This is a genomic window from Neobacillus sp. NPDC093127 (assembly GCF_044754175.1).
Classification (GTDB): domain Bacteria; phylum Bacillota; class Bacilli; order Bacillales; family Cytobacillaceae; genus Neobacillus.
This window is the reverse complement of sequence record NZ_JBIVOP010000001.1, coordinates 230686-286701: the sequence shown is the minus strand read 5'-3', so window position 1 is coordinate 286701 and position 56016 is coordinate 230686. Positions and strand designations below refer to the sequence as shown.

Genomic DNA, 56016 nt, shown 5'->3' with positions numbered 1-56016 from the left:
ATGTTTATGGTTTATTTAGGAATGGTTCAATTCTTAGGGATTCCTATTGTACAAATCTTCCTGTGGCTGTTTGGAGGATTTATTCTTATTTATTCTGGATTTGAAAGTATTAAAAATGCAAATACACTCACCTTAACATACAGCAGAAAAAAAGATTCCTTATTTAAATGCTTTCTTACTGGATTTATTATGTCGATTACCAGTCCATTATCCATTCTTTTTTGGTTGGGGATCTATGGATCCGTATTGGCAAAAACTGCTCAAACAAATGGAACGGAATCACTTTTGATTTATAGCAGCATGATCTTCCTTGGTCTAATTTTTTGGGACATCTTTGTTGCAGCCCTTACTACTGGTTTTAGGAGGCTTTTAAATGTAAAAACCCTAATTGCGATTTCTATTATTTCCGGTACTTCACTAATTATATTTGGAGTTTATTTTGGTTATCAGGGGATTCAAGCACTAAGAATAAATTAGATAAAGCATTAAGTTAATTCGCTTTTGACAGAAATTTTGCAATAAATATATCAAAAATAAAAGTATATTCTAAATGCTTCTTCCAAGGCCTCTCTAACAGGTACGAACAATATAAACAATAGGATTATTAGAATTGCTGTAAAAAAATAATTCTTCACAATAATTCCCCCTTAAGAAGAATCTATCTTAGGGATAGGATAACTCAAACTTGTTAACTCCACGTTGTTGATAAGTAAATGTTTTGTAAATTGGTAAATACACAATTCGAGGGAAAAAATGAATTAGAAGAAGAATGATGATGATGATGATGAAAGTATATCGTGTTGCTTATTATGTAGCTGATTTACAACACGTATCTTTGGTGCCTAAGGAAGAAAAAAATGATTGGTAATTTTGGGATAATACCTGCCCCAATCCGACCCCCATTACCAAAAATTATTGCTTTTTTAAAAGTTAAAATAAAAAGAAACCCTTGATATAACAGGGTTTCTTTTACGTCCCAAAGAGGATTCGAACCTCCGACCTACAGTTTAGGAAACTGTTGCTCTATCCTGCTGAGCTATTGGGACAAGTAAAGACTTATTTATTTTGTTTTAGACACACAATAAGATAAACCCGTCCTGATCTCAGAAAGATTATTCAAGAAGTGGTTCGATCAGTACGCTGTAGCAAATTCGTTGAAGCATATTCGAACGTGCTGAGCTATTGGGACTCATTATAGGAACGTTTATTATTATAATGATATAATCGAAAAAGGTCAATAACAAGTTGATGTTATTGCAGCGGAAGGTTCTTGGCCACTTCCGTTTTTTTCGCAGTCTTTTCACGGAAAATCAACCAAACAATCAAGCTTAGCGTTATTAATAAACCTTCCATGGATAAGATATACCAAGGGTAAGGGCCCAGAACATCTAATAGACTGGCACTGTCGGGTTTGTGACTTAAGAACATATAATTGCCGTCAACCATCTTATTAATGACCATAATAATCGGCATCAAAACATTTAAAAAGACAAATAATTTTACTACCGACCAGATTGTCGGCCGGTACCCCTTTGCCCAAGTAAAATAGAGCGGCACCCAAATGATCATTAAATGAGTATAAAAGAAGTGGAAGAATCGAAAATGTGGAAAGTCATAATTTAATAGTGGTGTGATTAATGCCTGAGATGCGCCAAGTATTGCTGTAAATAATAAGATTTCGTAAATTAATTTTATCCTAGTCAGCAACAAGAGAACCGTTAAAATCAGGCTGATACTGCATAACTCTAATGGGATGGCGTCGCTGACATGCCAGCTGCGATTTACGATCAGCCATAAGTGATAAGCAGTCTCCATTATTATTAAAGAAATAGCGACACCGATTTCAGTGCCTCTCCAATTCTTAGCACTTAGCCAATCTCTAAATAAAAATATTGCTAAAGAGCATAGAATTAAGATGGTTAGGATAACAAGGTGACTTGCTGAAAACATCTGAAAATCATAATTTTTGTAACTCCCGCTAAACCACTCCATAATTTCACCACCCTTACAATTATTTTAACATGTTATGGTGAGAGGAAGTTGGAATTTTTAGAAAGGTTCTTTTCTAAAAGTTTGTTGGTATTTTTGATTCGCTAATAAAACCCTTCAATCGACGAGTGCCTGACACCAACATTTTATGATATAATAGTTTGTCGAAGATACTCGAAATGAATTTAACCGTGGAGGTCATTATGGCTGCTTATACGCCGATGATACAGCAATATTTAACCGTGAAGGCAGATTATCAAGATGCCTTTTTATTTTTTCGCTTGGGCGATTTTTATGAAATGTTTTTTGATGATGCGATAAAGGCATCACAGGAATTAGAGATAACCTTAACAAGCCGCGGTGGCGGTACCGATGAACGGATTCCGATGTGTGGAGTTCCTTACCATGCAGCAGCTAACTATATTGAACAGCTTATTTCCAAGGGCTATAAAGTAGCGGTTTGTGAGCAAACGGAAGACCCGAAACAGACAAAAGGAATGGTCAAACGGGAGGTTGTTCAGTTAATCACACCGGGAACCGTGATGGATGGAAAAGGATTAACTGACAAAGAGAACAACTATATCGCCTCGATTACAGCCTTTGATGACCAAACTTATGGATTTGCTTATAACGATATTTCAACAGGTGAGAGCCGAGTAACCTTACTTTCCAGCAATTTTGATGAGGTATTGAATGAACTGTCGGTTTTAAGTGCCAAAGAGGTAGTTGTTGCAAGCAATTTTGACGGAGAACTGCAAAAGAAGATGCGGGAACGTGATGTGCTCGCGATTTCGTTTGAAGATAATAGTTCACTAGAGATGAATTATGCCCATCTGCTTGAGGATTTAAATCAAGATAAATTGAAACAAACAACAGCAAGGCTGTTTAACTATTTATACCGGTCGCAAAAGAGAAGCCTTGACCATCTCCAGCCTGTTACTACCTATCAAATTCATCACTATATGAAAATTGATTACTATTCAAAGCGTAATCTTGAATTAACCGAGACGATTCGTTCCAAAGGGAAAAAGGGTTCGTTATTATGGCTTCTTGATGAAACGATGACCGCAATGGGCGGAAGGATGTTAAAAACTTGGATTGACCGGCCATTGATTAATCAGGATGAGATTGAACATCGTCAAGCGATTGTCGAAGTTCTGATGAATCATTACTTTGAACGCCAGGAGCTTCGTGAAAAATTAAAAGAGGTATACGATTTAGAGCGTTTAGCAGGGCGTGTTGCCTTTGGAAACGTGAATGCCCGTGATTTAGTCCAGCTTAAGCGCTCGTTAATGCAGGTGCCATTTTTAAAGGAAATCCTACAGACGATGCAAAATGAAGAAGTTAGAAAAATTGCTGAGCACCTTGACCCGTGTGAAGAGATCACTAATTTATTGGAGCAGGCAATCGTAGAAAATCCGCCGCTCTCGTTAAAAGAAGGCAATATGATTCGCGACGGGTACAATGCCCAGCTCGATCAATATCGTGATGCCAGCCGGAACGGGAAAACGTGGATAGCAAGCCTTGAGCGGGAAGAGCGGGAGAAAACCGGGATTAAATCGTTGAAGGTTGGCTATAACCGCGTATTCGGCTACTATATTGAAATCACTCGCGCAAACCTGCATCTATTAGAAGAAGGACAGTATGAACGGAAGCAAACTCTATCGAATGCCGAACGTTTTATTACCCCGGATCTAAAAGAAAAAGAAGCGTTGATTTTACAAGCGGAGGAAAAATGCGGCGAGCTTGAATATGAGTTATTTACCGAAATCCGCGAGATTGTTAAGGAGCAAATCCCGCGTCTGCAGGCGCTGGCAAAAATGGTCAGCGAGCTTGATGTCCTGCAATGCTTTGCCCAGGTTAGTGAAGAACGACACTATGTGAAGCCGCAATTTTCTACAGAGCGCCGTGTAGCTGTTAAGGATGGCCGCCATCCAGTAGTCGAAAAGGTATTAAACGCTCAGGAATATGTACCAAATGATTGTCATATGGACAGCGACCGGGAAGTCCTGTTGATTACGGGTCCGAATATGTCTGGTAAAAGTACGTACATGCGCCAAATTGCTTTAACAGCTATTTTAGCGCAAATCGGCTGTTACGTTCCGGCGGCTGAAGCCGTGCTGCCGATTTTTGATCAGGTGTTTACACGTATTGGTGCGGCAGACGATTTGATCTCTGGACAAAGTACCTTTATGGTTGAAATGCTCGAAGCGAAAAATGCGATTACAAATGCGACGCAAAACAGTTTGATTTTGTTTGACGAAATCGGCCGCGGCACCTCAACATACGACGGGATGGCCTTAGCGCAGGCAATCATTGAATATATTCATAAGCGGATTGGAGCGAAAACTTTATTTTCAACCCATTATCATGAGCTGACCGTTTTAGATGAAGAGCTTTCGAAGCTAAAAAACATTCACGTCAGCGCGATTGAACATAACGGCAAGGTTGTCTTTCTTCATAAAATAAAAGAAGGGCCGGCCGATAAGAGCTACGGAATACATGTCGCCCAGCTGGCCGAACTGCCGGCGGAATTAATCAGTCGTGCAAATGAAATTTTAACGACGCTTGAGCATTCAGACGTTCAAGCTGCTGTTCCTGTGAAAGCGGAGGTAATCGAAGAAAAGCCAGCCCAGTTATCATTTTTTGATGAACCGAAGGAAACGAAGAAACACGAACTGACTTCTAAGGAAAAACGAGTTTTAGAGAAAATTAAAGAAATAGAGTTATTAGAGGTAACACCGCTTCAGGCGATTAATATGTTGTACGAGCTCCAGAAAAAGTTAAAGTAGGAGGCGCGCGCGAATGAGAAAGATTATTCAACTTGATGACGCCTTATCCAACAAAATAGCGGCGGGAGAAGTAGTTGAACGCCCCGCCTCTGTTGTCAAAGAGTTGGTTGAAAATGCGATTGATGCCGGCAGTACCGTGATTGAAATTGAGGTGGAGGAAGCAGGACTCGCTAAAATTCGAATTACCGACAATGGGTACGGAATTGACGAAGAGGATGTATTAATCGCCTTTCAACGCCATGCCACGTCCAAAATCAAAGACGAGAATGACTTATTTCGGATTAGGACGCTCGGGTTTCGCGGAGAAGCCCTCCCCAGTGTTGCCTCCGTTTCCAGACTTGAGATGAAGACCTCTACGGGGGAAGGTGCCGGAAACCGGGTAGTCATCGAAGGCGGGAAAGTCGAAACGTTTGAAAAAGCTTCAAGCAGACGCGGAACCGACATCACGATTACCGATTTATTTTTCAATACGCCTGCCCGCTTAAAGTATATGAAAACAATCCACACAGAACTTGGGAATATTACGGATGTAGTCAACCGGCTTGCCCTGTCCCATCCGGAAGTTGCCTTCCGCTTAATTCATAATGAGCGGAAGCTGCTGCAAACGAATGGAAACGGCGATGTTCGTCAGGTGCTGGCCTCGATTTACGGAATGGCCATCGCCAAGCAGCTTGTTCCAATAACCGGTAACTCGCTTGATTACAAAATTAGCGGATTTGCTTCGATGCCTGAGATCACAAGGGCATCAAGGAACTATATCTCGACGATGATTAATGGCCGATTTATCAAAAACTACCCATTGGCAAAAGCAATTCAGGAAGGGTACCATACCTTGCTGCCAATCGGCAGGTTTCCGATTGTGCTCCTTAATATTGAAATGGACCCGCTGCTTGTGGATGTCAATGTTCACCCGTCGAAAATGGAAGTTCGTATAAGTAAGGAAGCGGAACTGAATGAACTGGTCACAACGATTATTAAAGAGGCGTTTAAATCGAAGGTCTTAATTCCGACTGCCTATACTCAAGTGAAAAAAGAAGTGCCAAAGTCTGAACAAACTTCTTTAGAGCTTGATGAGAGAACCAAGGATTATCAAGAAATTCAAAGGGAGTGGCCAGTTGCGCCGCAAACCGTTCAGGAAACTCAAACAATCCCTTCGGTGCCCTTTACTGATTTTCCTGTTCAAAGTGAAACGGCAGTTGTTGCAGAATCTTGGGAATCTACAATTTCTGTTTTCAATCCACCTGAATCTGCTCCTGAAAAACAGGTCGATTTCAATGAGAATAAAATAATCGAGTCTAGTGACGATAATGACCAAACGGAGAGCCGGGTGCCCCGTCTCTATCCAATCGGGCAAATGCACGGCACCTATATTTTTGCTCAAAATGAAAACGGCTTATATATTATTGATCAGCACGCGGCACAGGAACGGTTAAAGTATGAATACTTCCGTGAAAAGGTAGGCCGGGTACAGTCTGAGCTGCAGGAAATGCTTGTGCCGTTAACGTTTGAGTATTCAACCGATGAGTATTTAAAAATAACGGAACACCAACATGAGCTCGAAAAGGTCGGCGTTTTTCTTGAGGAATTCGGGATGAATAGTTTCATTGTCCGATCACATCCACAATGGCTTCCAAAAGGAGAAGAAAAACAAATCATTGAGGATATGATTGAGCAGCTTTTAGCGATGAAAAAGGTCGATATTAAGAAATTGCGTGAGGAAGCAGCGATCATGATGAGCTGTAAAGCATCGATTAAAGCGAACCGCCATTTGCGCAACGATGAAATCCAAGCGTTGCTGGATGATTTACGGAAGGCGTCAGATCCATTTACCTGTCCACATGGAAGACCGATTATCGTTCATTACTCTGTCTATGAGATGGAGAAAATGTTTAAACGGGTAATGTAATTTATTATGAGACAAAAAACTGGGAAAAAGATAATTGTACCCGTTGGCCGGAAAAACGAGGGGTAACGGTCACAAAAACAGGTAATTGTGCCCGTTGACTAGAAAAACGAGGGGTAACGGTCAAAAAAAACCTCAATTGTGACCAAGAAGCGAAAAAAAGTGTCTTCACGGTCACAAATACAGATTTATATAACAAGAATTCCAAAAAAAGAGGTTGAAGGGTTTTGTCCTTCAACCTCTTTTTTGAATAGTACAATCTAACCAGAAACGGTCCCTTATTTTACAGCTGCTTGCAGCTTACTCATGTATTGAAGCGCCATACCAGTTCCCACTGCCACTGATTCAAGCGGGTTTGTGGCGAGTTGAACAGGAACAAAGATTTCCTCGCTTAGCCATGCCTCCATCCCATTCAATAAGGCCCCGCCGCCAGTAAGAATAACACCTCGGTCAACAATATCACCGCTGAGTTCTGCGGGACAGTCTTCGAGTGTAGCACGGACTGCTTCTAAAATATGCAGAAGAGATTCTCTAAGGGCATTGCGAACCTCATAGGATGATAAAGTAATAGTTTTCGGTAATCCTGTTACAAGATCGCGGCCGCGGACTTCCATCGAAAGTTCCTCATGATCTATCAAGGCATAACCAATTTCCATTTTAATATTTTCGGCCGTTCGTTCACCAATCAATACATTGTATTCTTTGCGAACGTGCTGAATAATGTCATCATCCAGGCGGTCACCGCCAATTTTGATCGAATGGCAGGCAACGACGCCGCCAAAGGAAATAATCGCGACCTCTGTATTTCCACCGCCGATGTCGACAACCACGTTGGCCACGGGTTCATCCACAGGTAATCCTGCTCCAATGGCTGCAGCTACAGGTTCCTCAATCAAGGAGATTTTTTTAGCACCAGCATTTCGCACGGCATCTTGAATAGCTCTTCGATCCACACTAGTGGAACCGGATGGGATACAGACGACCACATTCGGTTTACGAAGGGCAAACCCCATTTTTTTGGATGCTTTTCGCAGCACATGCTTGAGCATTTCAGTTGTAACATCAAAGTCAGCGATGACCCCATCTTTTAAAGGACGGATCGCCACAATTTTTTCGGGTGTCTTTCCAATCATTTCTTTTGCTTCCGTCCCAACTGCGACCACATTTTTTGTTACTGTATCAATAACCACTACAGAGGGCTCATTAAGTGCGATTCCTTTATTTTTACTATAAACCAATATATTTGCTGTACCTAAATCAATTCCAATATCAAAAGTAGAAAGCATTGATTTCACCTTATTCCTTTATTTTTTATACAAGATAAGCTACGTTTAAGCTTAACATGAATATGGGGGTAGATAGCCGTTTGTAAATGAACCGTTATCCGATTGTAAATTTACATGAAAAACTTACCGCCTTTGGAAGTAAAGTGGATAAAAATAATTTACCTCGAACTAAGCATAGATAAGAATTATTTTGTATATACTGATATGATGTTCAACTGCTCCTGCAAAATTATGATACGATGAAAGTGTGGAAGCGATAAATGGGATAAGGCAGTGAGAAAAAGTGGATGAAAAACAAAAATTATTAGTTATTATTGGTCCGACGGCAGTAGGGAAAACAAAACTAAGTGTCGAAATGGCCAAACGGTATAACGGTGAAATTATCAGCGGGGATTCCATGCAAATTTACCGCGGAATGGATATTGGGACCGCAAAAATAACCAAGGATGAAATGGAAGGGATTCCCCACCATTTAATTGATATTAAAGATCCGTCAGAAAATTTTTCGGTTGCTGAATTTCAACACCTCGTTCGGGCAAAAATAAGTGAGATTGCCAAAAAGGGAAAGCTTCCGATTATTGCCGGCGGGACAGGGTTGTATATTCAGTCTGTCATTTATGATTACCAATTCTCCGATGTTCCAGGGGATGAATCATTCCGCCAGCACCTGGAAGAAAAGGTAAAGGAAATCGGCAATGAGGCATTACACAAAGAATTAATCGAGGTTGATCCCGAAAGTGCATCACATATCCACCCCAACAATGTAAGAAGGGTCATTCGCGCGCTGGAGATTTTTCGGCTAACTGGTAAGACGATGCAGGAATATCAAAGCAATCAGCAGCCAGAACTTCTATACAATACAGCCCTGATCGGTTTAACGATGGAACGTGACAAGCTTTATGAACGGATTAATGACCGGGTTGATTTGATGGTCACTGAAGGGCTTTTGGAGGAAGTGAAAAGCTTATATCAGCAGGGCTTGCGTGAGTGTCAATCCATCCAAGCAATCGGCTACAAAGAAATTTATCAATATTTGGATGGATTTGTTACATTAGAAGAAGCGGTTGAGAATTTAAAACAAAATTCCCGGCGCTATGCCAAAAGGCAATTGACTTGGTTTCGCAATAAGATGGTGGTAGAATGGTTTGATATGACGGATGTGAACAATTTCGCAAAAAAAATAACGGAAATTTCACATTATGTTGAAGGAAAGCTTCAAGTAAAATCGAATACATATTAGTAGAGATAAAAGAGGAGGATATACAAATGAAAACGACAATCAATATTCAAGACCAATTTTTAAATCAATGCCGTAAAGATAATATCCATGTGACGGTTTTCCTTCTGAACGGATTCCAATTAAGAGGTCAAATTAAGGGCTTTGATAATTTTACCGTTCTCTTTGAATCAGAGGGGAAACAGCAGCTGGTATATAAACATGCGATATCAACCTTTGCACCTCAAAGAAATGTTCAGCTTGAATTGGAAAACCAATAATCATTAAATAAAAAGAGCCTGCTTGCCGCGGGCTCTTTTTATTTTTTCAAAAGGCAGTGTAAAAGAATATTGTTGATTTTTATCACAATGTTGATTGGAGTGGAAGGCGCGAGACTCCTGCGGGAGCAGCGGGACAGGTGAGACCCCGCAGGCGCTTTAGCGCCGAGGAGGCTCACCGCCCGCCCCGCGGAAAGCGAAGCGCCTGGAACGGAAATCAACATTCACTTTTAATACAGCCTTTCTAAAAAGTGAAGGGAAAATCTTTTTTAATGAATTTAAAAAGTTGTGAATACACATAGAATGAAGGAATATGCTTTTCTATGTGCTCATGATTTCAACATTAATCGGATAGATGTTCTTAGCAGCGCTTAAAACCTACCTTGCGGAAACTGTTTGCAGATTGAGAGGTGAAAGCTTTGGATCAACCATTTCGAATGAAAAGTAACGGCCAAATAAGGGTTGTGCTCAATTCCCAAAAAAGAAAAACAGTCACAAAGGAGCTGCCTGATTTTCAAGTTGTTCCAAAGGACATTCCCCCTGAGCACACAGCTCTAAAGGAAATTGAAGAGGAGCTCGGGGCTTTGGTTGGCATGGAAGAAATGAAACGAATGATAAAGGAAATTTATGCTTGGATCTATGTGAACAAGAAGCGGGAGGAGATGGGACTAAAGGCGAGAAAACAAGCCCTGCATATGATGTTTAAAGGAAATCCGGGCACAGGAAAAACAACAGTAGCAAGGCTGATAGGTAAACTTTTTCAAAAAATGAACGTGCTGACGAAGGGTCATTTAATTGAAGCCGAGCGGGCTGACCTTGTTGGTGAATATATCGGCCATACTGCACAAAAGACGAGGGATTTGATTAAGAAGGCCCAAGGCGGGATTCTGTTTATCGATGAAGCCTATTCGTTAGGCCGTGGCGGGGAAAAGGATTTTGGCAAGGAGGCCATCGATACCCTTGTCAAGCATATGGAGGATAAGCAGCATGAATTTATCCTTATTCTTGCAGGATATTCCCGTGAAATGGATTACTTTCTGACCTTAAACCCCGGACTTCATTCGCGCTTTCCCTTAGTTGTAGATTTCCCAGATTATAATATTGACCAGTTGATGGATATTTCTGGAAGAATGCTGTTAGAGAGAGAGTACACGTTAAGTCATGAAGCTGAAAAAAAATTAAGAGATCATTTAATTTGGGTGAAGGCGGTGTTAAATCCAAATACATTTTCAAACGGCAGATATGTCCGTAATGTCATTGAGAAATCAGTTCGGGCCCAAGCGATGCGGCTATTAATGCTAAACAGCTATGACAGGCATGAACTAATGACGCTGAGAAGCAATGACCTTGTATTTGAGGAGGACTAGGTAATAAAAAAACTCGGCGGACCTGAGCAATCCGCCGAGTTTTTAATGCGTTCTAATTCCCCGTGATGGCAGCTTCCAATCGTAGGTGTAGGAAAGCACGCGCAAACTGGTAACAAGCATAAAAAGTGTATATAACTCCCAAGGCTTGGTTGCTATTTTAAGTCCAATGATTAGGCCGGCAAGAATTGCCCAGACCCCATAGATTTCTGACCTTAAGACAATCGGTTTCCGTCCCGCTAATAAATCACGGATGATCCCGCCGCCGCTTCCTGTTAACACGGCTGCAACAATAACGGCACTAAGCGGATGGTTCATGTTCGCGGCATACATGGCGCCCTGGATGGCAAAGGCTGCAAGGCCGATGGCGTCGAACAGATTCCCCCATTTTTGCCAGTGCTTTAGCAGATTGCTTGGAAATAAAAACACGGCTGTAATCGATAATAAGGCAATCTGAAAAAATAATCCCTGTTCCCATAAAGCAGAAACAGGCACACCGATTAACAGGTTCCTGAATGCTCCGCCGCCAAAAGCGGTGACAATCCCTAATATATAAACCCCAAAAATATCATATTCTTCTTCCATGGCCACTATCGCTCCGCTGACGGCAAAGGCAATCGTGCCAATCATACTTAAAACTTCCCATGTCATTATTTATCCGATTTCCCCTTGATGTCTAATTTATAGAACCAGCCCTATTCACCTTATCAAGGCGGTGTGAGCAGAGCTAGGTTCACTTCGTTCATTGCCTAAAAATGTATATTAATCAGTTAAACTTATCTTTGCTCATTCGTTAATGCGGCGCTCCGCCCCTTTTCCATAAACATTAAAATTCTATCACGATACAGAAAAATTACAACAAATTTTTTAACAAGGTAATAATAAGGGAAAATTAGTGAATACATGCGTTTTTTGTTATGATGAGTGGTAGAGTTTTTTAGGGAAGGAAGGATGCCTTGTGGAACAAAAAGAAACGAAAGAGAAAGCCATCCTCGTTGGCTGTCAAACCAGTGGAGACGATGATTTGCGTTTTCACTATTCGATGGAAGAGTTAGAGGCATTAACAGAAACCGCTCAAGGTGAGGTGTTGGTCTCTGTCGTTCAAAAACGGGAGCGCCGCCATCCAGCAACATATATTGGTAAAGGCAAAGTGGAAGAATTAAATACGCTCGTTGAGGAACTTGAAGCGGATATTGTCATCTTTAATGACGAACTTTCTCCAAGTCAAAAGAGAAATCTTGCTTCCGAGGTGAATGCCAGAATAATTGACCGGACCCAGCTCATTTTAGATATCTTTGCCCAAAGGGCCCGCTCCAAAGAAGGCAAGCTGCAGGTTGAGCTTGCACAGCTGCAATACATACTTCCGCGTCTTGCCGGCCAGGGGATTGCCTTATCCCGTCTTGGTGCAGGGATTGGAACGAGAGGACCTGGGGAAACGAAACTAGAATCGGACCGCCGTCATATCCGCCGCAGAATCGACGATATTAAAACCCAGCTTTCGGTCATCGTTCAGCACCGCGATCGCTACCGGGAAAGAAGAAAGAAAAATAAAGCCTTTCAGGTCGCAATTGTCGGTTACACGAATGCCGGAAAATCAACGCTTTTTAATCGACTATCCGAGGCTGATTCCTATGAGGAAAATCAATTATTTGCCACGCTTGATCCAATGACGCGTAAATTGATTTTACCAAGCGGGTTTTTATCTTTAATAACGGATACTGTTGGTTTTATTCAAGACCTGCCGACAACGTTAATTGCCGCATTCCGCTCCACACTCGAGGAAGTTAAGGAAGCGGACCTGCTGCTTCATGTTGTGGATATGTCGAATCCGGATTATTTTCATCATGAAAAAACCGTTAACAAGCTTCTTGAAGACCTGGATATTAAAGAGATTCCGCAGTTAACAGTTTATAATAAAAAGGATATCCAGCATCCGGATTTCGTCCCAACTGCCGGTACGCCTACAGCTTTTATCAGTGCATTTAATCAAGACGACCGCCATGCCTTAAAAGAAAAAATAGAGAAGCTTGTGATGGAAATGATGGACCCTTACGAGGTGCTTGTTCCGTCGACTGAAGGCAAGCTGCTTTCGCAATTGAAAAATGAAACCATATTAAGAGAGTTGTCTTTTGATGAAGAGGCGCAAGTTTATCGCTGTAAAGGGTATTCGCTAAAGGATCATCAAATAACAGGGCAATTACTGCAATTCAAAAAATAGATAGGAGCAACAACATGTTTCAACAATTAAAAAATGGGGAAAAGCTTCAGCCGATTGTTAAAGAAGTCGAACAGCAAATCGCTGAAGTACATAAAGAAATAGACGAAAGAATCGAAAGCAATCAATTCCGAGTTTTACAAAGTTTTCAAAGCAAACGGGTGAGTGATTCCCACTTTATCCCGTCAACAGGCTATGGTTATGATGATATTGGTCGCGATACACTTGAATTAGTTTATGCAGATGTCTTTGGCGGCGAAGCTGGTCTTGTCCGGCCGCAAATTATTTCCGGGACACATGCGATTTCAATAGCCCTATTTGGCGTTCTCCGCCCGGGTGATGAACTCCTTTATATGACCGGCAAACCGTATGATACGTTGGAAGAAATAGTAGGGATTCGCGGGAATGGGGTTGGCTCATTAAAGGAATTCGGAATTTCCTATGATAGCGTGTCGCTGACTAGTGACGGCGGTATTGATTGGGAGACCGTTGCCAAGAAAATCAAACCGAATACGAAAATGATTGGCATTCAGCGATCCAAGGGCTATGCGACGAGGCCATCATTCACGGTTGCTGAAATCGGCGAGATGATCAGGTTTGTGAAGGAAATAAAGCAGGATGTAGTCGTATTTGTTGATAACTGTTACGGGGAATTTGTTGAAGAATTGGAGCCATGCCATGTCGGGGCAGACTTAATGGCAGGTTCCCTTATTAAAAACCCTGGCGGCGGGATAGTGAAGACCGGCGGGTACATCGTCGGCAAGAAACAATGGGTGGAGGCGTGTTCGTACCGAATGACCTCACCAGGTATTGGGGCAGAGGCAGGTGCATCCCTTTATAGCCTGCAAGAAATGTATCAAGGTTTCTTTCTTGCACCGCACGTTGTCGGCCAGGCGCTCAAAGGCGCCGTATTTACAGCAGCCTTGTTAGAGAAATTAGGAATGAATTCATCACCGAAATGGAATGCCTTGCGGACGGACTTAATTCAAGCTGTACAGTTCGATGACCGCGATAAAATGATTGCTTTTTGCCAGGCAATCCAATTTGCCTCGCCGATTAATTCCTATGTGACGCCACATGCAAGCTACATGCCGGGGTATGAAGATGACGTCATTATGGCAGCGGGCACCTTCATTCAAGGTGCAAGCATTGAGCTCACAGCTGATGGTCCTATCCGGCCTCCATATGTGGCCTATGTTCAGGGCGGTTTGACCTATGCCCATGTAAAAATGGCAGTTTGTTTGGCGCTTGATCATTTACTTGAAAAAGGTTTAGTTGAATTGAATTAGGGAAAAATGCGTAGAGGACAGCTTCTGGGGAGTTGTCCTTTTTTCAATGATAAAAAACCATGTTAGATTTCCTAACATGAGATTGACATCATACCTAACAGCAAATATAATAGCAATATGATTTACCACGAAGGAGGAGAAAGTTGGTGAGTGGAAAGGAAATTCGCCGTTCCATGCCCCTGTTTCCCATCGGAACTGTCATGCAGCTAACAGACTTAACAGCAAGACAAATCCGCTACTATGAAGAACACCAATTGATTTCTCCAGCAAGAACCGAGGGAAACCGGCGTTTATTTAGTTTAATTGATATTGATAGACTTTTAGAAATTAAAGATTTACTTGATCAAGGTGTCAACATGGCTGGCATCAAGCAGCTGTTCTTGGTCAAGGAGCAATTATCAACCATGACTGAGAAGCAAATAGAAAAAGCGAAGCCTGATTTAACAAATGAGCAGCTTAGAAAATTGCTGCGCAACGAATTATTGCATTCGGGAAGATTGAACCGGTCTTCACTGCGTCAAGGCGATATTTCACGCTTTTTTCACTAGGCTATGTTAAAGAATATTGTTGATTTGATCACAATGTTGATTGGAGTGGAAGGCGCGAGACTCCTGCGGGAGCAGCGGGACAGGTGAGACCCCGCAGGCGCTTTAGCGCCGAGGAGGCTCACCGCCCGCCCCGCGGAAAGCGAAGCGCCTGGAACGGAAATCAACATTCCCTTTTAACAAAGCCTTTCACTAAAGAAAAAGTTTTAAAAACCATTGGAGGTTTTACTATGGCAAAGTATTCAAGAGAAGACATTAAGCGGTTGGCATCAGAGGAAAATGTGAAATTTATTCGCCTGCAATTTACAGATATTCTTGGAACCATCAAAAACGTAGAAATCCCAATCAGCCAATTAGAAAAGGCACTTGATAACAAAATGATGTTCGACGGATCTTCAATTGAGGGGTTTGTACGGATTGAAGAGTCTGACATGTATCTGTTTCCAGATTTAGACACCTGGGTTGTGTTTCCTTGGACAGCCGAAAAGGGAAAAGTTGCCCGCTTAATTTGCGATATTCACAACTCAGACCGCACTCCATTTGGCGGGGATCCGCGCAATAACTTAAAACGTGTCTTAAAAGAAATGCAGGAGTATGGCTTTACAGATTTTAATCTTGGACCTGAGCCAGAATTCTTCTTGTTCAAATTAGATGATAAAGGGCAGCCGACATTAGAATTAAATGATCATGGCGGATATTTCGATCTTGCTCCGCATGATCTTGGTGAAAACTGCCGCCGCGATATTGTACTTGAGTTAGAAGAAATGGGTTTTGAAATCGAAGCTTCTCACCATGAGGTAGCGCCTGGACAGCACGAAATTGATTTTAAATATGCGGATGCCTTAACAGCATGTGACCAAATCCAAACATTTAAGCTTGTCGTGAAAACAATCGCCCGTAAACACGGCCTGCACGCGACGTTCATGCCAAAACCATTATTCGGTGTAAATGGATCCGGGATGCATATGAATCTCTCATTATTTAAAAATGGCGAAAATGCCTTTTATGAACCGACTGGCGATCTTCAAATGAGTGATACAGCTCGCCAATTCATTGCCGGTATTTTAAAACACGCACCGAGCTTTACTGCAGTTACTAATCCTACTGTTAACTCGTATAAGCGTCTTGTACCCGGCTATGAGGCACCATGTTACGTCGCATGGTCCGCACAAAACCGTTCTCCGTTAGTCCGTATTCCGGCATCACGCGGATTAAGTACACGTGTGGAAGTGCGAAGTGTCGACCCGGCAGCAAACCCATACCTTGCCATGGCTGTGCTGTTAAAAGCAGGATTAGAAGGAATTAAAAATAAACTAACTCCGCCGGCACCTGTTGACCGTAATATTTATGTGATGAGCAAAGAGGAAAGAATCGAAGAGGGAATCATCGATCTTCCAGCAACATTAGCACAGGCGTTAGATATGTTAAAGGCTGACGAAGCCATTGTATCTGGTCTTGGCGAGCATATCTTCGAACACTTCGTAGAGGCAAAAGAAATTGAATGGGATATGTTCCGCACGGTCGTACACCAATGGGAACGCGACCAATATATGAGCATGTATTAATCATGAACAAACCCTTAGCACTAGTGCTAAGGGTTAATTTTTTTTCATGTCCTTATTTATCGCTGTCTTGTTTTAATAGTTTAAACCTATTTAGGACGGCATCACCCCCAATTCCGGCAATGATCGAAAAAATGATCATCTCTACAAATGAATTTGGAGCGGCATACAAAACAAGGAGAAGGGCAGCAACTGCACCTAGAAGCAATTCTTCTAGAAAACCGAGATAAATGAACCTTTTTGTTTTCCGTGGCATAACGATTTTGCCGTACTTTCGAACATGTCCAATAATCCCAACCGACCCACCAATCACTAAAGAGAAAATAATGTTCATTAACACCGTTCCTCACACTCCTTAAGCCTTTTATTTTTGGACCTAAGGTAAATCATGGTGTAGTACAATTATATTAAAAATTAACAATATCAGCATGGGTAATTATACTGAATTTTCAATATATCGAACATAGGTATGATATTTTGAACATTTTTTCCCAATAAAAAAGAGCTGGCGCTTTGCCAGCTCTTTCAGTGTTAATGGATATGGCGATAAACCCCAATGACTTTTCCGAGGATGGAAACATTCCTTAAAATAATCGGGTCCATCGTAGAATTTTCCGGCTGCAGGCGGATATAATCCTTTTCTTTAAAAAATCGCTTGCAGGTAGCCTCGTCTTCTTCGGTCATGGCAACAACAATCTCACCATTATTTGCCGTTTGCTGCTGTTTGACAATGACATAGTCACCGTCAAGGATTCCGGCCTCTATCATGCTCTCCCCCATGATTTCCAGCATAAAGACTTGCTCATCAGCTGGTGCCAAACTTTCTGGCAGCGGGAAGTACTCTTCAACGTTTTCGATGGCTGTAATAGGCAAACCGGCGGTAACTTTCCCAACTACTGGAACATTGACTACTTTGTTTCTTGGAATATGAGCTGCTTCATCCACTTCTAATATTTCGATTGCTCTTGGCTTCGTAGGATCCCGTCTAATCAGCCCTTTAGTCTCCAGCCTTGCTAAATGACCGTGAACAGTAGAGCTGGAAGCTAGTCCTACTGCTTCACCAATTTCTCTTACGGAAGGCGGATAGCCTTTACTCTTAACTTCCGACTTAATGAAATCCAGAATATCCTGTTGACGCTTTGATATTTTTCCCATGATAAAATGCACCTCGCCTGGTTAATGTTAACTTTATTATAGCATGTTCGGCTATTTTATACAAACATAAGTTCGAATTAATTGTTGACAACAAACGAATGTTCGGATTATAATAAAATTAACAAAAAGAGAACGTATATTCCTATGAGGGGTGTAATCATGAGAAAAATCTTGAACCAATATTCGTATGCCATTACTCTTATTATTTTAAGCTGTTCATTCGCTATCGTACTATCGATTCAAAATCATACCAATGACAAGGAAAATTATCTCAAGGTTAAGATTTCTGAAGGGGATTCACTTTGGGAAATCTCGAAGCAATATTCCGGGCAGCACACTTTAACGAACGAAGAGTTCGTAAGCTGGGTTAAAAGGCATAATGAAAATGTCGACAATCATATTTTTCCTGGTAAAGAAATCATCATTCCAGTAAATAAAATCTCATCTGAAACTACAACAGAATTAGCCGGCGCTTTCGGAGACTAGAAAGGAATAAAAAATGAAAGCAATTATATATTGTCGTGTAAGTACAAATAAAGAAACACAAGAATCATCCTTAAATCGTCAGGAAGAGGAACTAATCCAGCTTGCCAAACAATATCAATTTGAAGTTGAGACAATCATTAAGGAGAAGGCAAGCGGCTATGATTTTGAAAGAGAAGGCATCCTTCAAGTATTAGATCGAATAAAGGATAAACAGGTCCAAGCCCTGTTAATTCAAGATGAAACAAGGCTTGGCAGGGGAAACGCTAAGATTGCGCTTTTGCATTGTATAATGAAAGAGGGAATAAAACTTTACTGTATTTCTCATAATGGCGAATTACAGCTTTCGGAGTCTGATTCGATGGTTTTGAAAATTGTCAGTATGGTGGAGGAATACCAGCGGAAGCTGCATAATGTGAAAATTAAACGTGGGATGAAACGGGCCGTTCAGCAGGGGTATAAGCCAGAAGAAAATTTAAAAAACCTCGGAAGCGCTTCTGGCAGAGAAAAAATCGAAGTTCCGATTGAAGAAATTATCCGCCTTAGAAAAAATGACTTAACGTTTGCCGAAATTGCAGCAACCTTTAGAGGATTTGGTCATAACATTTCTAAAGCAACTGTACACAGGAGATACCAAGAATACCTTGCCTCCCAGGAAGAATAATGCTTTTGCCTTGTCAGGAAGCCTCTTTTTTAGTAAAATCGTATGACATTACAGATTCTTTACCGAAAGGAAGGTTCTTGAATGCTATCGAAAGAAAAAATGGCTAGAATCAATGAGTTGGCAAGAAAAGCAAAAGCGGCAGGATTAACGGAGACAGAAGCAAGAGAACAATCGCAATTAAGAAGTGAGTATTTGGCAACATTCCGTTCTAGTATGCTTGATACATTAACTAATACAAAGTTTATTGATCCAGAAGGAAACGACGTAACACCGGAAAAAATAAAAACTAGGAAAAAAAATACACTTCATTAATCTTTAGGCTGTTTTAAAGAATATTGTTGATTTTGATCACAATGTTGATTGGAGTGGAAGGCGCGAGACTCCTGCGGGAGCAGCGGGACAGGTGAGACCCCGCAGGCGCTTTAGCGCCGAGGAGACTCACCGCCCGCCCCGCGGAAAGCGAAGCGCCTGGAACGGAAATCAACATTCACTATTAACACAGCCAATCTTTAAAGGAATACACATTTGTATTCCTTTTCTACATATATCTGCAACTTCTGTGTCAAAATAAGAAACAAAATGACTTTTGCTGCTTATTTCAGTGCTATCAGTTGAATTATAGACTGCAGCAATATAATATTAATGATGTGTTTAGTAACCCTGTTATTAAGAAAGGATGTATTTCATGTTTAATACTATTGATGATTTATCAGTTACCTCCATTCGGACGCTTGCCATTGATGCAATCGAGAAAGCAAACTCAGGACACCCTGGAATGCCGATGGGTGCTGCACCAATGACTTATACATTATGGACCCGCTTTATGAACCAAAACCCAAAGAATCCCCATTGGTTTAACCGTGATCGCTTTGTGTTATCAGCTGGTCATGGCTCTGCTTTGTTATACAGTATGCTCCACTTATCCGGCTACAATCTTAGCATGGATGATTTAAAGCAATTCCGTCAATGGGGAAGTAAAACGCCCGGTCACCCTGAGTACGGCCACACAGAAGGTGTAGAAGCAACAACAGGCCCGCTTGGCCAGGGGATTGCGATGGCAGTTGGTATGGCGATAGCAGAACGACATGTCGCAAGCGTTTATAATAAAGATAATTATGAACTTGTGAACCATTTTACATACAGCATTTGCGGCGATGGCGACTTAATGGAAGGTGTATCAGCGGAAGCTGCATCACTTGCCGGGCACCTGAAATTAGGACGGTTAGTTGTGCTTTATGATTCCAATGATATTTCTCTTGATGGCGACCTAGATAAATCTTTCTCTGAGAGTGTTAAGGGACGCTTTGAGGCATACGGCTGGCAATATCTTCGCGTTGAAGATGGCAATAATCTTGAAGAAATTGCGAAAGCCATTGAACAATCTAGAAATGACCTCGACCGGCCAACAATGATTGAGGTAAGAACTGTAATCGGTTATGGTTCCCCGAACCGAGCTGGAACTTCAGGTGTACACGGAATGCCGCTTGGTGCAGATGAGTTAAAGTTGACGAAAGAAGCATATAAATGGACGTTCGAAGAAGATTTCCATGTACCACAGGAAGTATACGACAATTTCCAAAAACTCATTGTTGAAAATGGTGAGAAGAAGGAAAGAGAATGGAATGACCTTTTCGCTCAGTATAAAAAAGAATATCCTGAACTAGCCACACAGCTGGAGCAGGCATTGAAAAATGAACTTCCTGAAGGCTGGGACAAAGATATTCCGGTTTACAGTGAAGGGAAAAGCCTTGCAAGCCGCGCCTCTTCAGGTGAAGTATTAAATAGCATAGCGAAAAACCTGCCTATTTTTATCGGTGGTTCTGCGGACCTTGCTGGTTCGAATAAAACGATGATTAAAGGTTCAAAAGACTTTATGCCTGGTTCTTATGAAGGCCGGAATTTCTGGTTTGGTGTCCGTGAATTTGCAATGGGTGCTGCGATGAACGGAATTGCCTTGCATGGCGGAGCAAAAGTATTTGGCGGAACGTTCTTTGTCTTTTCTGACTACGTGCGTCCGGCCATTCGTCTTGCTGCGTTAATGGGATTACCGGTAACATACGTATTTACCCATGATAGTATTGCGGTTGGTGAAGACGGACCAACACATGAACCAATCGAACAGCTTGCTGCCCTACGTGCGATGCCAGGATTATCGATTATTCGTCCTGCGGATGGTAACGAAACAGCGGCAGCATGGAAACTTGCGGTTGAGTCAACGAACAAGCCAACAGCGCTCGTATTGACACGTCAAGATTTACCAACCTTAAAAGGAACGGATACAAATGCATATGAGGGAGTTTCAAAAGGTGCCTATGTCGTTTCTCCTTCAGAACGCAATACTCCAGATGCGTTGCTGTTGGCGACGGGTTCAGAGGTTAGCCTTGCTGTTGAAACACAAAAGGCATTGGCTGGCGATGGTGTTCACGTTTCTGTGGTCAGTATGCCATCATGGGACCGCTTCGAGCAGCAATCTCAAGAATACAAAGACTCCGTGCTTCCAAAGAATGTGAAAAAACGTCTCGGAATTGAAGTCGGTGCATCATTCGGCTGGCACAAATACACAGGCGATGAAGGCGATGTCTTAGCAATTGACAAATTCGGCGCATCTGCACCGGGAGAAAAGATTATGGAAGAATACGGCTTTACCGTAAATAACGTGGTTGCACGTGTTAAGGCTTTATTGAATAAATAAATACATGAAATTTAAGTGAGAACGGAAAAATTCCGTTCTCCTTTTTTTGCTAAAGGAAAGTATAAATTTTTTTCAAAATTTACATTTTCCGATGTCGCATAAGTGCAACTATGCCTCTGTCTTCGCCTTAAGGCTCGCCAATCGGCGAGTTTTCTTTTATTACCAAAATTTTTAATCATATTTGAAGGAATCTTCAATAAATCTACCGAATTCATAGTAGAATCGGGTAGAAACTTGGAATTCGACAAAATTAGTGAAAGTTTTTGCCGTCGTAAGACAAATGTTTCGCTTGCTATTTTTTATAATGGTTAAAAGGGTAATCAACGAAGGGGAGAACCGTGGTGAGAAAATATCAGCTTTATTTAATAGAAGATGAATTTGCTGCCCATTACTTCGGAAGAGAGCGATTGTTCTTTCAGCTTTTTATGGAACATCAAAATGCAGACGGTGAGCTAAAATTTATTACAAAAAAACAAATTTCTTATATAACTAAAAGGGTTGAGGCCTTGAAAATCCATCAGCTAATTCAAAAACAGCTAAGTAGAATTAAAGGATTTAAAGCGGATCAGGGTGCATACTCGATAGAATTGAGCGGAAAACTAAGTACTGCCAAATTAGAAGTTTTTCAAGAATTGATAACAGTCGAGGCTGGCGGCAGCTATGAAGCAGAAACGGCGTTTTTTGAAGTGCTGCGAAAATGCGAGTCTTCCTTTTTAGCGCTAGACCTTGATCACCAGCGTTATGGCTGGTTAAAGCCGATTAAGGAAAGAAAATTTATCTAATTGAAAGCAGATATTGTCTAATCTTGTTTTTTTTAGTACACTGTATGGTAGACAACATGAAGGAGGAAGTTTAATGGGTACAACAGGAATTGCGATTCTAGTTGGTATACTGGCATTAGCTGCTGGTGTAGCGCTAGGATTTTTCATTGCTCGCAAATATATGATGAGCTATTTGAAGAAAAATCCGCCAATTAATGAACAAATGTTAAAAATGATGATGATGCAAATGGGACAAAAACCATCTCAAAAGAAAATCAATCAAATGATGCAAGCCATGAACAAGCAGCAATCTAAATAAAACCGGACAAGCACTCCATCTGAATGGGTGCTTTTTTCGTGCCTTAAAACCACGGTTTCAAAATCTTTATTATTTTAAAAATATTTGGTAAAATAAAATCGCAACTGATTGGATGAGGTGATTTTAAAGAAAGAAGTGTTTTGGGGGAGTTTTAATGAAAGTTTTTTTAGAATTAGGCTGGTTTTTTAAGCAGGAGAAAAAAGCGTACATATCAGGGGTATTCCTTTTGCTGATCGTGGCACTGCTCCAGTTAGTACCGCCGAAGGTAATCGGAATTATTGCTGACCATATAAATGAAGGTACGATTACAAAAGCGATGCTGCTGGAATGGGTTATCGTCCTTGTCGGTGTCGGGATTGCGATGTATGTCCTAAGATATTATTGGAGAATCATGATTTTTGGTTCATCGGTTAAACTGAGTAAAATTTTAAGGAATCGCTTATATCAACATTTTACGAATATGTCACCAGCTTTTTATCAGAAAAGTCGTGTCGGAGATCTGATGGCACATGCAACCAACGACTTGTCGGCTATCCAGCAAACAGCAGGGGCAGGGGTATTAACACTCGTAGACTCCCTTTCAACGGGAGGGTTTGTTATCATTGCAATGGCCTTTACAATCAGCTGGAAATTAACGTTAATCTGTTTAATTCCGATGCCGTTTATGGCGATGCTGACTAGCTGGTTTGGATCGATGCTGCATAAAAGTTTTTATAAGGCCCAGGAAGCGTTCTCATCATTAAATGATAAAACACAGGAAAGTATTACCGGGATAAAGGTCATTAAAACGTTTGGACAGGAACAGGAAGATATTGAAGATTTCCGGATACAATCGGAAGATGTCGTTCAGAAAAATATTGTCGTCGCGAAAATCGACTCACTCTATGACCCTACCATCTCCATCATCACCGGGATTTCCTTTTTCTTATCGATCGCATTTGGCGCTAAGTATGTTCTTAATAATGAATTATCAATTGGTGAATTAATCTCTTTTACAACCTACTTAGGATTATTAATTTGGCCGATGCTGGCGTTTGGCTGGCTGTTTAATATCGTCGAACGGGGCCGTGCTTCCTACGACAGAGTTGCCGCTCTCCTAAGGGAAAAGGTCGAAATCACGGATGATGACAAGGCGCTTGATACCGTGCCGTATGGCGATATTCAGTATCGAATCGGTGAATTTACCTACCCAGGAGATTCACAGCCACTCTTAAAAGATATTTTTCTTTCGCTAAATGCCGGGGAAACGCTCGGAATTGTCGGTAAAACGGGTTCAGGCAAAACAACACTATTAAAACTGCTTATTCGCGAATTTGAAGGCTATCAAGGCGAAATCCTTTTTGGCGGGCAAAAACTACAGGACTATAAGCTCGAAAAGTTACGGGAAGCGATTGGCTATGTCCCGCAAGACCATTTCTTATTTTCCGCTTCTGTTGCCGAGAACATTGCCTTTACTGACCCAACAGCAACAATCGAGGAAATCGAACATGCAGCAAAATTAGCGAATATCCATGACGATATCCTCCAATTTACGGATGGGTATCAAACGATTGTCGGTGAGCGAGGGGTGTCGTTGTCGGGCGGGCAAAAGCAAAGAATTTCGATTGCTCGCGCGCTGCTTATGAATCCAGAAGTACTCGTACTGGACGATTCTTTATCAGCAGTAGACGCGAAAACGGAGGAAGCTATCCTTTCATCCTTAAGACAAAATCGCGAGGGGAAAACAACTATCATTACCTCGCATCGTTTAAGTGCAATCCAACATGCCAATCTCATTATCGTTCTCGAGAATGGGCAGGTTATCGAACGAGGCACACATGAGGACCTGATGGAATTGGACGGATGGTATAAGGAAATGTTTGTACACCAGCAGCTAGAAGAACTTGTTGAGCATGGGGGGCATTAAGATGGAAGAGAAATTGCAGCTGTCAGAACGTGAACAAAGAAAGATATTGTTCCGTCTACTTTCTTATACAAAACCACATAAGAAAATGATCAGCATCGCCTTCGTTCTGCTGCTCTTAACAACTATTGGAGATATCTTCCTTCCGTATTTAGTCAAAATCTTCATCGATGACTATTTGACACCAGGGAAGCTTGAATTCCAGCCATTATTGATTCTGGGCTCAATTTACATGGGGATTCAAATTGTAAAAGCTGTCTTGATTTTTTTCCAATTTGTGAAATTTCAGGAGATTGCCCTATTCATTATCCAACAGCTCAGGATCGATGTATTTTCAAAAGTCCAGTCACTTGGTTTGAAATACTTTGATAAAACGCCTGCGGGAAGTATTGTGTCCAGGGTGACCAATGATACGGAAGCGATTAAAGATATGTTTGTCACCGTCATTGCCACCTTCATCCAAAGCGGCTTTCTGCTGACAGGTATTTTTATTGCTATGTTTATTTTGAATGTGAAGCTGGCTTTGTTTTGCGTCATTATTATTCCAATCTTATTGTTTGTGATGAACTTATATCGAAAATTAAGCTCGCGATTTTACCTTGATATGCGCGAGAGATTAAGCCAATTGAACGCTAAACTGGCTGAGTCGCTCTCAGGAATGTCGATTATTCAAGTTTTTCGCCAGGAAAAACGCCTTCGTGGTGAATTTGGCGATATCAACGAGCAGCACTACAAGGCGGGAATGAAAAATATTAAGATTGATGGTCTCTTGTTAAGACCGGCGATTGATTTGATTTATATTTTTGCCCTCATCATTGTGTTAAGCTATTTCGGAATTACTTCCTTCCAACATAGTGTGGAAATTGGGGTCATCTATGCGTTTATCAATTATTTAGATCGTTTCTTTGAGCCAGTAAACCAGATGATGATGAGGCTTTCCTTATACCAGCAGGCAATCGTTGCCGGTTCCCGCGTGTTTAGATTGTTGGATGAAGAGGAATTGGCTCCCACTCAAAAGGTCGAGGAGACGATTGCTATTCAACAAGGAAGGATTGAGTTTAAGAATTTAAGTTTTTCCTACGATGGAAAACGGGATGTTCTAAAGAATATATCCTTTACAGCTAACCCTGGTGAAACGGTTGCATTGGTCGGTCACACAGGCAGCGGAAAGAGCTCGATCATTAATCTGATGATGCGTTTTTACGAATATGAACGCGGGGAAATTTTGATTGACGGGGAATCGATTCGTCACTTTACCAAGCCTGAGCTAAGAGAGAAGATGGGCCTAGTGCTCCAGGATCCGTTCTTGTTCTATGGGACAGTAAAGGATAATATTCGCCTTCATAATGAAAGTTTGACCGATGAACAAGTGAAGGATGCGGCAAGATTTGTTCAAGCACACACATTTATCGACAGGCTGGAGAATGGCTTTGACCATAAGGTTGTCGAGCGGGGAGCGACTTTCTCAAGCGGACAGCGCCAATTAATTGCCTTTGCCAGGACAATTGCGGCCAATCCGAAAATATTGGTGCTCGATGAGGCAACGGCCAATATTGATACGGAAACAGAAGAAGCCATCCAAACCGCGCTGGCAAAAATGCGCAAAGGACGGACAACAATCGCGATCGCACACCGTTTATCAACCATCCAAGATGCCGATTTAATTCTCGTATTGCATCAAGGGGAAATTGTTGAACGGGGAACGCATCAAGAGCTGCTTGCATTAGGTGGACTCTATCATAAAATGTTCCTGCTGCAAAACGGCGCGGTCGAACGATCAGAAGATGTTGTGAATGGATAAGAAAAGCCTGGCATTATGCCAGGCTTTTCCCATTCTATGAACCTATTTTGTTTCAAGATGTTGACCTTTAACAGGCGGAGGATGGAACTTTTTTAATATATTTTCGATTATATTCATTTAAAAGATGATCAAGTTCCTGGCTGTTACGAATTGCAACGGAGGAAGTCAAGCCGTTGGTGATAGCGACTTGAATTAATTCAGCTCGTTTTTTCTCGATTAATGCAACTAAATCCTGTTTGATCACGGCCGATGCCCCTTCCCGGAGTAACTCCCGATTTTTGGTATAAAAGAGAATAAAAGACTACCAAAATGGTGCTGTTTTACTAGTATAACCTATATTGTAAATTACTTCAAAGACATTTGTAGGGAAATATCCATTAAATATAATTGTCTCTTTAGGATTTGAAATGATCATCCTGGAGACACAAAATGTTCATGTTAATCATTATCTTTTGCTCAAAAGTTTTGTTAGAATGAAGAGGTATCGACTATAGTGGGAGTGTTAATATGTCTGATGTAAATATATTTCTAGCATTAGGGGCAGGATTTATGAGCTTTATCTCGCCGTGCTGTCTACCCCTTTATCCAGCGTTTCTATCGTACATCACCGGAATGTCTGTCGGCGAACTAAAAAGCGAAAATGCCATGCTACAAAAACGCAGTCTGTTCCATACACTGTTTTTTCTCTTAGGTTTTTCAGTTATCTTTATTGTGATTGGCTTCGGAACTTCCTTTTTTATCGGCCGTTTTTTCGTAGAATATAAAGATTTAATTCGTCAGCTTGGCGGAATTTTCATCGTTTTCTTTGGCCTAATCATTGTGGGAATATTAAACCCGCAATTTATGATGAAAGAAAGACGATTTGAATTTAAAAACCGTCCATCAGGTTATCTAGGCTCTGTCCTTATTGGGATGGCCTTTGCAGCTGGCTGGACGCCTTGTACGGGTCCAATACTGACAATCGTTATCTCGCTTGCGGCATCAAATCCGGGCTCAGGTGTTTTATACATGACGGCCTATTCATTAGGATTCGCCATTCCCTTTTTAATCTTATCGTTCTTTATCGGGCGCATGAAATGGATCCGTACATACAGCGGAACGATAATGAAAATTGGCGGCTATCTTATGATTGTCATGGGGATTGTTCTGTTTTTTGACTGGATGACAAAAATCATTTCGATTTTCTCTGCCATATTTGGTGATTTTAATTCACCGCTTTAATAAAGCGATAAAATCTTAACCATTTCGGATGCTCTAACATGGTCTTTCCTTTTTTTGTATTCGTTACCTCTGCTCATTCAATAGTGGGAACAGAAATACAATCAAAAATTTTTAACAACATCGATGATTTGAGCTATAATGAGTTAGAAAATAATTAGATAAGGGAAGAATGGTCCAATGAACTATGTTGTTGTTTCTTCAATTGGAGCAGTTTTGATGGGCATTTTTGCGATGTTTGTCCGCATGAAAGCTGCAAATAAACCCGCAAGTGTAAAAAAAATTATCTTGCCTCCTGTTTTTATGTCCAGTGGTGCGCTTATGTATATCGTACCGGAATTTAGATTAACTTCGATGGAAATTTTAGAGGCTGTAGTGGTGGGCATGCTTTTTTCAATCTTGCTTGTTAAAACCTCTAAATTTGAGATTCGTGATAAAGAAATTTATTTAAAACGGTCAAAAGCATTTATTTTTATTTTAGTAGGATTGCTAGTTGTCCGCCTTGTCGCCAAAACCATCTTAAGCAGTGAGATTGAATTTGGACAGCTAAGCGGCATGTTCTTCCTGCTTGCTTTCAGTATGATTGTTCCATGGCGTGTGGCGATGTACCGTTCTTATATGAAGCTCTATAGAGAGCTGCATGGGATAAAGATGATATAAATATTTAGACACTGATTCTTTCTAGGTCAGTGTTTTTTATTATCGCGGAAAAATAAAAACCGTCCTGATTTGGGACGGTTTAGAATAAATGCTCGTATGGCGCCACATCAATTCGATTTTCAAACAGCTTTTTGCGGAGAAATTTATGATCCCTTTTAGGCGTTGCTTGGATATAGCCACGAATCACAAGCTCTTCCGTAATTTGCGGAGCATTTTCACTTAGGGCAAGCTCGCCGATTTTCCCCGCAATTTTATGCCGGGCAACATCGCGGAATAATTCAGGAACAGGGCTGACCAAATCTTCAAGCAAAGCCTTCTCGGTGGGACCCCATAAGTGACGCGATTCCTTCACATAATGCTCTTCCCAATCCATCACTGACTTGCCATCTTCTTTCGGCATTTTCTTCAAAAACTTTCGGAACATAAAAAATCCGCCAATGGCGAAGGAACCAACTAAAAAAACAACCCAAAATAAGATAAACCACAAAAACCAACCATGGAGCTGCTGCATATTATTCACCTTCAAAATACTATTTTTCATCTTATTATAGTCTGATTTCAGGAAAAATGACAAGCAAACGTCACAATTTGAAACAAGAATAGCGATTAGTTAGAATGATATCCATTGATATTGGCTGGATAGGCAAATATTAAAGCGTGCAAAGGTTGTCGAAAAAGTGACAAAACAGCCTATTCTATTGATTAATACTATATTCCATTGTATTATGGGTACAAATGATAGGGAAGCGAGACTGGATAGGCCTTTTGCGAAAAGGCAGTTGAATAAAAGTCCAAACACCTTGAAAAATAACATCTATGGGGCTGAATGGGGTACTGGTGTCCTCCACAGTCTTCAAAACTGCTTGAGACCTGCGTGCCAGGTCTGGTGGGTTCGATTCCCACGCAGTCCCGCCAAAAAGATTGATATATCAATGTTTTAAATGTTTGGATAAATTTGGTTAGAAGAATTGTTTTACACTAAGACTGTGTAGGGTAATATCAAACAGACTGAGGAGCCTCTTTTGCTATGTTGGGAACCCAATGAAGCAAAAGAGGCTTTTTTATGGCAAAACAAAGCAAAAGAAAAGGAAAAAGCACTGTTGGTAACCGACTATTTATCGAAGAGGAAAAGACTCAAATGGATTACAGAAAGACACTTGGGGGTATGTTTGAAACTTTTTTCCGTGCTAAAGGACTAGAGGGCTTGCGACCACGGACATTAAAAGAACACCGAGTAACTATTAAATATTTTTTATCCTTTTTAGAGAAAAAGTATCCGGATATTAAATATGTAGATGAAGTAACGACAGAAAACATTCGAGAGATTATGTGTATAATATGAGTAAAGAAAAAAAACTTTGGGATGATCATCCCAAAGAATCCTGTCAATTCAAACAGATAAAAAAGGGTTATCGCCCTTTACTGTAAATATTAGATTAAGAACTTTGAAATGTTTTTTTAAAATTTCTCTATGAGGAAGGATATATAAAAAGAAATCCAACTGAAAGAGTCAAGTTAATGAAAACAGAGAGGATACTATTCAAGCATTCTCCTAACAACAAATTATTGAATTGTTGAATCAGCCCAATCAACGGACTTATGCTGGTTTTTGAGATTATGCGTTAATGTTGTTATTTTTAGATACCGGCATGAGATGTAATGAAGCTTTAGGATTGAGAAAAAAAGACTTTGATTATGAACAAAAAATTATTAAAGTTCCAGCACCATTAGCAAAAAACCACACGCAAGAATTCTACCTTTATCCCAAAAAACCGCGAAGGCTTTAAATACATTATTAAAAGAAAACAGCATATTTAAAGAAGTGATTTTATCTTTTTATCAAACTATGGTGGTGAAATAGACCCCAGTTGGGTGAGAGCTAGAATAAAAGAATAGGGGGTAAAAGCAAATATTACAAATGTTCGAGTTTCTCCCCATACATTTCGCCATACTTTTGCAAAATTTTATATATTATCGGAGGGGATGCATTTACGTTGCAACGTATCCTAGATCACTCGACAATGAATATGGTACGAAAATACGTTCACTAACAATAAATCTCTTAATCAATTTGTCTCACGGCACAACTCGTAAAAAGTCCTGCTTTTCTGTGACCGGAAAATAGGACTTTTTTATTATAAATCATTATTTCTATCAATTACTATTTTCTTATTTTTGGGTGCTTGACAGGATAATACAAAAATTTCAAATATTCAGTAATATAATTGATTTTGGTGGAAATCACCGAAAAGTTTGGCAGGTAAATTTTTTTTTTTTTTTTTTTTTTGCCAAATAAAGGGAGAGGGTAATATATCAATATTATCCAAGGAAGGAGGAGGAGAATATACCAAGATTAACCAAGGGAAAATGCGATGAGTTGTTGCAACAAGTACGAAACGATAAAAGCAAAAAATGAAGGTAGTGTTTGATACAAATATTTACATATACGCTTTTCTTAGTGGCAGAGAAGATATATATAGTTTATTTAATGAGCAAGTGTAAGGCCCAGAGCGCCACGGCAATCTCAAAATCTCAAGGGGATATTGAAGTTCCGCGCGGAGGTTGTCTTTATAGAAGCCGAAGGTCACGCAGTGAAAAATCTCGTTCTTCGGACTTTTTGCAAGGTTATCAAAACGCTTCTCTTAAAAGAGGCAAATGGGAGGTAATTACTATAAAAGAACATGTACTTGAGCTTCACGTATTGCGGGAATGCACTTATAAAAAGGTTGAATAACTTTTTTCAGCCATGAAGGAAGGTGGTTTTGGAGACGTGTGGTTGGAGCGGACGAGGTTAAAAACCGTTCCACGAAAATGAGGCGTTTTACTTCGCCGGACAGGTGCTCCCATCTTTGACGTTGGTGGAGGCACGCTTTAGCGCTATAGCGGCGCGACAATTTCAAAATCTAAATTGGGGGGTTTTAAAAATGGAAACAAAGCATCAACCAAGTCGGCAAAATGGCATTGTGACAAAGTGGCAACAAAGCAAGGGGGTGAAATTTTTCCTATCGCCTATTGTTTGCTTGTCCTTACTGGCCGTTTCCGGTTCTCCGGCCAGCGCACTTTCGTGGACGTACCCGGGAGACCCCGGCTTTGTCGCCAAGAATCCAGGGGAAATGGCAGCCGCTAAAGCCAGTTGGGAAACGCCGGAATATGGTTATTATTTCGGCTATGATCCTTTTACTCCTGGCACAGTGATCAATTCCTCATGGCAGCTCGCCGCGGTAAACGCGTCCACTGCTTACGCCCTGGGGTATTTCGGTCAGGGCGTCACGCTGGGCATGATGGACTCGGGCCACAGGGCTACACACGAAGAATTTCAGACGGGGCTGATCGATTCGGTGAGAGCGGAGGGTGTCTACGGCACGTCTGGCTTCGGGTATCGCAGCGCAACTCCTGCGAACCCGTTTACTGCGGGCGAGTGGTTCACTGTGGCCAGTGATCTGGCGAAAACAAGTGACTACTCGCACGGGACCGGTATGCTTGGGATTATCTCCGGCATCCGCGATGGTAAAGGCATGCACGGCATCGCCTTTGGATCGAAGATATATGCTGCCAAGACCGGCGGTTCCGATAGCCAGTCCCACGGTCCCTTCCACGATTACGTGTACTGGTATACAGCCAATAAGGCCATGGTCGACGCAGGCGCCAAGGTCATCAACAGCAGTTGGGGCTCTTATGTCCAGACTCTTGACAGAACTCGCTATGACGGTTTAGGAAACGATCTTGGAGTCAACGGCAACCTGGCCAACGCTTATCAAGTGATTGGCAAAGACAGCGCCAACGCCACGGCAATGAGGACTATCCTCCCCAACGAGTACCTGAAGGATCTGGAGTACCAGTATTTCTTATTCAAGAAAAGCTATTCTGAAGACGGTATTCAATATAATCCGAACCACCCCGGACGTTCCTTTATGGAGGCCACCTGGGACGCCATCAAGGACAGCGGTACCGTCAACGTAAGGTCGGCCGGCAACAACGACTGGAACAACCCGTTTTTTCGCCCAGCGTATCCCCTCTTCAATCCCTTGGCGGAAAATCAGTGGGTAGCAGTCGGCGGGGTGCAACCGCCCACTGCGACCAATCCTGAATACACAAAGCAGTACGGATTTAACGAGGCGGGGCTCGCCAAATGGTTTACCGTGTCTACCCCTTCAAACAGCGTTCGGACCACGAGCAGCAGTGGTGATACTAGCTATTCAAACTCTAGCGGCACGTCGCCGGCAACGCCCGTTGCGACAGCAGTGATGGGGGTTCTGCTCTCCCGCTATCTGGACATGGACGCCATGCAGGTGCGCGAGCTGATGTTCACCACGGCGAACAACAAAATGTCCGACGGCGTAAGATTCCTCGGCACCGGGCAAACCTCCCCCACCGGAGCATCCATCGCCTGGACCGCTCCCGATGGTCTTCCGGACGACCGCTGGGGCTGGGGGATTCCCGATCTGGCCAAGGGCATGTACGGTCCCGGCCAGTTCCTGAGCCCCATGACCTACAACATGAATAAAGCGCCCATGGACATCTGGTCGAACGACATCAGCCAGATCGCGATCAAGGAAAGGGAACGCGAAGATCTGGAATGGCTTTCGGGCTACAAGGAGCAAGGCATTGCCTACGCCGGTGAATTCAGTCCCAACGTGCTGAACCCGGATGGCACGCTTAACGAACAGGCCTTCATGGTTCAGGGCATTTTGGGTGATCCTTACATCCAAGCAATCACTAACGGCCATCCCGAGTTGTACGACAAGATCACCTATGAGGACGCCGTCAAGTGGCGCAAAGAATGGATGGATGCGCGCGCGGCCTCCATTCAGAACAAAATCGACAACAACATCTACACGGCTTCTCTGACCAAGCAGGGCCCTGGTACGCTGATCATGTCGGGCCACAACACCTACGAGGGCGTCACGACGGTTGAAGGCGGTAAGCTTTCGATTACCGGCGGGCACACTAGCTCGATCGACGTCCAGGGCGGTACTCTCGGCGGCAGCGGCAGCGTGGCCGGCAGCATCGACGTCGACAGCGGCGTGTTGGAGCCCGGTCTCGCTCCGAAGGAAGCCGCGGCGCTCTTCACCGACGCCCCCGGCAAAGTCCTGAACGTCGGCGGGGATGTGCGCATCGGCCGCAAAGGTCGCCTCGCCGTGACCGTCAAGAGCGATAGCGACTATACGAGCGTAGAGGCTGATGGGGACCTGGTGCTGGAAGATGGAGAACTAGTCCTGGATGTGCAAGGAGCCTTGACCCAGGGCACCGTACTGACCATCATGAAGGGCGGATCGGTCACAGGCAGATTCCACCAGATGCCCGAAAATCGCGCGTGGCAGACAGGGGGCTACCTGTTCAGGGTGTCTTATCAGAACAATAGCGTGACGCTTACCGTCATGCATGCGGTGCCGCCTACGAAGGCGCCCGGGCAAAACCAGAAAAAGAACTAGGAAATCCTTCAAGGACGCATACGCTTGAAGAACTCAATCAGGGCTGCCTGTTCAACCTTCTGGTCGCCGGCAAGGACCCACAGCGGTCCATGCCGGAGGGTAGAGGTGATGAACAGGCGGCCCTGATCTTTATCAACATCCTGGAAGAACATCAACTCTTCATCTGAACCATCATTCAGCGGAGAGCTGTCCATGCCATCGTCAACCGCAGCCAGAGCTCTCAGGAAAATCGTAATCGGGACAGTGCACTTGCGGTTGAATTTCAGGATGATGTAATCCTTCTTGCGAGGCTCAAATTCCATCAGGGATAGGGATAAAAAGTGATAAGAACTTGCTTTCTGTGAGCCAGTTATAGGCCAAAATGGGAAACGTTTTTATTTTTTGATTTAATTATAACTATTCGCCGAATTAGCTTCGGTTATTGAGGAAGGTTAGTTTGCCGCGACAGTTTCAAGTCGAGGTGAGGCTGGCGAGATCATTACAGCGGCTTTGTATGACGTAGCAGCAGTTAGTGTTATTAATTAAACATAAATTATTATAATACCAATCTCGATTGTATGTATTTAAGAAACCACGATTATTACCGGTATTACCATTGATAATATTCCTCAAATCATGCCTTTATAAATTAAATTGTGGGAGATTAAATTGTGGGAGATTAAATGGCTAAATTAGACCTAAAGAAGAATTAACTTTGTAAAAGGTTTGCCCGCCGGGGCTTTGGTGCCATGCTTGGTGCCCAATTTTTTAAAATTACAAATCACATGAAAACATTAGAAAGCGAAAAAGCTTGATTTATCAATACTTAAGGATACATAGAGATACTAGAAAAACAGATGACAGCAAACTTCAAAACTGCTTGAGACCTGCGTGCCAGGTCTGGTGGGTTCGATTCCCACGCAGTCCCGCCAAAGTATCCTATACAATGCAAATAATGTCCGCCAAACCTAGTTACATCAACGGTTTGGCGATTTTTTATTTTTTCGAGAATCCTAAACAAAACGACAGTTTTAGAATTTTTTTTGCATTTATTTTGCACTGAATAGATCTGCCATTGTTTCATCAACGATTCGTGTTTCCACTTGCTCCAGCTCATCCATAATGTGCGAATAAGTTTGTAATGTGGTGACGATATCTTTATGTCCTAGTCGTCGGGAGACGTATTTAATATTAACTTTCTTGTAAAGAAAAGTGGACGCGTGTGTGTGACGAAGGCCATGACAGGTTATTTCAGTTGCTCCGATATTTTTACAAAGGTTTTTTAAAGTCTTATTTACAGCATTATTTGATACCAATTCCATTTTGTCGTTAACAAAAACAAGGTTCTTATTGTTTCTTAACCCTGTTTGTATGGCTATTTTAGTTTGTTGGGTACGCAGATCCTTAAGGATATCAGTCATATCTTCATCAATTGTAATGGTCCGCATTGATGCATAGTTTTTGGTATCACTAAAATCATTTTTATATTTTAAATCCCATGTTTTATTGATCGTTACAGTTTGGTTTTTAAAATCAATACCATCCCAGGTCATGCCTAAAATTTCAGAAAAACGTGCACCGGTAGCAATTCCAAATAAAATGATATATCGGGAGATGTACCTTAGTTTCAAATTCTTTTGGGTCTCGGCTACTAATCGTTTCAATTCTCCATAGTTAAGGTATTTTAAATCCTCTGCTTTTTCCTTTTTTTGCCCTTTTACTTTTACTTTATAGGTGGGACTTTTAGATATTACTCCATCTTCTCTCGCATCAGCTAGGCATTGTTTGATATATAAATGCCGTTTGCGTAAAGTTTCGTGAGCGTACTTTGGAGCAAGTTCATTAATAAACCTTTGATACATATCCCTGGTTAAATCCTTCATCCTGACACCTGGAAAATGCTCTTCCACAAGTTTGACTGATCTCTCGATATCTTCACCGTGTTTGGGACTGTGCTTACCCTTTTTATAAATTTCATACCAGCTGCGTATATATTCTGCAAACAACCTGTCACCCGATGTAATGTCATGACCTACATGTAATTTCTTTTCTAATTCAGCCGCTGCTATCTCAGCTTCCTTCTTAGTCCTAAAGCCCCCTTGAGTCTTAGTCTTATATTTATCGCCATCTTTATAAGAAACGCGGTAACGCCAGCCATTTTTAAGCTTCTGGATGCTTGCCATGTTAGACCTCCATATATTTGTCAAAAATTTTCTACTTTAATTATAGAACATTAGTTCCCATTCGTGCTATACTCAAATTATAAATTATTCCATTCGTGTCGAAATTTGTAGAACGAAAGTGTAAAGAACTATGACATTTGTCACACATTACCCTTAAATATCGTGTTAGAATTGTCAAAGAAGTTAACATCAATGATGACTCTTGGTCGTGAGTAGACAATAATTGTCCACCCTATAGCCTACTCTTTGACCTTTACTATTTCGTAAAGGTCTTCCATTTCACAATCTAACACTGTCGCAATGTTAATAGCCGTTTCATAAGACATGACAGTTTGATCATTAACATATCTTGATATGGTCTGCTCTGTTTTATTTACAAGAATCGCTAAATCAACTTGTGACATTCGTTTTCTGCGCAAATGGTTAAGGAGTAGGCACTTACCGACTTTGTAAGTCACCCATACCACCCTTTAGGAGCTGAAGAAATTGCACAAAGAAGTTATAGACATCTCCGAAATTATTTTAATTTTGCAGAACAAAAATAAACCTACTGGTCAATCGATCGTAAAGACCGAACATAAGCCATAATTCCTTTTAATTCGTTATCGGATAGTTCTTTTTCATCCATTCTTATATCATATTTTTCGTTTAATTCTTCGTTTGTTAAATGTTCAAGGTCATAAATAAATTGCTTATTCTTCTCCGTCATTAAAGATTCCAGGTTAACTTCATTCCTTCCTTTAAAAAAGAAACCTGGATCAACCTTATAAAAATCTGCGGCATTTAAAATGAGATCTATGCTAGGTTGTTTTTTATTATTTTCTACCTTTGATAAAAAAGCCGGACTTATGCCTAAAGCCGCAGCTACATCTTTTTGATCCATACCTCGTTGTAGTCTAATTTTTTTAAAATTTCTACCGAAATCCACATATCACACCACCTTCATTTTTAATTTACTACACAAAAAAAATCCATACAATACGGGTTAAATTAACCTATAGGTAAAGTATTTCCGTAAAAACATAAAATAATCATAAAAAACATTTGACTAATTGGAAATTAAGTAATAATATTAACCCATAGGTTAATTCAATGACGGATTTACAAGGTTATTTTTTTACAAAATGATTAACCTATAGGGTAATTGAGGAGGTGAGATTTTTGGAAAAAAATTTTAGTTTGCCGCCTGTTTTAACAGCTGAGGACATCCAAAGATACTTAAACGTTAGTAAAAGCAAAGCTTACGACCTATTTAAAGTAAAAGGATTTCCTACCATCATCATCGGCGGCAACAAACGGGTTAACAAAGATGACTTTTTAAACTGGTTAGATAATCAAAAAATTTCATAAGGAGAGGAGAAGGTTGGCAAATAAAATTTGGTGGACGATGAAGGATCTAGAACAGGCCACAGGATACTCAGATGACTGGCTCAAAGATAAAATTCTTCTCCGGCCAGCTTATAAAAAAATTCTCGACTTAGAAAATGGCGGCTTTGTTTATTACCCAGAGCGCCGTGGGGAAAAATGGCTATTCATTGCTTCACGAATGCAGGAATTTTTGGAAAAGTATTTTATGCAAATATTTGGGAGGTAATAGAAGATGAACGATTACATTTTAAAAGCAAGTCGTTTAATCGGTGAAATTCAACAATTAGCAGTATTGGTTCATTTGCAAACTGAAATGGGATGTGAAATTAGATTTTCCAGTCATGTTGCACAAGTCACTTTTCATATGGCTCCAACTAAAGAAATATTCAAGAACCGTTACCATGATGTATCTCCAGAAGAATTAATTCACTCTGAATTCTATATCGATGTAACAGAATATCGAAATAACGATGAATTAAAGAAACAAAAAACATTAACAAAGCTTTTAAAAATTAAACGATTACTGATCAATTCTCTAAAAGAAAAAGGTATTGATTATGGGAAATTAGATTACACGATTGAAACCGTTGAGTATAAGCGTTATGTAATTTAATTACTGCTGGATCATTGAGGTGGAAACCTCAATCTTTTTTACCCAAACGGCGAAAATTGACGGATATCGAACACACTAACAAAATTTCTGCCGAATATCAAAGGACAAAATTATTTTTTTTGCACTATATTGCGAAAAATGTTGTCGAGTTTACTAGATTGCTGATAAACACCGTCAAAATAGTGAAAACTAGCAATCATTTAATCTATAAATGCAGTAGAAAATTGGAGGGAAAAAACGAAATGGAAAAAGTTGTGTTGTTAAAACAGGAAGCCATTGCATTGGAAAGTGCGCTTGAAATGAATGGTCTGGATAAAGCTAATGTGGTTCACTGGCATGCTCAAAACTTATGGGATGGCAATAGGGCGCCTTTAAATGATTTGGATTTAGATACTGTCTGCAAAGCATTGTATGTGGGCTATGAGATTGAAGAGGGACCGGAAGAAAAAATCAAAGCTGTATATGATGCAAACAACCATCTTCCTAGTTTGCAGTTTGGAATTAGATATACTTTAAAAACTCTGAACGTCCAAATCAAAGGAATCAATTGCTAATGCTAGAAAGTTGGAAATCAAGCCTTCCACATCTTTCTTACGCTGATCTGCATGCACTAGCAAAAGATGCCGAGTGCAGAATTGGCTCTCATGTAGCTGGTGGAAATCCCATTGACGAATATGTTCAAAGGCAGCAGGCATTGCTTGAATTGATCCAGGATGAACTTTTAAGGAGGTGATGGAAATTAAATGGCATGAGTCTCACACCGGGATGTTTGGAATATGGAGCGATGTATCTCACAAATTTGTATTCGGAATACAAGAGCCTAGCAAAACAAAGGCTTGGAACGCTCTTCGAAATAAAATTGGTGAAAATTCAAGAAAATGGAGATTTAGAGCAAAGCCCATTCGTAAAAGGGATGCTGAAATGTTCAAGCAAGGGTTAATCATTAATCCACAATTTGAAGGAGGTGATCAATGTGAAAATCTCAAATAAAAAGTGGTTGTCGATGTCAGTCCAGGAACGATTAATTGCAATTTATTTAGCTTCAAAAGGGGTGAAATAAATGTCGATTGGTAAAGTAACCACTTGGAAAGATATTGTTGGGTACGAAGGATTGTATCAAGTTAGTAATCAAGGTGATGTGAAAGGGTTAGATAGAAAAGGTGTTGATGGACGCGATTTAAAAGGGAAGGTATTAAAACCAAAAATGAACACTTGTGGATATCTTCAAGTTAATTTATGCAAAAACAGAATAAAAAAATTTCTGTATGTTCATCGACTTGTTGCTAAAGCATTTTTAAATAATCCAAATGGTTTTAGTCAGGTAAATCACATCGACGGAGTAAAAACAAATAACAATCTTGAAAACCTAGAATGGGTTTCTCCTACAACAAATTTAAAACATGCCTTTTCTATCGGTCTTAAAAGTAACTCAGGAGAATCACACTCTCAATCCAAGCTAACAGAAAAAGATGTTATTGATATATACAAACGAGCACATAGTGGAGAATCTCAAAGAGTGATAGCAGGCAATTATGGAATAGTACAGCAAGCCGTCTCCGATATTAAATTACAAAAAAGTTGGTCATATCTTACAAAAACAATAGCAATTTAGGAGGTGGATTATGATAGGTCAAGTTCATGTCTGGTATATGACACCCGAAGAATTAGCCGAGTATGTAAAAAAACATCCAATCATTCCAACTGGAAAGCCGCCAGTGGCAAAGTTTAGTACCGATACTATTGATTATAAATCCGCTGGTGAACGGAAAAAGGAAGCGTTCAAAGGTAAGAAAGTCATGGATGGTGTTAATAAAGACAAACTTCATAAACTCTTTATCAAAGGTGAAACGCTAGATGAAATTGCGGCAGTATTCAATGTTAACCCATCTACTTTAAATAATTTTATCAAGCAGCAACGTGATAAAGATCCGGAAAAGTGGCCGTATCGTGCAAAAAAATAAGACCCATCGGCCAGGATGAGTCTTTCGTAAAGGTGATTCATATATCAACCTAATTACATTATATGCGAATCACCTCAAAAATAAAACGGGGGAATAAAACATGCCGTACTTTGATTCGAAAGATCGCACGGTTTTCAGTCCACAGTGTGATAAGTTGGAGCCTTTTTATAAAGTACTTGAGCAATACCATAAAGCAATTGGTGGCAGTGATCTATTCGAAGATTTAGTAGAAACCTATGAATATCTTGATTTTGTTCTTAGGGAGAAGGAGGAAAAGTAATGCCGGCTAGTGCAAGAAATACCGAAATTGCTAGTCTATTAGAATCCTTTTTAGATAGCAATGAAGATAATTTGCCACCAGTAATGTTTAAAGAGTTGGATGATTTGGCTGAGGAAATTGATTCCTTAGTAAAAGATAAGGATGAAGAAATTAGTGATTTAAAAGCAGATAAAGAGGATTTAGAAAAACAAATAAATGAATTGGAGGAAAATTAAAATGAACTCTTTACAGCAAATCGAACTAATGGAAGTTGAAGAAATTCAGGCATTGGAATTAACTCAGGAATTTAAGTTTGAAATCACTGATTTAGGTAGTCTTACTTGGGCATTTCGTAGGTTGGCAGCTTTAAAGGCAAAAGAGAAAGAAATCAAGCAATTGGCTGATGTTGAGCGTGACCGGATTGGCCGCTGGGAACAAACAGAACTAAATCCTATCACAAATAGTATTAGTTTCTTTGAATCTCATATTCAGCTTTTCCATTCACAACAACTTGCTTCTGATCCGAAAGCTAAAACAATCAGCACACCTTATGGTAAATCAAAATCCCGGACAACTAAGGAAACACCGGATAAAGCAAATGAAGCAGAAATCCTTCAGCATGTTATCGAAAATGGCATGGATGATTACATCAAGAACAGTCTTAAGTGGGCCGATTTTAAAAAGGCAGTAAAGATTGTGGAATTAGCAGGCGAAAAAGTTGTAGTCGATGAAAATGGACAACTTGTTCCTGGTATGACTGTTAAGCCGGAATCAATCTCCTATTCTGTGGAGGTATAACAATGGATTGGTACGAAAATGATTTTTACGATGAACCAAGTGAATTTGACGCTCAAGTGGAAGAATTCAAAGAAAATTTAATGAAATCCGTTAAAAAAGATTTTGTTTCTGAAATGAATCGATTAAGACAAGAAAACAAAGAACTTCAAGATATTAAAACTAACTTTGAAGCAGTTAAACGGGATTTTGAAAATAAAAAGAGACAGCTAGAAAGTGAATATCAAACTTTAAAAAGCAATGTCCGTAGGGAACGGTTAAGCCAGTTAATGAAGGATTTTGAAGTAGAGCTTTATTCTGTAGCTTCAACAAGCAAATCAAAACCAAAATGCGATAAATGTGATAAAAAGCGAAGAATTTATTTTAAAACACCATCCGGTAAAGAAACTTACGAGATGTGCGAGTGCAACGATAGAATTGCGGTTTATGAGCCTATTCCAACTATCCTTAATTCTTTCAGCATTGGAAACGGTGAAGGTTTTGCCTGGTATAAAGTTAAGATTGATGGATCTGATGAATGGCTTTCTTACTACGAAGACAGTATTTCAGGTAAGGAATTAATTACTTCTGAAGTTCAGTTCGAAAGTGTTGGATACGCTTATCGGGTGTTGTTCAAAGACAAAGAAATCGCTCAAAAGTATTGTGATTATAAAAATAAGCAAGAAATTGAAATTCGAACAAAAAGTTTAAAGAAGGGGTGAACTAATTGGAAATAACAAACGGTGCTCAAATCACCAAAAGTAAAAAAGCAAAAATCATCATTTATTCAAAGCCTGGTGATGGGAAAACAACAGTAGCAGGCAAGCTCCCGGGCAAAACATTGGTATTAGATATTGACGGTACCAGCCAAGTGCTAGAAGGGTATGCCAATGTCGATGTAGCGAAAATCAATTCGGTGGATCCACACGATAGCATTCTAAAATTCTATGCTTTTGCAAAAGCAAATATCACAAAATATGACAATGTCTTCGTGGACAACCTTACACACTATCAAAAGTTGTGGCTAATGAACAAAGGTGAGAATACTAAAAGCGGTATGCCTGAATTAAAAGATTATGCCTTGTTCGACAATCACATTTTAAAGGTGGTTGAAACATTCAATGGGTTAGATGCCAATGTCATTTACACCGCGTGGGAAACTACACGCAGCATAACCCATGATGATGGCCAACAGTATAACCAATTCATTCCGGATATTCGAGATAAGATTGTCAATCACGTTATGGGCATCGTTCATGTTGTTGCTCGATTGGTCAGAAAAGCAGACGGTACCCGAGGTTTTATCCTGGAAGGGAATCAAAGTATTTTCGCTAAAAATCACTTAGATCAGCGTAAAGGCTGCGTGCAAGAAGAATTATTAGTGTCACCTACAAACTAAATCACTGGGGGAATTAAACAATGTCATTCTTTAAATTTGATGAAGAAAATGCAAGCACTGGATTTGAATTAGTAGCAGAAGGAAAATATGAAGCGGTAATCGTAAATGCTGAGGCTGGTTTAACACAAGCTAAAAAGCCTAAATTATCAGTAGACTTTGAGATTCGCAGTGACGTGCCGCAAAATCATCAGGGTGCTAAAGTTCTATACAACACATTCACATTTGAACATGAGGTTTCTGTTCGGATCGTCAACTCATTATTAAAAGCTAGCGGCTTTGCAAACAATCATTCATTCAGTTCTGCCGATGATATGGCTAAGCAGCTGATCAATAAAAATTTGAAAATTACCGTGAAGCATGAAGAATATGACAAAGTGGTCGATGGTGTAAAACAAAAACGTACAGCTGCAAAAGCGAAATATTACGATTTGTCGGATGTAAATCCAATTATGTCTGCTGGTGGAATAACAATCGGCGATGATGATTTACCATTCTAAAATAACTTAATAGAGAGGTTGGTTTTTGCCGGCTTCTCTTTTTTATACCTTAAAAACGTAATCGGAGGGCGCAATGAAAGAAAATCCATACAATTTTAACGATATCCCCGCAGAATTAAAAGCCCTGCCGCAATGGATTTTGTGGAAAAGTGAGAAGCGAAATGGCAAGCCAACAAAAGTACCTTATCAAGCAAACGGAGAAATGGCCCAGGCTAATAACCGGCGCACATGGAGCACCTTTGCAACGGCGGTTAAGTTTTATCTCCAGGGCGATTATGACGGAATCGGATTTGTCTTTAGCCGGCAAGATAATTACATCGGGGTTGATATTGATAAGTGTGTTGTGGACGGAAAGACGAACACATTTTCAACAGAAATAATCGACACTCTGGATAGTTACACAGAATTTTCTCCATCTGGTAAAGGAATCCACATCATCATCAAAGGTGGTCTTCCACAAGGTGTTATAGGAACGGGCCGTAAAAACACAAAGCATGGATTAGAAATTTATTCATATGGTCGTTACTTCACTTTCACCGGAAACAGAGAAAATTCGAATGAAATTTACGATCGGACGGACGAGCTGGCAGAAGTATTTGAACAATATTTCGATGACAGCGATATTCAAGGCCGCATCAATTTAGCCGAATTTGAAAAAGATGAAATTAAAATTTCGAATGACGTGTTATGGGACCGAATATTCCGTTCTAAAAACGGTGATGAAATACGCTCTCTTTTCAACGGTACCTTAATCAATGGGGACCATTCTGCTAGCGATTTAGCCTTATGTAACCACCTAGCATTCTGGACCGGTAAATCAGCAACTAGAATGGACACCATGTTCCGTGAATCAAACCTCATGCGCGATAAATGGGACGTTATTCATTTCAGAGACACGAATGAAACATACGGTGAAAGAACAATAGCAACTGCCATTTCTTCTACTTCTACAACGATATTGGACAACAAGGAACAATTCGCTGAATTCTCTTTTGACTTCCACAATGTTGATGATGAGGTTGTGGAAGAAAAGCCGAAAAAGAAATTCAGATTAACCGAACTTGGAAATGCTGAACGGATCGCATATGAATATGGCCATGTAATCCAATATGTTAGCGACATGGGTTGGTTAATATGGGACGGTAAGCGATGGAAGATAGACACCAAGAAAGAAATTGAGCGAATTACGGCAAAAGTGCTTCGCAGTCTCTATAAGTCAGAAGATGAAGCAGAAACAAAATGGGCCCGGATGTGTGAGCGTAGAAATATCCGGATGAATAGCATTAAGGACCTCATGCCGCTGGTACCAGGTGAACGTGAAGACTTTGACCGGCATAAATATTTGTTTAACGTCGAAAATGGCATCATTGATTTAAAAACCGGTAAGCTACAGCCGCATGATCGAGAGCTCAGCCTTACAAAAATCACAAACATTACATTCGACGATAAAGCGAAATGCCCCGAATGGTTAAGTTTCTTGGATCAAATATTTCAAGGGGACAAAGAACTTGTCGAATACATGCAGCGATTAATTGGCTATTCTCTCACTGGAGAAATCACAGAGCAAATAATGGTTTTCCTCATCGGTGGGGGGTCTAATGGTAAATCGACATTTATTAACACTATCAAAGATATAATGGGCGAATATGGTAAACAAGCAAAATCAGATACTTTCATCAAGAAGAAAGAAACTGGGGCCAACAATGATATTGCTAGATTAGTAGGCGCCCGCTTTGTATCTGCTATTGAAAGTGAAGATGGGGAGCAGTTATCAGAAGCGTTTGTTAAGCAGATAACAGGTGGAGAACCGGTGCTGGCCCGTTTCCTTCGCCAAGAATATTTCGAGTTCACTCCGGAATTTAAAGTGTTCTTTACCACCAATCATAAGCCGGTAATCAAAGGTGTAGACGAGGGTATATGGCGCCGGATCCGTTTGATTCCATTCAACCTTCAGCTGCCAAAAGAAAAACGTGATAAAAAGCTTCCTGAAAAATTGTCTCTCGAAATGCCTGGTATTTTGAATTGGGCTATAGAAGGTTGCTTAAAGTGGCAGCAGTCGGGACTTAATGATCCAGCAACAGTTATGAAAGCAACTGGCGATTATAAAGAGGAGATGGATATTCTCGGGCCATTTTTATTCGAGTGTTGTTTCGTAAATGGCTCGCAAAAAATTGAGGCGAAAGAACTTTATGAAGTGTATTCGAATTGGTGCTTTAAAAATGGTGAATTTTCATTAAAAAATAGAGCATTTTACAGAGCTCTAGAAACAAAAGGATATAAACGTGACCGTGGGAACTATAACAAGTTTTGGATTTACGGTATCACACTGAAAGAAAGAGCAAATGTTACTTTTCAGCTATCAAATGATACCGAAAAAGGCGAAATGTTACCGAATAATGACCAAAATTCGAGCTTTTTTTCAAAAAGTAACACATTTAAAATTACTTAAAAGTCAGTAGTATCAATGGCTTAAGTTACCTTTTATATTATTTTTGTTATTTTTGTTACTAATAAATACTAAAAACAAAAAAATATATATATACAAATATTCTATTAGGAGCGTCTTTAGTAAATCAGAGTAACAAAAGTAATATAACATTTAAAACCATTGGGACTGTAAGGTCAATCGCGATTTTAAAAAGTAACAAATCACTATTTCTTGTTATTTTTTAGTAACAAATTCGGTAACAGAGGTGACAAGGTTGGAAAAATTCATTCAAGAAAATATAGAACGAGATATTAAGAGTTTTGAAATGTCGGATGATTTATATAAACGATATTTGATATTTTGCCAGACGTATAATTTAAAGCCTCTCGGCAAAAAGGGATTTGCTTCCCGGTTAAGCAAAGAGCGGATTGGAGCTTGGTATAAGTCAAAAGGTAAATATGGTAGATGGGGAGTGAAACTACTACCATGCAAGTATTAATGATCCTAAGCCAAATTTGGAAATCAGGTGCAAATATATATCTTGATAGTAAAGATGATCGGATAGCGATTGATAATCAAAAAATGATTCCCGTGGAAGTTATGCAAGCTGCTGAACAAAATTTCCAAGCGATTGATGATTGGTTTAAGTCCTGGAAAGGTGCCAGTAATGAAAAAGTCACTCTAATGAAAATGATTCATCACACTTGTGGGTGGCAGCCAAATGAAAAATTAGAAAATTGGTTATGCACTGATGTGAAATCTTTAGATTTGTTCTATGACTGGATGGTCGTTCTTGCTGAGAATGGCTGGAAGGATATCTATGAGGATTACCGACAATACGAAAATGAAAAATCTAATAAAATGGCGCATGAATTATACATCCGTGCTGTTACATATGCCAAGAAAGGAGCATGAAAATGAGAGAGATAAAATTCCGAGCATGGGAAAAAAATCTGAAAGAAATTATTCCAGTACATGAAATAAATTTTGAAAACAGAATGATAAATACAAAATCTGTTTGGCGGCTTTTTGATGAAATTGAATTAATGCAATACACCGGTCTTAAGAACAAGAACGGCAAGGAGATTTATGAAGGTGATATTGTAAAATACAAACCAATGTTTGGGAATGGTAATTATATAACAGCAGTTGTTGAATATAGTGAGCATGCCGAATGGTGTTTAGGGTGGCAGCCTTTGCATGGAGTAGTTCATAAATGCGAAGTTATCGGCAACATTTACGAAAATCCAGATTTGCTGGAGGGAGTTGGATGATCTCCTATCATTACTCAGACATAGAATTAAACAAAATTCTTAAAACATTAACAATCGTAATAGATACAAGGGAACAAGTTAATGGTCATATCCTAGATTATTTACGCCAAAAGGATATTGCGGTAAAAATTCAAAAATTGGACACCGGTGATTATGGCTGCATGATTCCGAAAAATGAAGAATTAGGAATTGCTCGAGATATCTTTTTGAATAGCCGGGTGGAACGTAAAGCGCACATGGATGAAATCACAGGTAACCTTCAAAAGGACACGCAAACGGCTTTTGAAAATGAATTGATCCGCTCGAAGGAAATTCCATTCACATTGATTGTGGAGGACCTACACGGATATGAAAAAATGCTCAAAGGTAAATATCGTTCCAAATACAACCCTTTAGCATTACTAGGAAGGCTTAACACATTCAAAGCAAAATACAACTTTGAAATCGTTTATCTTGACCAAAAATATACCGGCAATTGGATATATCACCATTTTTATTACCAGGCGAAACATTATCTTAGGTCGGGGGCTTTTTAAATGGTTAATAAACGAAAGCAGAAAAGAAGGCTTAGAAAAGCCATTGATGAACGGAAAAAGGATAGGCTGGAACGGGCTTGGCGAAATATTTTTGTGAAAGCCGGGGTTTTAAACGATTAAACCGTTTTGTCATGTTTTGTCATTGTCGTTTTCTGTTGATTCAGCAGAGTTCGATTTCTACAGCATTTAACAATTTTTTTGTTAGACAGCAAACGACTTTGACAGCATTCTAGCATGACGGCAAATGACAAAAAATATTAGTCGATTTTTAATTTTAAGGAGGGCGAATAGTGCAGCTAGATTTGTTTCGAGAAATCATAGTGGATAACTTTGCGGGCGGGGGTGGAGCAAGTACTGGTATTGAGATGGCAACCGGCTTAAGTGTTGATATTGCTATTAATCACGACCCTGCTGCCATTGCCATGCACAAGGCTAATCATCCTGACACGGAGCATTATTGCGAGAGCGTGTGGGATGTGGACCCGGTTAAAGCGGTCAAAGGGCGTAAAGTGGGGCTTGCTTGGTTTAGTCCAGATTGTAAGCATTTTTCGAAGGCCAAAGGTTCAAAGCCAGTAGAAAAAAGTATCAGGGGTTTAGCCTGGGTTGCAGTCCGGTGGGCATCAAAAGTTAAACCACGTGTAATCATGCTTGAGAATGTCGAAGAGTTTCAAACATGGGGTCCGCTAATTGCTCAAAGAGATAAAACAGGCAGGATATTAAAGATTGACGGTACTATTGCCGCAAAAGGAGAGGTTGTTCCTTTCAATGAACAAGTCTTTGTTCCCAATCCTAACAAAAAGGGAAGGACATTCGAGCAGTTTATTAATGCTCTAAAGAAACTTGGTTATCAAGTTGAATTTAAGGAATTGAAGGCTTGTAATTACGGTGCCCCAACCATCCGAAAAAGGTTTTTCATGGTTGCTAGATGCGATGGAAAACCGATTGAGTGGCCAAAGCCGACTCACGGTGATCCGCAAAGTTTAGAGGTCAAAGCTGGCCGATTAAAACCATGGCGCACAGCTTCGGAAATCATTGATTGGGATATTGGCACTCCCTCTATTTTTGAAAGAAAAAAGCCTTTATCAGATAACACATTAAGGCGTATCGCTCGAGGGATTCAAAAGTTTGTGATTGAGAATCCATCACCTTTTATTGTTCGCATAGGTCAAACTGGATTTGGTGGAGATAAGCTATCCTATCCACTCAATAAACCATTAACAACGATTACTACAAAAGCCGAGCACTGCCTAGTAAATCCAGTCCTTATCCAAATGGGCTACGGCGACCCAGAGGGTAAGAGAGTCTTAGATTTAGATAAACCACTGGGGACCATTACTGCAGGTGGAAATAAGTTTGGGCTTGCGACAGCTTATATTATGCAAAATTATAGCGCATCTATTGGGCAAAGTTTAGAAGAGCCTTTATGGTCCACAACAGCCGTTAATAAAGCGAACTTGGTTACAGCATTTCTAACAAAATATTATGGTGCTGATATCGGTCAATCATTGAACGAGCCACTCCATACGGTCACGACCAAAGACAGATTCGGGCTAATCACCATTAAAGGCAACGAATTTCAAATAGTCGATATCGGTATGAGGATGCTAAAACCTCATGAACTGTTCGCAGCTCAAGGGTTTCCTTCAAACTACATTATCGATAAAGATGATAACGGCACCTATTACTCACAAGCAAAGCAAGTGGCCAGATGCGGAAATGCCGTGCCTCCACCATTTGCCGAGTCATTGGTAAGAGCTAACTTACCAGAATTTTGCGTTAAGCATAATCGGTATAAGCCAGCGATGGTGATGTAAGATGCAAAACCACATAATCTTCTTTTCTGGTGGCAAGAGTAGTTTCTCGGCAGCCGATTATGTAAAAACTCATTTTCCAGATGACAATATCGTCCTATATTTCACTGACACACAATGGGAAAACGATGATCTGTATCGGTTTATCTACCAAGCATCGGACCGATTGGAGTTACCAATGCTCACTCACAGCTTAGGGTTAAATCCTTTGGAGTTAATGTTTGAAAAGAAGTTGGTCTTTAACAGCATGATCGGTGACTGCTCCAAAATTTTAAAAATGAAAGTATCTCGAGATTATTTAAAAAAAGGTGTCGTTCCACCCATTGAAAAATGGAGGAATAAGAAGTACTTGAAATCCGAGAGCTTCACCGAAAATGCCATCCTGTACTTTGGTATCGGCTTTGAGGAAATGCACCGAGAAGGAGCCATACGGAAGAACTGGAAACCATTCCATGTGGAAATGCCGTTGATTGACAACATCATAGATAACGATGAAATTCTAAGAAAATACAGTCTTAGACAGCCTATCCTTTATGACCTTGGATTTTCTCACAACAATTGCAATGCCAGGTGTGTTAAAGCCGGGCAAGGGCATTATAAGAATCTTCTTGAGAAAATGCCTGATGTATTTAACGAGATCATGATTCAAGAACATTACATCAAGCTATACGTTTCGGCTTATCGATACATTACGGATACCAAACTTCCAGAAGAAGATATTATCCCTGAGCATGTTCGGGAAGTGATGTTGGAAGAACTAGACGACGCTTACAGAGATTTCTTTTATGGCAGAGCCAAAAAGCCTAAGTTATTCATTCACCCGGCGATGAGTGCAGCACCGAGATATGCAGAAATCAAACAGTACGCTTTTATGAAAAAATCAGTCGACGGCGAGACAAAGCCCTATCCAATCCGAAATTTAAAATACGACATCGAAGGGCATCCGTTTGATAAAGAAAAGGAAGTTCAAAAGCAAATGGACATCTTTGAATTTATTAGCAGCAAGCCCGAGGTAGATTCACTGGATATCGGCGGATGTGGTTGTTTCTTCGATTACGGAGAGTCTTGTGAATTAGATTAATCTATCAAACTCTAGGGGAATTAGCCTATTTAATCTAAGGAGTTGTTCATGTGGATGATATCGATTATGCAGCACTTACTGAAAAACTGGGGAATGTGACTCTCCAAAATAAGCAGCTAAAACAGGCTAATCTGAACATGAAAAGAGAAGTGAAACAGCTCCGCAGGCTTGTTAAAAAGCTGAAAGATGAGGCTGCAAAGAATCGGAAACCTCATTATAAAAATGGCAAACGCGGATCTATGTTTAATGGGTAGGTGAGAAAAAAGTGGAAGTAATTTATGCACACCCTTGGTGGACAACTATTTGGATCATCATAATTTTCGGATTTTTGAGCGAAATGGGTCGGAAAAAGTAAGTCACAATCGACACAAAAGATGACGTAAAGGAGAGGTTTTGATGAATCAATTAAAGGTTTGTTTACACAAAAAGAACGCTCATACACTTGAAAGAAATGAACATGGTAAATGGTTGCTAGATGGAAAAATTATTACTCAAGAAAAGGCTATTGGTGAACTTGTGGAAGCTGTTCAGGACTTAGGGTACTGGTGCCAAGTTGCTAAAGATGTTTTGCCTAAAGAAGATTTTAACATGGTGCAAGAAGCATACGAATATCACGAAGATTAATGTCAACTTCCGATTAAAAGATGAAGGAGTTGAGGATTTAGATGGACATATTGTCCCAGTGGAAAAGGAAACTTGAAGCAGCAAGGGAATTCGGGTTGTACTTTGATTATCGAGCTGTTGAGGAATTATTAAATTTGGTCGAACAGCTTAAACATGATAATGATGTTTTAGCGAAGCACAAATACTTTGATGCTGACGATCAGCATTAACTAAAAAGGTGTGATGGTATGGGAATCTTATATGATTCTGTTAAAAAAGTAGACCTTCACCGGGAAATGAAACGTAACATGGTTATTGAAAAAATATTGGAATTAGGTGTCAAAGAATACCAAGGTATATCCATTTATGATTTATCTTATGCTGAATTGAAAACAGTTTGGGTATTAGCAGAAATGCGTCAGGTGGATATCCATCACCCCGACCATAAATGGTTTAGATGATATGTGTGGATTTGACAGTTTAAAAGAAAGAATCATCATCTTGCCTGACGCAAAGATGGATTATACACCTAAACAAATCGAGAAATTTATCAAACTGTGGAATGAAGGTGTAGCTATCGGTGATATAGCCGAAAAATTTTGGGTCAACAATTATGAAATTGCACTATTGGTGATGCACTGTGAATTAGAAGGTTGGATTAATCCGAGGGAAGGCGGGCTAAATGGCTCTCTTGCTCGTAAGAAAAGGAAATAGGTAAATGAATCGATATAACCTTATCATTCGACATGATTCAACATCATTCCGCCTTTCCGAAGGGGTAAGGCGCTAAATGTTTTAAAACTTCTAAAAAGCGCCTTTATGAGCGTCTAATAAACTATTAAAAAAGGAGCAATTAAAATGGCAAAAGTACAACTTAATCAAAAAGAACAACATTACGCAGATACACGTGAGCAAGCTGAGGAAATTGTTTTAGATGCTAAAGATAATGATAATCTTCAAATGCACAAAATCACAGAGAAACATAACAAAAAGGGTCGGTATTACTTAATTGATTTAACTTATTCCTATCAAACTCCTATAGAAGTAATGGAGAGCCGTCCACAAGATGATAAAGCACCAGATGGACAAATGAGCATTGATGATCATGAAGGCATTGAGTATTCTGTGGATGAAAATGGAACTGTATCGGTACCAGAAGGCCAGTTACAGAGGGTGAAATAAAAATGTTTGGTCAAAGTGAAGTTAAAAATTCAGAACCATTTTATGCAATCGTTTCTGCGCATATGTTTCGAGATGATAATAAGAATGCAGAAATAGAAATTCTTGATATTGTTCATACAGATTATGACCATTCGGAAATATTCTGTGACATTGAATACATGGTAAGGGACGCGCTTGACTTCGGCGATAAAGAAGAACATTTTTTCATGGCTTCTGTGAAAGCTTGGTTTCATTCTTACCATGATTATTTTGACGGATATCAATGTGAGGTAGAATCGGTAATTACAGAAATAAAAAGTATTGATGAATTAAAGAAAATCTTTCTAACTTAAATAACAGTTGAAATAAATAAAAAAAGACCAGGATTTCTCCTAGCCGTTAAAAAAGTATTTGGTAATTCTATTTTAACATTAGGAGGAGTCCATGTGGGAGAACAAATGTCATTTAAACTTCCTGATATCGATACGAAGGAAACTCAAAAGAAAGTCGAAGAAGCATTTGAAACATATCGCATGTATTTACTTACCGTTCCAGAAGACAAACTACCAAAAATCACAGCATCTTATTCACTTGTTCCTCCTTCTAACACGAATGCTTTTCATTCATCGACTGAAGATGCCGCGATTGATAGAGTTGATTTCGAGAGGGAACGGGATGAATACATTGAACGAATTCGTAAGGCCGTGAATAGGCTGACTTTCAGAGAACGTGAAGCTGTTATTAAAAAATACTTTGGCGAAGAAGAATTATACGATTACGAGGTTTATAACGAAATAGGCATGGGTGAAACATATTACCATCAAAAATTTAAACCGAGAATATTTTATAAATTAGCATTCATTCTCCGCATAGAAGTTTACAAGTCGCAACGAAACGATAAAGAATTTGCAAAGAATTAAAGATGAGCATTACCGTTTTACCGTGTTATATTTGTACTATAGAAATTTATCAAAGAGCGGTTTCATGAGGGTTATCCTGGTGGCCGCTCTTTTTTTGTCACAATTTGACGAACGATAGTGTTTGTCCGTTTAGTTCCTTTTGCCCATAATTAGGGCGAAGGGAGGTGATAGTGATGAGTTTAAAAGAGTTTCCTGGCTTTTATGCTACCCAAAGAAGGTACATGAAATATAATGGTGACGAATATTTATTAGATGTGATAAGCCAAGATGGTTTCAAAGTTATTGCAACTCAATTATCAACAGGTAGAATTGAACAGGGTTATCACAGATTAAGTGAAGCCGATGCTGTAATGGACGCAGTATGGAAATTTTAATAAATTATTTAAGCATCCTTTTCGAGGGTGCTTTTTATATTGTCAGGAGTGAACGGACATGGATTGCAATAAGTGTATATGGGCTGACAAAGGAAGTGGCACTAAAGTTTTCTGTCCGTTCTCTTCTTGTGTGGTGAAGCCTAGCTTCAAAGAGAATCTATTAAAGGCAATGGAAAATAGAATGGCAGCCTTACAGGATCATATTGTTCAGGATTTCGGTGGAGGGTTAGTCGGCCGCAACGCAGAATGGCGAGAAGTAAAGTACTGGAAGGAAGCAATAGAGAGAGGTGAGTTTGATTGATTAGAGTCATACTACTTGGGCTGGTGCTTTGTGCCGGTGCATCTGTTACCTATGCTATACTCGAGCCACCTATCAGGACTAAGGATTGGAGATTAATAATTTAATATAAAAGGAGTTGTTGTGACATGGATGAAAAGCGCGAGTCAAACGCTGGTGAATTAAAAGTAAAGATTGATGTGGATTGTTCTGAAGCATTGAAAGGATTAAAGGCAGTGACCAGGGCAGCAAAGAAAGCGACTGCGGCATTGAAAGAGTTGGATGATGCACAAAGGAAAGTATCAAGTATTTCTATTACTGTTGATGGAAAAGCTATTGGCGGGATATTAACGGAGCACTCAGAGTTTGCTAGAAGAGTAAATGCCCAGATGAAGAACACACCTGGTTTTTAAAGATGCCTAACAAACCATTGCGGCCATGCAACAAGGCCGGCTGCCGTAAGCTAACGCGTGACCGGTACTGTAGTGATCACATACATGTAGCTGCTGATAAGAACAAAGAACGTTACAAGTACTACGACAAGTACAAGCGAGACAAGGACGCAGCTACCTTCTACCACTCAAAGTCTTGGGGGTTAGTAAGAGAGCAAGCTTTGTTGCGTGACCTTGGACTATGTCTGCATTGCTTAGAGTCAAAAGAGATTACACTAGCCGACATGGTGGATCATATCATACCAATCAAGATTGAATGGGACTTAAGGCTATCCATAGACAATTTACAATCGCTGTGTAATGCTTGTCACGCTGTCAAGACGGCTGAGGACAAGATTAAATACCAAAAAGGGGTAGGGGGGGTCTGAAAAGAATTTTTTGAAGTCCGTTTTACCCCCTTTGCCCCTTAACGCGGAGTTTTTTCCCAAAATGAAAATTTTTTAGGTAGGAGGTGACGAAATCATGGCAGGTCGAGGGAGTAAACCGGTCCAGCTGATCAAGTTGGAAGGAAAAAGCCACCGGACGAAAAAGGAATTAGAGCATCGGGAAAAAGCTGAGAAGACGCTTTACACCGGAACAAGTTTCAAAGAATCGCCTGCCGTGAAATCTGATCCTGTTGCTCATAAGGAATTTTTACGTTTGAAAAAACTCTACAAAAATATTGAGTATGTGGATGGCCTGGATGAACAAGTCATAAACCGGTACTGCCTGCTGGTAAGTCAGGAAGCAAGTTTGCAAGAAATCATAAATGCTAAAAAAGATGACATGCTCGTTGATGATTTGATTGAGCTCTATAAAGCTGTAAACAAAACTAGGGACGCGCTTCTCAAATTAGAGGACCGACTCTTTCTCAACCCCACCGCTCGTGTAAAAGCCATCCCAAAAAAACCACCTGAGAAGGAAAAGAAATCAGCGATGGCGAAATTTTTACAAAGACGTGGTGCCAATGGCTAGGATCGATAAAGGTAGGGCAATGGAGCCAATTGAATTTATCCAAATGCTTAAGCTGACGGATGATTTTTATGGGCAACCTTTTACTCTATTAGACTGGCAGCATGAAGTATTGTGGGATGTTTACGGCACGGTCAACGAAAAGGGGTACCGGCAACACAGATATGCCTATCTTGAAATTCCGAAGAAAAATGCCAAGACAACCACAATTGCGGGGTTGTCTGTTTACCATTTGGTTTGCGATGGTCCACAAGGACAGATTTACTGTTGTGCTGCTGACAGGTCTCAAGCGAGTTTAGTTTACAAAGCAGCCGTGGCGATGATTGACCAAGACGAAGAACTGGGCAAGATTCTCAAAGTTACAGACAGCCGGAAAGAAATATTAAACATCAAAACCGGCACAATATTAAAGGTTTTGTCTGCCGAGGCTTATTCAAAGCACGGTATTAACCCGACAGTTGTAATTTTTGACGAATTGCACGCTCAGCCAAACAGGGATTTATGGGATGTTATGACTTTCGGTGCGGGTGCTGCCCGTAAAGAACCTTTGTGGTGGGTAATTACCACAGCTGGTGACGACCCTGACCGAAACTCAATCGGGTGGGAAATCCACGAGCAAGCCACAAAGATTAAGGACGGCGAACTAGAGGATCCAACCTGGTACGTTAAGATTTACGGAGCTCCGGAAGATGCGGATATCTTTGACGAAAAAACTTGGTTTCTGGCTAACCCATCACTCGGGCACACTATTAGCATCGAATCAGTTAGACAAGAGGCGCTTGCAGCTCGCAATAGTGAAGCAGCAGAGCGCCTTTTCCGTTGGCTCCGACTAAATCAGTGGATATCGCTTAAGCGTATTGGATGGCAGCCTCTCACTCTGTGGGATAAGACCGATGGAAATTGGGATTTATCAGAGCTTGTAGGGAAGAAGTGTTATCCAGGTCTCGACTTATCCAGCACTACCGATATCACAGGAGCCGTTTATCTGTTTCCACCGCAGGAAGGAATCCCGGACTGGCGCTTTATCCAAGATGCCTGGATCCCAGAGGACAATATGAAAGAAAGAGTGGCCCGCGATAGAGTGCCATATCAAAAATGGGTTAATGATAAGTTTCTCCACGCGACACCGGGGAATGTTGTGGATTACGATTTTGTTGAAGCTAGATTGCTAGGAGCCAACGAACAATACGACATCCAAACACTCGGCACGGATCCATGGAATAGTCGGATGCTTACTCAACGGCTTATGAAAAAAGGCGTCGATGTAGTGGAAATCCCCCAAAACATGAAGCATATGAGTCCGGCCATGAAGATGATCGAGCAGCTCATGAAGAGGGGCATGATGTCTCATGAGAAGAATCCTCTTGCTCGTTGGTGCTGGGGTAACGTTGTCGTCGCTGTGGATGGCAATGAAAATATTAAGCCCATGAAAAACAAGTCGAAAGATAGAATTGACGTTACAGTGGCGCTAATCAATGCTATGGCTACAGCAATGCTGTTTGAGGAAATTGAAATCGATTTAACCCAGGCAACAGAAGATTATCTCAAAATGATGGGATGGTAAGGAGGTGAGAACTTGGCGTGGAAA

70 protein-coding genes and 2 tRNA genes (1 of these 72 only partly in view) are annotated in these 56016 nt (G+C 40.5%); 60 read left to right on the top strand and 12 right to left on the bottom strand.

What is annotated here, in order from left to right; translation table 11 throughout:
• Positions 1 to 477, top strand: partial view of a LysE family transporter gene (locus ACIQCO_RS01445; protein WP_400424979.1) — the 3' portion only. It extends 159 nt beyond the left edge of the window; the window shows 477 of its 636 coding nt (coding positions 160–636); its start codon lies off the left edge, out of view; the stop codon is at positions 475 to 477.
• 495 nt (positions 478 to 972) lie between these two features.
• On the opposite strand, the gene ACIQCO_RS01440 is transcribed toward ACIQCO_RS01445, so the two are convergent.
• Positions 973 to 1046, bottom strand: a tRNA-Arg gene (locus tag ACIQCO_RS01440).
• Between the two features lie 205 nt (positions 1047 to 1251).
• The gene (locus ACIQCO_RS01435; RefSeq protein WP_400424976.1) at positions 1252 to 1992 is read right to left on the bottom strand and encodes a YwaF family protein; all 741 of its coding nucleotides are present in this window, start codon (positions 1990 to 1992) and stop codon (positions 1252 to 1254) included.
• A gap of 200 nt (positions 1993 to 2192) precedes the next feature.
• Here ACIQCO_RS01435 and mutS point away from each other — a divergent pair, with 200 nt between their 5' ends.
• Both mutS and mutL read left to right on the top strand, forming a co-directional pair.
• Positions 2193 to 4781, top strand: a complete 2589-nt coding sequence (mutS, locus tag ACIQCO_RS01430; protein ID WP_400425900.1) for a DNA mismatch repair protein MutS — start codon at positions 2193 to 2195, stop codon at positions 4779 to 4781.
• A 13-nt stretch (positions 4782 to 4794) separates the two neighbouring features.
• On the top strand, positions 4795 to 6687 hold the full coding sequence (gene mutL, locus ACIQCO_RS01425) for a DNA mismatch repair endonuclease MutL (protein ID WP_400424973.1): 1893 nt from the start codon (positions 4795 to 4797) through the stop codon (positions 6685 to 6687).
• Positions 6688 to 6962: 275 nt separating this feature from the next.
• On the opposite strand, the gene mreBH is transcribed toward mutL, so the two are convergent.
• The gene (mreBH, locus tag ACIQCO_RS01420) at positions 6963 to 7970 is read right to left on the bottom strand and encodes a rod-share determining protein MreBH (protein ID WP_400424970.1); all 1008 of its coding nucleotides are present in this window, start codon (positions 7968 to 7970) and stop codon (positions 6963 to 6965) included.
• A gap of 283 nt (positions 7971 to 8253) precedes the next feature.
• On the opposite strand from mreBH, the gene miaA reads away from it, so the two are divergent.
• The 3 genes from miaA to spoVK all read left to right on the top strand — a co-directional run bounded on the left by miaA (position 8254) and on the right by spoVK (position 10831).
• Positions 8254 to 9210, top strand: coding sequence for a tRNA (adenosine(37)-N6)-dimethylallyltransferase MiaA (gene miaA, locus ACIQCO_RS01415; protein WP_400424967.1), 957 nt, complete (start codon positions 8254 to 8256; stop codon positions 9208 to 9210).
• 26 nt (positions 9211 to 9236) lie between these two features.
• Positions 9237 to 9467: an RNA chaperone Hfq gene (hfq, locus tag ACIQCO_RS01410; RefSeq protein ID WP_024028345.1), complete on the top strand. Its 231-nt coding sequence runs from the start codon at positions 9237 to 9239 to the stop codon at positions 9465 to 9467.
• 416 nt (positions 9468 to 9883) lie between these two features.
• A complete protein-coding gene (gene spoVK, locus ACIQCO_RS01405) occupies positions 9884 to 10831 on the top strand; it encodes a stage V sporulation protein K (RefSeq protein ID WP_400424963.1) in 948 nt (315 codons plus the stop codon).
• A gap of 42 nt (positions 10832 to 10873) precedes the next feature.
• On the opposite strand, the gene ACIQCO_RS01400 is transcribed toward spoVK, so the two are convergent.
• Positions 10874 to 11479 carry a trimeric intracellular cation channel family protein gene (locus ACIQCO_RS01400; RefSeq protein ID WP_400424960.1) on the bottom strand — a complete coding sequence of 202 codons (606 nt, stop codon included), beginning with the start codon at positions 11477 to 11479 and terminating at the stop codon, positions 10874 to 10876.
• 307 nt (positions 11480 to 11786) lie between these two features.
• On the opposite strand from ACIQCO_RS01400, the gene hflX reads away from it, so the two are divergent.
• The 4 genes from hflX to glnA all read left to right on the top strand — a co-directional run bounded on the left by hflX (position 11787) and on the right by glnA (position 16442).
• Entirely contained in the window at positions 11787 to 13046 is a 1260-nt protein-coding gene (hflX, locus tag ACIQCO_RS01395; protein WP_400424957.1) for a GTPase HflX, read from the top strand.
• A gap of 14 nt (positions 13047 to 13060) precedes the next feature.
• Complete coding sequence (locus tag ACIQCO_RS01390; RefSeq protein ID WP_400424953.1) at positions 13061 to 14332, top strand: methionine gamma-lyase family protein; 1272 nt, start codon at positions 13061 to 13063, stop codon at positions 14330 to 14332.
• A 146-nt stretch (positions 14333 to 14478) separates the two neighbouring features.
• Positions 14479 to 14880, top strand: coding sequence for a MerR family transcriptional regulator (locus tag ACIQCO_RS01385; protein ID WP_400424950.1), 402 nt, complete (start codon positions 14479 to 14481; stop codon positions 14878 to 14880).
• 227 nt (positions 14881 to 15107) lie between these two features.
• Positions 15108 to 16442, top strand: coding sequence for a type I glutamate--ammonia ligase (glnA, locus tag ACIQCO_RS01380; RefSeq protein ID WP_400424947.1), 1335 nt, complete (start codon positions 15108 to 15110; stop codon positions 16440 to 16442).
• Positions 16443 to 16494: 52 nt separating this feature from the next.
• Here the strand turns inward: glnA and ACIQCO_RS01375 are convergent, their stop codons facing one another.
• Both ACIQCO_RS01375 and lexA read right to left on the bottom strand, forming a co-directional pair.
• A complete protein-coding gene (locus tag ACIQCO_RS01375; protein WP_400425898.1) occupies positions 16495 to 16773 on the bottom strand; it encodes a DUF4257 domain-containing protein in 279 nt (92 codons plus the stop codon).
• Between the two features lie 197 nt (positions 16774 to 16970).
• Positions 16971 to 17594 (bottom strand): transcriptional repressor LexA, encoded by a 624-nt coding sequence (lexA, locus tag ACIQCO_RS01370; protein WP_400424944.1) that lies wholly within the window; start codon positions 17592 to 17594, stop codon positions 16971 to 16973.
• A 159-nt stretch (positions 17595 to 17753) separates the two neighbouring features.
• Between lexA and yneA the strand changes: the two genes are divergently transcribed.
• From yneA to ACIQCO_RS01330, 8 genes are all read left to right on the top strand, one after another.
• Entirely contained in the window at positions 17754 to 18080 is a 327-nt protein-coding gene (gene yneA, locus ACIQCO_RS01365; RefSeq protein ID WP_400424941.1) for a cell division suppressor protein YneA, read from the top strand.
• A gap of 13 nt (positions 18081 to 18093) precedes the next feature.
• Positions 18094 to 18741 carry a YneB family resolvase-like protein gene (locus tag ACIQCO_RS01360; RefSeq protein ID WP_400424938.1) on the top strand — a complete coding sequence of 216 codons (648 nt, stop codon included), beginning with the start codon at positions 18094 to 18096 and terminating at the stop codon, positions 18739 to 18741.
• An 81-nt stretch (positions 18742 to 18822) separates the two neighbouring features.
• Positions 18823 to 19053, top strand: a complete 231-nt coding sequence (locus ACIQCO_RS01355) for a DUF896 domain-containing protein (protein WP_400424935.1) — start codon at positions 18823 to 18825, stop codon at positions 19051 to 19053.
• A gap of 373 nt (positions 19054 to 19426) precedes the next feature.
• Complete coding sequence (tkt, locus tag ACIQCO_RS01350; RefSeq protein WP_400424932.1) at positions 19427 to 21433, top strand: transketolase; 2007 nt, start codon at positions 19427 to 19429, stop codon at positions 21431 to 21433.
• 341 nt (positions 21434 to 21774) lie between these two features.
• Complete coding sequence (gene sirA / locus ACIQCO_RS01345) at positions 21775 to 22215, top strand: sporulation inhibitor of replication protein SirA (protein ID WP_400424930.1); 441 nt, start codon at positions 21775 to 21777, stop codon at positions 22213 to 22215.
• Between the two features lie 73 nt (positions 22216 to 22288).
• Positions 22289 to 22513, top strand: a complete 225-nt coding sequence (locus ACIQCO_RS01340; protein ID WP_066085596.1) for a YneF family protein — start codon at positions 22289 to 22291, stop codon at positions 22511 to 22513.
• 154 nt (positions 22514 to 22667) lie between these two features.
• Entirely contained in the window at positions 22668 to 24419 is a 1752-nt protein-coding gene (locus ACIQCO_RS01335) for an ABC transporter transmembrane domain-containing protein (protein WP_400424927.1), read from the top strand.
• 1 nt (position 24420) lies between these two features.
• Positions 24421 to 26217 (top strand): ABC transporter ATP-binding protein, encoded by a 1797-nt coding sequence (locus tag ACIQCO_RS01330; protein WP_400424924.1) that lies wholly within the window; start codon positions 24421 to 24423, stop codon positions 26215 to 26217.
• 67 nt (positions 26218 to 26284) lie between these two features.
• Here ACIQCO_RS01330 and ACIQCO_RS01325 read toward each other — a convergent pair whose 3' ends face one another.
• Positions 26285 to 26461, bottom strand: a complete 177-nt coding sequence (locus tag ACIQCO_RS01325; protein ID WP_066085602.1) for an aspartyl-phosphate phosphatase Spo0E family protein — start codon at positions 26459 to 26461, stop codon at positions 26285 to 26287.
• A gap of 263 nt (positions 26462 to 26724) precedes the next feature.
• Between ACIQCO_RS01325 and ACIQCO_RS01320 the strand changes: the two genes are divergently transcribed.
• Positions 26725 to 27438: a cytochrome c biogenesis CcdA family protein gene (locus tag ACIQCO_RS01320; RefSeq protein ID WP_400424921.1), complete on the top strand. Its 714-nt coding sequence runs from the start codon at positions 26725 to 26727 to the stop codon at positions 27436 to 27438.
• A gap of 177 nt (positions 27439 to 27615) precedes the next feature.
• On the top strand, positions 27616 to 28095 hold the full coding sequence (locus ACIQCO_RS01315) for a CcdC family protein (protein ID WP_400424918.1): 480 nt from the start codon (positions 27616 to 27618) through the stop codon (positions 28093 to 28095).
• A gap of 79 nt (positions 28096 to 28174) precedes the next feature.
• Here ACIQCO_RS01315 and ACIQCO_RS01310 read toward each other — a convergent pair whose 3' ends face one another.
• Entirely contained in the window at positions 28175 to 28636 is a 462-nt protein-coding gene (locus tag ACIQCO_RS01310; protein ID WP_400424915.1) for a DUF2621 domain-containing protein, read from the bottom strand.
• Positions 28637 to 28913: 277 nt separating this feature from the next.
• Between ACIQCO_RS01310 and ACIQCO_RS01305 the strand changes: the two genes are divergently transcribed.
• The 4 genes from ACIQCO_RS01305 (at position 28914) to ACIQCO_RS01290 (ending at position 33527) form a co-directional block, all read left to right on the top strand.
• Positions 28914 to 29010, top strand: a tRNA-Sec gene (locus tag ACIQCO_RS01305).
• Between the two features lie 148 nt (positions 29011 to 29158).
• The gene (locus tag ACIQCO_RS01300) at positions 29159 to 29437 is read left to right on the top strand and encodes a hypothetical protein (protein ID WP_400424913.1); all 279 of its coding nucleotides are present in this window, start codon (positions 29159 to 29161) and stop codon (positions 29435 to 29437) included.
• A gap of 283 nt (positions 29438 to 29720) precedes the next feature.
• Positions 29721 to 29882 carry a site-specific integrase gene (locus ACIQCO_RS01295; protein ID WP_400424911.1) on the top strand — a complete coding sequence of 54 codons (162 nt, stop codon included), beginning with the start codon at positions 29721 to 29723 and terminating at the stop codon, positions 29880 to 29882.
• A gap of 1137 nt (positions 29883 to 31019) precedes the next feature.
• Positions 31020 to 33527, top strand: coding sequence for a S8 family serine peptidase (locus ACIQCO_RS01290; protein ID WP_400424908.1), 2508 nt, complete (start codon positions 31020 to 31022; stop codon positions 33525 to 33527).
• Positions 33528 to 33535: 8 nt separating this feature from the next.
• On the opposite strand, the gene ACIQCO_RS01285 is transcribed toward ACIQCO_RS01290, so the two are convergent.
• The 4 genes from ACIQCO_RS01285 to ACIQCO_RS01270 form a co-directional block, all read right to left on the bottom strand.
• Positions 33536 to 33829: a hypothetical protein gene (locus ACIQCO_RS01285; RefSeq protein ID WP_400424905.1), complete on the bottom strand. Its 294-nt coding sequence runs from the start codon at positions 33827 to 33829 to the stop codon at positions 33536 to 33538.
• A 726-nt stretch (positions 33830 to 34555) separates the two neighbouring features.
• Entirely contained in the window at positions 34556 to 35689 is a 1134-nt protein-coding gene (locus tag ACIQCO_RS01280; protein WP_400424903.1) for a tyrosine-type recombinase/integrase, read from the bottom strand.
• A 239-nt stretch (positions 35690 to 35928) separates the two neighbouring features.
• The gene (locus ACIQCO_RS01275) at positions 35929 to 36147 is read right to left on the bottom strand and encodes a helix-turn-helix transcriptional regulator (protein WP_400424900.1); all 219 of its coding nucleotides are present in this window, start codon (positions 36145 to 36147) and stop codon (positions 35929 to 35931) included.
• Positions 36148 to 36236: 89 nt separating this feature from the next.
• Positions 36237 to 36617 (bottom strand): helix-turn-helix domain-containing protein, encoded by a 381-nt coding sequence (locus ACIQCO_RS01270; RefSeq protein WP_400424897.1) that lies wholly within the window; start codon positions 36615 to 36617, stop codon positions 36237 to 36239.
• A 233-nt stretch (positions 36618 to 36850) separates the two neighbouring features.
• Between ACIQCO_RS01270 and ACIQCO_RS01265 the strand changes: the two genes are divergently transcribed.
• The 36 genes from ACIQCO_RS01265 (at position 36851) to ACIQCO_RS01090 (ending at position 55992) form a co-directional block, all read left to right on the top strand.
• Complete coding sequence (locus ACIQCO_RS01265) at positions 36851 to 37039, top strand: helix-turn-helix domain-containing protein (protein ID WP_400424894.1); 189 nt, start codon at positions 36851 to 36853, stop codon at positions 37037 to 37039.
• 37 nt (positions 37040 to 37076) lie between these two features.
• Complete coding sequence (locus ACIQCO_RS01260; RefSeq protein ID WP_400425896.1) at positions 37077 to 37283, top strand: DUF771 domain-containing protein; 207 nt, start codon at positions 37077 to 37079, stop codon at positions 37281 to 37283.
• A 6-nt stretch (positions 37284 to 37289) separates the two neighbouring features.
• Positions 37290 to 37670 (top strand): hypothetical protein, encoded by a 381-nt coding sequence (locus ACIQCO_RS01255; protein WP_400424891.1) that lies wholly within the window; start codon positions 37290 to 37292, stop codon positions 37668 to 37670.
• Positions 37671 to 37912: 242 nt separating this feature from the next.
• Positions 37913 to 38224 (top strand): hypothetical protein, encoded by a 312-nt coding sequence (locus tag ACIQCO_RS01250; protein ID WP_400424889.1) that lies wholly within the window; start codon positions 37913 to 37915, stop codon positions 38222 to 38224.
• Positions 38224 to 38403, top strand: a complete 180-nt coding sequence (locus ACIQCO_RS01245) for a hypothetical protein (protein ID WP_400424886.1) — start codon at positions 38224 to 38226, stop codon at positions 38401 to 38403. The genes ACIQCO_RS01250 and ACIQCO_RS01245 overlap by 1 nt, the downstream gene beginning before the upstream one ends.
• Positions 38404 to 38435: 32 nt before the next feature.
• Entirely contained in the window at positions 38436 to 38660 is a 225-nt protein-coding gene (locus tag ACIQCO_RS01240) for a hypothetical protein (RefSeq protein ID WP_400424883.1), read from the top strand.
• A 70-nt stretch (positions 38661 to 38730) separates the two neighbouring features.
• The gene (locus ACIQCO_RS01235) at positions 38731 to 39282 is read left to right on the top strand and encodes an NUMOD4 motif-containing HNH endonuclease (protein ID WP_400424880.1); all 552 of its coding nucleotides are present in this window, start codon (positions 38731 to 38733) and stop codon (positions 39280 to 39282) included.
• 10 nt (positions 39283 to 39292) lie between these two features.
• Entirely contained in the window at positions 39293 to 39631 is a 339-nt protein-coding gene (locus ACIQCO_RS01230) for a hypothetical protein (RefSeq protein ID WP_400424877.1), read from the top strand.
• 100 nt (positions 39632 to 39731) lie between these two features.
• Entirely contained in the window at positions 39732 to 39911 is a 180-nt protein-coding gene (locus ACIQCO_RS01225; RefSeq protein WP_400424874.1) for a hypothetical protein, read from the top strand.
• Complete coding sequence (locus ACIQCO_RS01220) at positions 39911 to 40126, top strand: hypothetical protein (RefSeq protein WP_400424871.1); 216 nt, start codon at positions 39911 to 39913, stop codon at positions 40124 to 40126. Before ACIQCO_RS01225 ends, ACIQCO_RS01220 begins: the two co-directional genes overlap by 1 nt.
• 1 nt (position 40127) lies before the next feature.
• Entirely contained in the window at positions 40128 to 40688 is a 561-nt protein-coding gene (locus tag ACIQCO_RS01215) for a host-nuclease inhibitor Gam family protein (protein WP_400424868.1), read from the top strand.
• 2 nt (positions 40689 to 40690) lie between these two features.
• The gene (locus ACIQCO_RS01210; RefSeq protein ID WP_400424865.1) at positions 40691 to 41386 is read left to right on the top strand and encodes a hypothetical protein; all 696 of its coding nucleotides are present in this window, start codon (positions 40691 to 40693) and stop codon (positions 41384 to 41386) included.
• A 5-nt stretch (positions 41387 to 41391) separates the two neighbouring features.
• Complete coding sequence (locus ACIQCO_RS01205; protein ID WP_400424863.1) at positions 41392 to 42063, top strand: AAA family ATPase; 672 nt, start codon at positions 41392 to 41394, stop codon at positions 42061 to 42063.
• A gap of 20 nt (positions 42064 to 42083) precedes the next feature.
• Positions 42084 to 42560: a DUF669 domain-containing protein gene (locus ACIQCO_RS01200; RefSeq protein ID WP_400424860.1), complete on the top strand. Its 477-nt coding sequence runs from the start codon at positions 42084 to 42086 to the stop codon at positions 42558 to 42560.
• 73 nt (positions 42561 to 42633) lie between these two features.
• Entirely contained in the window at positions 42634 to 45009 is a 2376-nt protein-coding gene (locus ACIQCO_RS01195; protein WP_400424857.1) for a phage/plasmid primase, P4 family, read from the top strand.
• A 244-nt stretch (positions 45010 to 45253) separates the two neighbouring features.
• The gene (locus ACIQCO_RS01190; RefSeq protein WP_400424854.1) at positions 45254 to 45487 is read left to right on the top strand and encodes a primase-like DNA-binding domain-containing protein; all 234 of its coding nucleotides are present in this window, start codon (positions 45254 to 45256) and stop codon (positions 45485 to 45487) included.
• Positions 45475 to 45903: a hypothetical protein gene (locus ACIQCO_RS01185; RefSeq protein ID WP_400424852.1), complete on the top strand. Its 429-nt coding sequence runs from the start codon at positions 45475 to 45477 to the stop codon at positions 45901 to 45903. Before ACIQCO_RS01190 ends, ACIQCO_RS01185 begins: the two co-directional genes overlap by 13 nt.
• A gap of 2 nt (positions 45904 to 45905) precedes the next feature.
• Positions 45906 to 46262: a YopX family protein gene (locus ACIQCO_RS01180; RefSeq protein WP_400424849.1), complete on the top strand. Its 357-nt coding sequence runs from the start codon at positions 45906 to 45908 to the stop codon at positions 46260 to 46262.
• Complete coding sequence (locus ACIQCO_RS01175; RefSeq protein ID WP_400424846.1) at positions 46259 to 46798, top strand: ERCC4 domain-containing protein; 540 nt, start codon at positions 46259 to 46261, stop codon at positions 46796 to 46798. The genes ACIQCO_RS01180 and ACIQCO_RS01175 overlap by 4 nt, the downstream gene beginning before the upstream one ends.
• A complete protein-coding gene (locus ACIQCO_RS01170) occupies positions 46799 to 46918 on the top strand; it encodes a DUF3983 domain-containing protein (RefSeq protein ID WP_400424843.1) in 120 nt (39 codons plus the stop codon).
• A 170-nt stretch (positions 46919 to 47088) separates the two neighbouring features.
• Positions 47089 to 48612 carry a DNA cytosine methyltransferase gene (locus tag ACIQCO_RS01165; protein ID WP_400424840.1) on the top strand — a complete coding sequence of 508 codons (1524 nt, stop codon included), beginning with the start codon at positions 47089 to 47091 and terminating at the stop codon, positions 48610 to 48612.
• A 1-nt stretch (position 48613) separates the two neighbouring features.
• Positions 48614 to 49690, top strand: a complete 1077-nt coding sequence (locus ACIQCO_RS01160) for a hypothetical protein (RefSeq protein WP_400424837.1) — start codon at positions 48614 to 48616, stop codon at positions 49688 to 49690.
• A gap of 50 nt (positions 49691 to 49740) precedes the next feature.
• Complete coding sequence (locus tag ACIQCO_RS01155; RefSeq protein WP_400424834.1) at positions 49741 to 49944, top strand: hypothetical protein; 204 nt, start codon at positions 49741 to 49743, stop codon at positions 49942 to 49944.
• A 142-nt stretch (positions 49945 to 50086) separates the two neighbouring features.
• A complete protein-coding gene (locus ACIQCO_RS01150) occupies positions 50087 to 50314 on the top strand; it encodes a hypothetical protein (protein WP_400424831.1) in 228 nt (75 codons plus the stop codon).
• Between the two features lie 41 nt (positions 50315 to 50355).
• The gene (locus ACIQCO_RS01145) at positions 50356 to 50523 is read left to right on the top strand and encodes a hypothetical protein (RefSeq protein ID WP_400424829.1); all 168 of its coding nucleotides are present in this window, start codon (positions 50356 to 50358) and stop codon (positions 50521 to 50523) included.
• An 18-nt stretch (positions 50524 to 50541) separates the two neighbouring features.
• A complete protein-coding gene (locus tag ACIQCO_RS01140; protein WP_400424826.1) occupies positions 50542 to 50754 on the top strand; it encodes a hypothetical protein in 213 nt (70 codons plus the stop codon).
• Position 50755: 1 nt separating this feature from the next.
• Complete coding sequence (locus ACIQCO_RS01135) at positions 50756 to 51007, top strand: hypothetical protein (protein ID WP_400424823.1); 252 nt, start codon at positions 50756 to 50758, stop codon at positions 51005 to 51007.
• Between the two features lie 144 nt (positions 51008 to 51151).
• A complete protein-coding gene (locus ACIQCO_RS01130) occupies positions 51152 to 51475 on the top strand; it encodes an organic solvent tolerance protein OstA (protein ID WP_400424820.1) in 324 nt (107 codons plus the stop codon).
• Between the two features lie 2 nt (positions 51476 to 51477).
• Entirely contained in the window at positions 51478 to 51807 is a 330-nt protein-coding gene (locus ACIQCO_RS01125) for a hypothetical protein (RefSeq protein WP_400424817.1), read from the top strand.
• A gap of 105 nt (positions 51808 to 51912) precedes the next feature.
• Entirely contained in the window at positions 51913 to 52374 is a 462-nt protein-coding gene (locus tag ACIQCO_RS01120) for an ArpU family phage packaging/lysis transcriptional regulator (RefSeq protein ID WP_400425894.1), read from the top strand.
• Positions 52375 to 52547: 173 nt separating this feature from the next.
• A complete protein-coding gene (locus ACIQCO_RS01115) occupies positions 52548 to 52748 on the top strand; it encodes a hypothetical protein (protein ID WP_400424814.1) in 201 nt (66 codons plus the stop codon).
• 58 nt (positions 52749 to 52806) lie between these two features.
• Positions 52807 to 53049, top strand: a complete 243-nt coding sequence (locus ACIQCO_RS01110) for a hypothetical protein (RefSeq protein ID WP_400424811.1) — start codon at positions 52807 to 52809, stop codon at positions 53047 to 53049.
• A gap of 125 nt (positions 53050 to 53174) precedes the next feature.
• On the top strand, positions 53175 to 53438 hold the full coding sequence (locus ACIQCO_RS01105; RefSeq protein ID WP_400424808.1) for a hypothetical protein: 264 nt from the start codon (positions 53175 to 53177) through the stop codon (positions 53436 to 53438).
• A 2-nt stretch (positions 53439 to 53440) separates the two neighbouring features.
• Positions 53441 to 53845 carry an HNH endonuclease gene (locus ACIQCO_RS01100; RefSeq protein ID WP_400424805.1) on the top strand — a complete coding sequence of 135 codons (405 nt, stop codon included), beginning with the start codon at positions 53441 to 53443 and terminating at the stop codon, positions 53843 to 53845.
• Between the two features lie 94 nt (positions 53846 to 53939).
• Positions 53940 to 54431 carry a hypothetical protein gene (locus ACIQCO_RS01095; protein ID WP_400424802.1) on the top strand — a complete coding sequence of 164 codons (492 nt, stop codon included), beginning with the start codon at positions 53940 to 53942 and terminating at the stop codon, positions 54429 to 54431.
• Between the two features lie 19 nt (positions 54432 to 54450).
• Positions 54451 to 55992 (top strand): terminase large subunit, encoded by a 1542-nt coding sequence (locus ACIQCO_RS01090; protein WP_400424799.1) that lies wholly within the window; start codon positions 54451 to 54453, stop codon positions 55990 to 55992.
• The last annotated feature ends 24 nt before the right edge of the window (positions 55993 to 56016 follow it).

Excerpts from the sequence above, each read along its gene's own strand:
- tkt (WP_400424932.1), top strand. The coding sequence starts at position 19,427 with ATGTTTAATACTATTGATGATTTATCAGTTACCTCCATTCGGACGCTT.
- ACIQCO_RS01105 (WP_400424808.1), top strand. The coding sequence starts at position 53,175 with ATGGATGAAAAGCGCGAGTCAAACGCTGGTGAATTAAAAGTAAAGATT.
- ACIQCO_RS01230 (WP_400424877.1), top strand. The coding sequence starts at position 39,293 with ATGATAGGTCAAGTTCATGTCTGGTATATGACACCCGAAGAATTAGCC.
- ACIQCO_RS01185 (WP_400424852.1), top strand. The coding sequence starts at position 45,475 with ATGCAAGTATTAATGATCCTAAGCCAAATTTGGAAATCAGGTGCAAAT.
- ACIQCO_RS01435 (WP_400424976.1), bottom strand. The coding sequence starts at position 1,992 with ATGGAGTGGTTTAGCGGGAGTTACAAAAATTATGATTTTCAGATGTTT.
- ACIQCO_RS01330 (WP_400424924.1), top strand. The coding sequence starts at position 24,421 with ATGGAAGAGAAATTGCAGCTGTCAGAACGTGAACAAAGAAAGATATTG.
- ACIQCO_RS01115 (WP_400424814.1), top strand. The coding sequence starts at position 52,548 with ATGAGTTTAAAAGAGTTTCCTGGCTTTTATGCTACCCAAAGAAGGTAC.
- ACIQCO_RS01225 (WP_400424874.1), top strand. The coding sequence starts at position 39,732 with ATGCCGTACTTTGATTCGAAAGATCGCACGGTTTTCAGTCCACAGTGT.
- ACIQCO_RS01095 (WP_400424802.1), top strand. The coding sequence starts at position 53,940 with ATGGCAGGTCGAGGGAGTAAACCGGTCCAGCTGATCAAGTTGGAAGGA.
- ACIQCO_RS01290 (WP_400424908.1), top strand. The coding sequence starts at position 31,020 with ATGGAAACAAAGCATCAACCAAGTCGGCAAAATGGCATTGTGACAAAG.
- ACIQCO_RS01150 (WP_400424831.1), top strand. The coding sequence starts at position 50,087 with ATGAATCAATTAAAGGTTTGTTTACACAAAAAGAACGCTCATACACTT.
- ACIQCO_RS01210 (WP_400424865.1), top strand. The coding sequence starts at position 40,691 with ATGGATTGGTACGAAAATGATTTTTACGATGAACCAAGTGAATTTGAC.
- ACIQCO_RS01315 (WP_400424918.1), top strand. The coding sequence starts at position 27,616 with ATGAACTATGTTGTTGTTTCTTCAATTGGAGCAGTTTTGATGGGCATT.
- ACIQCO_RS01300 (WP_400424913.1), top strand. The coding sequence starts at position 29,159 with ATGGCAAAACAAAGCAAAAGAAAAGGAAAAAGCACTGTTGGTAACCGA.
- ACIQCO_RS01240 (WP_400424883.1), top strand. The coding sequence starts at position 38,436 with ATGTTTGGAATATGGAGCGATGTATCTCACAAATTTGTATTCGGAATA.
- ACIQCO_RS01175 (WP_400424846.1), top strand. The coding sequence starts at position 46,259 with ATGATCTCCTATCATTACTCAGACATAGAATTAAACAAAATTCTTAAA.
- ACIQCO_RS01245 (WP_400424886.1), top strand. The coding sequence starts at position 38,224 with ATGCTAGAAAGTTGGAAATCAAGCCTTCCACATCTTTCTTACGCTGAT.
- ACIQCO_RS01285 (WP_400424905.1), bottom strand. The coding sequence starts at position 33,829 with ATGGAATTTGAGCCTCGCAAGAAGGATTACATCATCCTGAAATTCAAC.
- ACIQCO_RS01280 (WP_400424903.1), bottom strand. The coding sequence starts at position 35,689 with ATGGCAAGCATCCAGAAGCTTAAAAATGGCTGGCGTTACCGCGTTTCT.
- ACIQCO_RS01170 (WP_400424843.1), top strand. The coding sequence starts at position 46,799 with ATGGTTAATAAACGAAAGCAGAAAAGAAGGCTTAGAAAAGCCATTGAT.
- ACIQCO_RS01355 (WP_400424935.1), top strand. The coding sequence starts at position 18,823 with ATGCTATCGAAAGAAAAAATGGCTAGAATCAATGAGTTGGCAAGAAAA.
- ACIQCO_RS01090 (WP_400424799.1), top strand. The coding sequence starts at position 54,451 with ATGGAGCCAATTGAATTTATCCAAATGCTTAAGCTGACGGATGATTTT.
- hfq (WP_024028345.1), top strand. The coding sequence starts at position 9,237 with ATGAAAACGACAATCAATATTCAAGACCAATTTTTAAATCAATGCCGT.
- ACIQCO_RS01335 (WP_400424927.1), top strand. The coding sequence starts at position 22,668 with ATGAAAGTTTTTTTAGAATTAGGCTGGTTTTTTAAGCAGGAGAAAAAA.
- ACIQCO_RS01100 (WP_400424805.1), top strand. The coding sequence starts at position 53,441 with ATGCCTAACAAACCATTGCGGCCATGCAACAAGGCCGGCTGCCGTAAG.
- ACIQCO_RS01200 (WP_400424860.1), top strand. The coding sequence starts at position 42,084 with ATGTCATTCTTTAAATTTGATGAAGAAAATGCAAGCACTGGATTTGAA.
- ACIQCO_RS01145 (WP_400424829.1), top strand. The coding sequence starts at position 50,356 with ATGGACATATTGTCCCAGTGGAAAAGGAAACTTGAAGCAGCAAGGGAA.
- ACIQCO_RS01110 (WP_400424811.1), top strand. The coding sequence starts at position 52,807 with ATGGATTGCAATAAGTGTATATGGGCTGACAAAGGAAGTGGCACTAAA.
- ACIQCO_RS01140 (WP_400424826.1), top strand. The coding sequence starts at position 50,542 with ATGGGAATCTTATATGATTCTGTTAAAAAAGTAGACCTTCACCGGGAA.
- ACIQCO_RS01130 (WP_400424820.1), top strand. The coding sequence starts at position 51,152 with ATGGCAAAAGTACAACTTAATCAAAAAGAACAACATTACGCAGATACA.
- ACIQCO_RS01360 (WP_400424938.1), top strand. The coding sequence starts at position 18,094 with ATGAAAGCAATTATATATTGTCGTGTAAGTACAAATAAAGAAACACAA.
- ACIQCO_RS01340 (WP_066085596.1), top strand. The coding sequence starts at position 22,289 with ATGGGTACAACAGGAATTGCGATTCTAGTTGGTATACTGGCATTAGCT.
- ACIQCO_RS01195 (WP_400424857.1), top strand. The coding sequence starts at position 42,634 with ATGAAAGAAAATCCATACAATTTTAACGATATCCCCGCAGAATTAAAA.
- ACIQCO_RS01400 (WP_400424960.1), bottom strand. The coding sequence starts at position 11,479 with ATGACATGGGAAGTTTTAAGTATGATTGGCACGATTGCCTTTGCCGTC.
- ACIQCO_RS01120 (WP_400425894.1), top strand. The coding sequence starts at position 51,913 with ATGTCATTTAAACTTCCTGATATCGATACGAAGGAAACTCAAAAGAAA.
- ACIQCO_RS01375 (WP_400425898.1), bottom strand. The coding sequence starts at position 16,773 with ATGAACATTATTTTCTCTTTAGTGATTGGTGGGTCGGTTGGGATTATT.
- glnA (WP_400424947.1), top strand. The coding sequence starts at position 15,108 with ATGGCAAAGTATTCAAGAGAAGACATTAAGCGGTTGGCATCAGAGGAA.
- ACIQCO_RS01180 (WP_400424849.1), top strand. The coding sequence starts at position 45,906 with ATGAGAGAGATAAAATTCCGAGCATGGGAAAAAAATCTGAAAGAAATT.
- yneA (WP_400424941.1), top strand. The coding sequence starts at position 17,754 with ATGAGAAAAATCTTGAACCAATATTCGTATGCCATTACTCTTATTATT.
- ACIQCO_RS01220 (WP_400424871.1), top strand. The coding sequence starts at position 39,911 with ATGCCGGCTAGTGCAAGAAATACCGAAATTGCTAGTCTATTAGAATCC.
- ACIQCO_RS01215 (WP_400424868.1), top strand. The coding sequence starts at position 40,128 with ATGAACTCTTTACAGCAAATCGAACTAATGGAAGTTGAAGAAATTCAG.
- mreBH (WP_400424970.1), bottom strand. The coding sequence starts at position 7,970 with ATGCTTTCTACTTTTGATATTGGAATTGATTTAGGTACAGCAAATATA.
- ACIQCO_RS01250 (WP_400424889.1), top strand. The coding sequence starts at position 37,913 with ATGGAAAAAGTTGTGTTGTTAAAACAGGAAGCCATTGCATTGGAAAGT.
- mutL (WP_400424973.1), top strand. The coding sequence starts at position 4,795 with ATGAGAAAGATTATTCAACTTGATGACGCCTTATCCAACAAAATAGCG.
- ACIQCO_RS01135 (WP_400424823.1), top strand. The coding sequence starts at position 50,756 with ATGTGTGGATTTGACAGTTTAAAAGAAAGAATCATCATCTTGCCTGAC.
- ACIQCO_RS01160 (WP_400424837.1), top strand. The coding sequence starts at position 48,614 with ATGCAAAACCACATAATCTTCTTTTCTGGTGGCAAGAGTAGTTTCTCG.
- lexA (WP_400424944.1), bottom strand. The coding sequence starts at position 17,594 with ATGGGAAAAATATCAAAGCGTCAACAGGATATTCTGGATTTCATTAAG.
- ACIQCO_RS01260 (WP_400425896.1), top strand. The coding sequence starts at position 37,077 with ATGAAGGATCTAGAACAGGCCACAGGATACTCAGATGACTGGCTCAAA.
- ACIQCO_RS01320 (WP_400424921.1), top strand. The coding sequence starts at position 26,725 with ATGTCTGATGTAAATATATTTCTAGCATTAGGGGCAGGATTTATGAGC.
- ACIQCO_RS01235 (WP_400424880.1), top strand. The coding sequence starts at position 38,731 with ATGTCGATTGGTAAAGTAACCACTTGGAAAGATATTGTTGGGTACGAA.
- ACIQCO_RS01390 (WP_400424953.1), top strand. The coding sequence starts at position 13,061 with ATGTTTCAACAATTAAAAAATGGGGAAAAGCTTCAGCCGATTGTTAAA.
- ACIQCO_RS01295 (WP_400424911.1), top strand. The coding sequence starts at position 29,721 with ATGTTGTTATTTTTAGATACCGGCATGAGATGTAATGAAGCTTTAGGA.
- ACIQCO_RS01255 (WP_400424891.1), top strand. The coding sequence starts at position 37,290 with ATGAACGATTACATTTTAAAAGCAAGTCGTTTAATCGGTGAAATTCAA.
- ACIQCO_RS01125 (WP_400424817.1), top strand. The coding sequence starts at position 51,478 with ATGTTTGGTCAAAGTGAAGTTAAAAATTCAGAACCATTTTATGCAATC.
- mutS (WP_400425900.1), top strand. The coding sequence starts at position 2,193 with ATGGCTGCTTATACGCCGATGATACAGCAATATTTAACCGTGAAGGCA.
- ACIQCO_RS01310 (WP_400424915.1), bottom strand. The coding sequence starts at position 28,636 with ATGAAAAATAGTATTTTGAAGGTGAATAATATGCAGCAGCTCCATGGT.